The 57,060-nt window shown below is 67.8% G+C and carries 48 protein-coding genes, 1 tRNA gene and 1 pseudogene (1 of these 50 only partly in view); 17 read left to right on the top strand and 33 right to left on the bottom strand.

Translation table 11 applies throughout. The annotated features are described in order from the left end of the window. Positions 1–71: 71 nt before the first annotated feature. Positions 72–791: a response regulator gene (locus tag PUN51_RS04335; RefSeq protein WP_159632088.1), complete on the bottom strand. Its 720-nt coding sequence runs from the start codon at positions 789–791 to the stop codon at positions 72–74. Further along, positions 788–2,788, bottom strand: coding sequence for a DUF4118 domain-containing protein (locus PUN51_RS04330; RefSeq protein ID WP_275180055.1), 2,001 nt, complete (start codon positions 2,786–2,788; stop codon positions 788–790). Before PUN51_RS04330 ends, PUN51_RS04335 begins: the two co-directional genes overlap by 4 nt. A gap of 91 nt (positions 2,789–2,879) precedes the next feature. Between PUN51_RS04330 and PUN51_RS04325 the strand changes: the two genes are divergently transcribed. Then, complete coding sequence (locus PUN51_RS04325; RefSeq protein WP_141160539.1) at positions 2,880–3,500, top strand: L-threonylcarbamoyladenylate synthase; 621 nt, start codon at positions 2,880–2,882, stop codon at positions 3,498–3,500. Positions 3,501–3,524: 24 nt separating this feature from the next. On the opposite strand, the gene ligD is transcribed toward PUN51_RS04325, so the two are convergent. Beyond that, positions 3,525–4,547, bottom strand: coding sequence for a non-homologous end-joining DNA ligase (gene ligD, locus PUN51_RS04320; RefSeq protein ID WP_275180054.1), 1,023 nt, complete (start codon positions 4,545–4,547; stop codon positions 3,525–3,527). A gap of 67 nt (positions 4,548–4,614) precedes the next feature. On the opposite strand from ligD, the gene PUN51_RS04315 reads away from it, so the two are divergent. Further along, positions 4,615–5,292, top strand: a complete 678-nt coding sequence (locus PUN51_RS04315; RefSeq protein WP_275180053.1) for an alpha/beta hydrolase family protein — start codon at positions 4,615–4,617, stop codon at positions 5,290–5,292. A 55-nt stretch (positions 5,293–5,347) separates the two neighbouring features. On the opposite strand, the gene hrpB is transcribed toward PUN51_RS04315, so the two are convergent. The 6 genes from hrpB to PUN51_RS04285 all read right to left on the bottom strand — a co-directional run bounded on the left by hrpB (position 5,348) and on the right by PUN51_RS04285 (position 11,384). Further along, the gene (gene hrpB / locus PUN51_RS04310; RefSeq protein WP_275180052.1) at positions 5,348–7,957 is read right to left on the bottom strand and encodes an ATP-dependent helicase HrpB; all 2,610 of its coding nucleotides are present in this window, start codon (positions 7,955–7,957) and stop codon (positions 5,348–5,350) included. Positions 7,958–7,999: 42 nt separating this feature from the next. Continuing rightward, complete coding sequence (locus tag PUN51_RS04305) at positions 8,000–8,575, bottom strand: hypothetical protein (protein ID WP_275180051.1); 576 nt, start codon at positions 8,573–8,575, stop codon at positions 8,000–8,002. Further along, the gene (locus tag PUN51_RS04300) at positions 8,565–8,867 is read right to left on the bottom strand and encodes a hypothetical protein (protein ID WP_275180050.1); all 303 of its coding nucleotides are present in this window, start codon (positions 8,865–8,867) and stop codon (positions 8,565–8,567) included. Before PUN51_RS04300 ends, PUN51_RS04305 begins: the two co-directional genes overlap by 11 nt. A 112-nt stretch (positions 8,868–8,979) precedes the next feature. Beyond that, complete coding sequence (locus tag PUN51_RS04295) at positions 8,980–9,495, bottom strand: flavin reductase family protein (RefSeq protein WP_275180049.1); 516 nt, start codon at positions 9,493–9,495, stop codon at positions 8,980–8,982. A gap of 136 nt (positions 9,496–9,631) precedes the next feature. Further along, positions 9,632–10,579: a 5'-3' exonuclease gene (locus PUN51_RS04290; protein ID WP_275180048.1), complete on the bottom strand. Its 948-nt coding sequence runs from the start codon at positions 10,577–10,579 to the stop codon at positions 9,632–9,634. 169 nt (positions 10,580–10,748) lie between these two features. Further along, entirely contained in the window at positions 10,749–11,384 is a 636-nt protein-coding gene (locus tag PUN51_RS04285; protein ID WP_159632096.1) for a dihydrofolate reductase family protein, read from the bottom strand. A gap of 148 nt (positions 11,385–11,532) precedes the next feature. Between PUN51_RS04285 and PUN51_RS04280 the strand changes: the two are divergent. Then, positions 11,533–13,673 (top strand): annotated as a pseudogene (locus tag PUN51_RS04280) (amylo-alpha-1,6-glucosidase). On the opposite strand, the gene PUN51_RS04275 reads toward PUN51_RS04280, so the two are convergent. Continuing rightward, positions 13,670–15,673, bottom strand: coding sequence for a vWA domain-containing protein (locus tag PUN51_RS04275; RefSeq protein ID WP_275180047.1), 2,004 nt, complete (start codon positions 15,671–15,673; stop codon positions 13,670–13,672). The pseudogene PUN51_RS04280 and the gene PUN51_RS04275 overlap by 4 nt on opposite strands. A 14-nt stretch (positions 15,674–15,687) precedes the next feature. After that, on the bottom strand, positions 15,688–17,076 hold the full coding sequence (locus tag PUN51_RS04270; protein ID WP_275180046.1) for a sigma 54-interacting transcriptional regulator: 1,389 nt from the start codon (positions 17,074–17,076) through the stop codon (positions 15,688–15,690). A 114-nt stretch (positions 17,077–17,190) separates the two neighbouring features. On the opposite strand from PUN51_RS04270, the gene PUN51_RS04265 reads away from it, so the two are divergent. Beyond that, a complete protein-coding gene (locus tag PUN51_RS04265) occupies positions 17,191–17,820 on the top strand; it encodes an MSMEG_4193 family putative phosphomutase (protein ID WP_159632100.1) in 630 nt (209 codons plus the stop codon). Between the two features lie 58 nt (positions 17,821–17,878). After that, on the top strand, positions 17,879–18,580 hold the full coding sequence (locus tag PUN51_RS04260) for an SCO1664 family protein (RefSeq protein ID WP_159632101.1): 702 nt from the start codon (positions 17,879–17,881) through the stop codon (positions 18,578–18,580). A 56-nt stretch (positions 18,581–18,636) separates the two neighbouring features. Here the strand turns inward: PUN51_RS04260 and PUN51_RS04255 are convergent, their stop codons facing one another. Beyond that, on the bottom strand, positions 18,637–19,380 hold the full coding sequence (locus PUN51_RS04255; RefSeq protein ID WP_159632102.1) for an SGNH/GDSL hydrolase family protein: 744 nt from the start codon (positions 19,378–19,380) through the stop codon (positions 18,637–18,639). Positions 19,381–19,626: 246 nt separating this feature from the next. Here PUN51_RS04255 and PUN51_RS04250 point away from each other — a divergent pair, with 246 nt between their 5' ends. Then, on the top strand, positions 19,627–20,397 hold the full coding sequence (locus PUN51_RS04250; RefSeq protein ID WP_275180045.1) for an MBL fold metallo-hydrolase: 771 nt from the start codon (positions 19,627–19,629) through the stop codon (positions 20,395–20,397). On the opposite strand, the gene PUN51_RS04245 is transcribed toward PUN51_RS04250, so the two are convergent. After that, positions 20,394–21,218 (bottom strand): DUF1206 domain-containing protein, encoded by an 825-nt coding sequence (locus PUN51_RS04245; RefSeq protein WP_275180044.1) that lies wholly within the window; start codon positions 21,216–21,218, stop codon positions 20,394–20,396. The two genes, PUN51_RS04250 and PUN51_RS04245, sit on opposite strands and share 4 nt — an antisense overlap. Positions 21,219–21,398: 180 nt before the next feature. On the opposite strand from PUN51_RS04245, the gene PUN51_RS04240 reads away from it, so the two are divergent. Further along, the gene (locus PUN51_RS04240) at positions 21,399–23,969 is read left to right on the top strand and encodes an excinuclease ABC subunit UvrA (RefSeq protein ID WP_275180275.1); all 2,571 of its coding nucleotides are present in this window, start codon (positions 21,399–21,401) and stop codon (positions 23,967–23,969) included. Positions 23,970–24,026: 57 nt separating this feature from the next. Next, a complete protein-coding gene (locus PUN51_RS04235) occupies positions 24,027–24,914 on the top strand; it encodes an SDR family NAD(P)-dependent oxidoreductase (protein WP_275180043.1) in 888 nt (295 codons plus the stop codon). Here PUN51_RS04235 and PUN51_RS04230 read toward each other — a convergent pair. The 3 genes from PUN51_RS04230 to PUN51_RS04220 are packed head-to-tail and all read right to left on the bottom strand — an operon-like array spanning position 24,859 to position 27,638. After that, a complete protein-coding gene (locus PUN51_RS04230) occupies positions 24,859–25,632 on the bottom strand; it encodes an enoyl-CoA hydratase/isomerase family protein (RefSeq protein ID WP_275180042.1) in 774 nt (257 codons plus the stop codon). The two genes, PUN51_RS04235 and PUN51_RS04230, sit on opposite strands and share 56 nt — an antisense overlap. After that, the gene (locus PUN51_RS04225; RefSeq protein WP_275180041.1) at positions 25,632–26,309 is read right to left on the bottom strand and encodes a flavin reductase family protein; all 678 of its coding nucleotides are present in this window, start codon (positions 26,307–26,309) and stop codon (positions 25,632–25,634) included. The genes PUN51_RS04230 and PUN51_RS04225 overlap by 1 nt, the downstream gene beginning before the upstream one ends. Positions 26,310–26,315: 6 nt before the next feature. Then, entirely contained in the window at positions 26,316–27,638 is a 1,323-nt protein-coding gene (locus PUN51_RS04220) for an MFS transporter (protein WP_159632109.1), read from the bottom strand. A 369-nt stretch (positions 27,639–28,007) separates the two neighbouring features. Here PUN51_RS04220 and PUN51_RS04215 point away from each other — a divergent pair, with 369 nt between their 5' ends. Beyond that, positions 28,008–29,441 (top strand): flotillin family protein, encoded by a 1,434-nt coding sequence (locus PUN51_RS04215; protein ID WP_263422191.1) that lies wholly within the window; start codon positions 28,008–28,010, stop codon positions 29,439–29,441. Positions 29,442–29,457: 16 nt separating this feature from the next. Next, positions 29,458–29,703 (top strand): hypothetical protein, encoded by a 246-nt coding sequence (locus tag PUN51_RS04210; RefSeq protein WP_275180040.1) that lies wholly within the window; start codon positions 29,458–29,460, stop codon positions 29,701–29,703. Between the two features lie 28 nt (positions 29,704–29,731). On the opposite strand, the gene PUN51_RS04205 is transcribed toward PUN51_RS04210, so the two are convergent. From PUN51_RS04205 to PUN51_RS04185, 5 genes are read right to left on the bottom strand one after another with little or no spacing between them, the layout of a single operon-like run. Beyond that, positions 29,732–30,763: an aldo/keto reductase gene (locus tag PUN51_RS04205; RefSeq protein WP_275180039.1), complete on the bottom strand. Its 1,032-nt coding sequence runs from the start codon at positions 30,761–30,763 to the stop codon at positions 29,732–29,734. A 15-nt stretch (positions 30,764–30,778) separates the two neighbouring features. After that, a complete protein-coding gene (locus PUN51_RS04200) occupies positions 30,779–31,672 on the bottom strand; it encodes an SMP-30/gluconolactonase/LRE family protein (protein WP_224026003.1) in 894 nt (297 codons plus the stop codon). Positions 31,673–31,713: 41 nt separating this feature from the next. Next, on the bottom strand, positions 31,714–31,980 hold the full coding sequence (locus PUN51_RS04195) for a hypothetical protein (protein WP_224026002.1): 267 nt from the start codon (positions 31,978–31,980) through the stop codon (positions 31,714–31,716). Positions 31,981–32,007: 27 nt separating this feature from the next. Then, positions 32,008–34,185, bottom strand: a complete 2,178-nt coding sequence (locus tag PUN51_RS04190) for a bifunctional polysaccharide deacetylase/glycosyltransferase family 2 protein (RefSeq protein WP_275180038.1) — start codon at positions 34,183–34,185, stop codon at positions 32,008–32,010. A gap of 1 nt (position 34,186) precedes the next feature. After that, a complete protein-coding gene (locus PUN51_RS04185) occupies positions 34,187–34,765 on the bottom strand; it encodes a hypothetical protein (RefSeq protein WP_275180037.1) in 579 nt (192 codons plus the stop codon). 241 nt (positions 34,766–35,006) lie between these two features. On the opposite strand from PUN51_RS04185, the gene PUN51_RS04180 reads away from it, so the two are divergent. After that, positions 35,007–36,173 carry a cytochrome P450 gene (locus tag PUN51_RS04180; protein ID WP_275180036.1) on the top strand — a complete coding sequence of 389 codons (1,167 nt, stop codon included), beginning with the start codon at positions 35,007–35,009 and terminating at the stop codon, positions 36,171–36,173. Between the two features lie 42 nt (positions 36,174–36,215). On the opposite strand, the gene PUN51_RS04175 is transcribed toward PUN51_RS04180, so the two are convergent. Beyond that, the gene (locus PUN51_RS04175) at positions 36,216–36,968 is read right to left on the bottom strand and encodes a lytic transglycosylase domain-containing protein (RefSeq protein WP_275180035.1); all 753 of its coding nucleotides are present in this window, start codon (positions 36,966–36,968) and stop codon (positions 36,216–36,218) included. A 47-nt stretch (positions 36,969–37,015) separates the two neighbouring features. Here PUN51_RS04175 and PUN51_RS04170 point away from each other — a divergent pair, with 47 nt between their 5' ends. Beyond that, positions 37,016–37,531, top strand: coding sequence for a nucleoside kinase (locus tag PUN51_RS04170; RefSeq protein WP_159634504.1), 516 nt, complete (start codon positions 37,016–37,018; stop codon positions 37,529–37,531). Between the two features lie 42 nt (positions 37,532–37,573). Here PUN51_RS04170 and selB read toward each other — a convergent pair whose 3' ends face one another. The 3 genes from selB to PUN51_RS04155 all read right to left on the bottom strand — a co-directional run bounded on the left by selB (position 37,574) and on the right by PUN51_RS04155 (position 40,835). Next, the gene (gene selB, locus PUN51_RS04165) at positions 37,574–39,370 is read right to left on the bottom strand and encodes a selenocysteine-specific translation elongation factor (protein ID WP_224025997.1); all 1,797 of its coding nucleotides are present in this window, start codon (positions 39,368–39,370) and stop codon (positions 37,574–37,576) included. A 3-nt stretch (positions 39,371–39,373) separates the two neighbouring features. Beyond that, positions 39,374–40,705 (bottom strand): L-seryl-tRNA(Sec) selenium transferase, encoded by a 1,332-nt coding sequence (gene selA / locus PUN51_RS04160; protein WP_275180034.1) that lies wholly within the window; start codon positions 40,703–40,705, stop codon positions 39,374–39,376. 35 nt (positions 40,706–40,740) lie between these two features. After that, a tRNA-Sec gene (locus tag PUN51_RS04155) sits at positions 40,741–40,835 on the bottom strand. A gap of 59 nt (positions 40,836–40,894) precedes the next feature. Between PUN51_RS04155 and selD the strand changes: the two genes are divergently transcribed. Beyond that, complete coding sequence (gene selD / locus PUN51_RS04150; RefSeq protein WP_224025995.1) at positions 40,895–41,905, top strand: selenide, water dikinase SelD; 1,011 nt, start codon at positions 40,895–40,897, stop codon at positions 41,903–41,905. A 15-nt stretch (positions 41,906–41,920) separates the two neighbouring features. Here the strand turns inward: selD and nrfD are convergent, their stop codons facing one another. From nrfD to PUN51_RS04130, 4 genes are all read right to left on the bottom strand, one after another. Next, positions 41,921–43,012, bottom strand: coding sequence for an NrfD/PsrC family molybdoenzyme membrane anchor subunit (nrfD, locus tag PUN51_RS04145; RefSeq protein WP_275180033.1), 1,092 nt, complete (start codon positions 43,010–43,012; stop codon positions 41,921–41,923). Beyond that, on the bottom strand, positions 43,009–44,019 hold the full coding sequence (locus tag PUN51_RS04140; RefSeq protein WP_224025993.1) for a 4Fe-4S dicluster domain-containing protein: 1,011 nt from the start codon (positions 44,017–44,019) through the stop codon (positions 43,009–43,011). The genes nrfD and PUN51_RS04140 overlap by 4 nt, the downstream gene beginning before the upstream one ends. Positions 44,020–44,117: 98 nt before the next feature. Further along, a complete protein-coding gene (gene fdh / locus PUN51_RS04135; protein WP_275180032.1) occupies positions 44,118–47,447 on the bottom strand; it encodes a formate dehydrogenase in 3,330 nt (1,109 codons plus the stop codon). A 146-nt stretch (positions 47,448–47,593) separates the two neighbouring features. Continuing rightward, on the bottom strand, positions 47,594–47,866 hold the full coding sequence (locus PUN51_RS04130) for a hypothetical protein (protein ID WP_236560932.1): 273 nt from the start codon (positions 47,864–47,866) through the stop codon (positions 47,594–47,596). A 320-nt stretch (positions 47,867–48,186) separates the two neighbouring features. Between PUN51_RS04130 and PUN51_RS04125 the strand changes: the two genes are divergently transcribed. Then, positions 48,187–48,549: a rhodanese-like domain-containing protein gene (locus tag PUN51_RS04125; RefSeq protein WP_236560935.1), complete on the top strand. Its 363-nt coding sequence runs from the start codon at positions 48,187–48,189 to the stop codon at positions 48,547–48,549. A gap of 192 nt (positions 48,550–48,741) precedes the next feature. On the opposite strand, the gene PUN51_RS04120 is transcribed toward PUN51_RS04125, so the two are convergent. Then, on the bottom strand, positions 48,742–50,157 hold the full coding sequence (locus PUN51_RS04120) for a ferredoxin reductase (RefSeq protein WP_275180031.1): 1,416 nt from the start codon (positions 50,155–50,157) through the stop codon (positions 48,742–48,744). Continuing rightward, complete coding sequence (locus PUN51_RS04115; protein WP_159634528.1) at positions 50,154–51,458, bottom strand: aromatic ring-hydroxylating oxygenase subunit alpha; 1,305 nt, start codon at positions 51,456–51,458, stop codon at positions 50,154–50,156. The genes PUN51_RS04120 and PUN51_RS04115 overlap by 4 nt, the downstream gene beginning before the upstream one ends. A 157-nt stretch (positions 51,459–51,615) precedes the next feature. Between PUN51_RS04115 and PUN51_RS04110 the strand changes: the two genes are divergently transcribed. Together PUN51_RS04110 and fdhA are read left to right on the top strand one after the other, a co-directional pair. Then, a complete protein-coding gene (locus PUN51_RS04110) occupies positions 51,616–52,548 on the top strand; it encodes a LysR family transcriptional regulator (protein WP_275180030.1) in 933 nt (310 codons plus the stop codon). Positions 52,549–52,866: 318 nt separating this feature from the next. Next, the gene (gene fdhA, locus PUN51_RS04105) at positions 52,867–54,084 is read left to right on the top strand and encodes a formaldehyde dehydrogenase, glutathione-independent (RefSeq protein ID WP_159634534.1); all 1,218 of its coding nucleotides are present in this window, start codon (positions 52,867–52,869) and stop codon (positions 54,082–54,084) included. Positions 54,085–54,230: 146 nt separating this feature from the next. Here fdhA and PUN51_RS04100 read toward each other — a convergent pair whose 3' ends face one another. Then, a complete protein-coding gene (locus PUN51_RS04100; RefSeq protein ID WP_159634537.1) occupies positions 54,231–54,674 on the bottom strand; it encodes a YdeI/OmpD-associated family protein in 444 nt (147 codons plus the stop codon). A 343-nt stretch (positions 54,675–55,017) separates the two neighbouring features. Here PUN51_RS04100 and PUN51_RS04095 point away from each other — a divergent pair, with 343 nt between their 5' ends. Next, the gene (locus PUN51_RS04095) at positions 55,018–56,994 is read left to right on the top strand and encodes an amino acid transporter (RefSeq protein ID WP_275180029.1); all 1,977 of its coding nucleotides are present in this window, start codon (positions 55,018–55,020) and stop codon (positions 56,992–56,994) included. 24 nt (positions 56,995–57,018) lie between these two features. Here the strand turns inward: PUN51_RS04095 and PUN51_RS04090 are convergent, their stop codons facing one another. Further along, on the bottom strand, positions 57,019–57,060 hold the 3' portion of the coding sequence (locus tag PUN51_RS04090; RefSeq protein ID WP_275180028.1) for a helix-turn-helix transcriptional regulator. It continues 735 nt past the right edge of the window; 42 of the gene's 777 nt are visible here — the last part of the coding sequence; the start codon falls outside the window, past its right edge; it ends in the stop codon at positions 57,019–57,021.

The raw sequence follows: 57,060 nt of genomic DNA, 5'->3' as shown, positions 1-57,060 counted from the left end.
TCGGCCACTCAACATCCTGCCCCATCCGGAGGCGGGCGGGTAGGGGAAGACTCCCCTGTTCACCCCTCGTTTCAGGGTACGAAACGGTAGCCTGCCCCGGCTTCGGTCAGCAGGTGCCGCGGGTTGCCGGGGTCCTCTTCCAGCTTCCTTCTCAACTGGGCCATGTAGACGCGGAGGTAGTTGACCTCCTTCCGGTAGGACGGCCCCCAGACCTCGGACAGCAACTGCTGCTGCGAGATCAGACGCGACGGGTTCCGGACCAGGATTTCGAGGATGTTCCACTCCGTGGGGGTGAGCCTTACCGGCTGCCCGGCACGCAGGACCTGCCGGGCCACAAGGTCAACGGTGAAACCGGCAGAGCTGACCACGGGGCGGGATTCGGGCTCTGGCACCCTGCGCAGCAGGGCACGCAGCCGTGCCAGCAGTTCATCAAGCCCGAACGGTTTGGTGATGTAGTCGTCGGCGCCGGCGTCCAGCGCGCCCACCTTGTCCGGGGACCCGTGGCGGGCGGACAGGACCAGCACCGGCGCCGCGCTCCAGCGGCGGAGGTTCCGCAGGACTTCGGTCCCGTCCATGTCCGGCAACCCGAGGTCGAGGACCAGCAGATCCGGTGCCTGGCGCGAGGCCGCGGCGAGGGCGGAGGCGCCGTCCACGGCCGTGTCCACGGCGTAGCCGTGCGCTGCGAGCGTGATCCGAAGGGCCTTGAGGAGGTGCGGATCGTCGTCGATGACCAGTACCCGCGCTGCCGGGGGCAGGTTTCCGGTTTTGGTGCCGGCGTGGTTGGCGGTCATGGCTGGCCCGCCGCGGTGGTGGGCTCCCGGCCGCCGGGGTACCCGGCCGCCGGGATACCGGCCGGGATGCCGGTGGAGAGGGGCAGCCGGATCACCATTGTCAGGCCGCCACCTGGGGTTTCGGCAGCTGTAAGCGTGCCCCGCATGGACTGGATGAAGCCCTGTGCCACTGACAGGCCCAGCCCTATCCCGCTGGACTGCGACCGGTCGTCGAGCCGCTGGAAAGGCCGGAACATGTCCACCACCTTGCGGGCAGGGACCCCGGGGCCGTGGTCGATGATCTGCAGTTCGCCGCAGGGATGGCCGTCAAGGACGCTGCCGTCCGGCCCGCCCGCCACCACCACACGGCTTCCGGCCGCGTATTTCAGCGCATTCTCCAGGATGTTGGCGACCACCCGCTCCAGCAGGCCGGGATCGGCGTCCACGGGCGGCATGTTCGCAGGCAGCGCCACCGTCACCGCCCCTGCCGGCAGCCCGCGCAGGGCCGCATCCACCACCTCGGTCCAGCGGACCGGACCCAGCAAGGGTTCCACCGACTGGGCGGTGATGCGTGACATGTCCAGGAGGTTGCCCACCAGCAGGTCCAGCCGGTCGGTGCAGGCGTCAATGGTTTCCAGCAGGTCTTGCTGCTCTGCGCGGGTGTAGGAGACGCCGTTCTGCAGCAGTCCCCCGGCGGCCAGCTTGATGCCGGCCAGGGGTGTCCGAAGGTCGTGGGAGACGGCCCGGAGAATCGCGGTCCGCATGATATTGCCCTCGGCGAGTCGGAGGATCTCATTCCTGGTTGCGGCCAGCTGCCGGCGTTCGAGCTGCGCTTTGACGTGCACGGCGAAGGCCGCCAGGAGCCGCCGCCCGGACGGCGGAACCGTCCGGCCCGCCAGCACCAGGAACGTTTCCCCGTCCACCGGTTCAACCGTGGTTCCTGGCCCACCCGGCATCACCGGCCGGCCGGTCGCATCCCCCGCCGCGGCGATCACCTGCCATGCGCCGCTCCCAGGGCCCGCCCCACCACCGTCGCCCAAACCACCGTCGCCCAACCCGCCGTCAGCCAACCCGCCGTCGTCGACCATCACGCCGTCCACCATCACGCCGTCCGCTTCTGCCCCGGACGGTGCCCGGGTGACGACGGCGGCACCGTCGGCACCGAAGACGCTGACTGCTTCCGCGAGCAGCCCTTTGAGGTTGTCCTCCTCGCGGGATGCGGCCAGGGCCAGGTCGGCCAGCGTGGCTGCCTCGGCCCGCGCCGTTGACGCCTCCTTGGACCGCCGGGCGGAGCGGTCCACCACCCCTGCCACCGCTACGGCCACGCCGGCGAATACAGCCAGGGACAGGACATCCTGCGGGTCACGGATGGCAAGGTCATACAGCGGCGGGGTGGAGAAATAGTTCACCAGCAGGCTGCTCCACAGCGCACCGGCAACCGCCGGCCACAAGCCGCCAACCAGGGCTACGGCCACCGCGCCGGCCAGTTGGAGCAGTGCCGCCGTGGCAACGCTGTGGTCAAAGACTGCGAGCAGCAACTGCAGGCCTGCGGGCAGGACGGCGGCGAGCGCGAAACCGGCAATGACCCTGCGCCGTCCCAGCCCGGTGCGGCGCTTGCGGCTCCTGGCCGCCACGGGCCGGGGCACCACCTGGACGTCGATGTCCCCTGCCCCGCGCACAACCCTGGCTTCCACGCTTCCACCGGACAGGACGGTGAACCTGCGGCGGCTCTGCCCGACAAGGATGTGCGTGGCGCGCGAAGCCCGGGCGTAGTCCAGGAGGGCCGCGGACACGTCGCCGGCGGTCAGCGCGTGGTAGCTCCCGCCCAGCTCCGCCACCTGCCGCCGCTGGGACTCGAGTGCGTGGGGCGATTCGCTCCCGGCACCGGAGGGGGTCCGGACATGGATGGCCAGGATCTCGCCCCCGCCGGCCCGCTCAAGGAGCTTGGCGGCCCGGTGCACCAGGAGGTCTCCGTCGTCGCTGCCGTTGAGGCCGATGACGATGCGTTCCCTAGCCATGACGCATATTCTCCCACCAACGCCCGTCCCCGCACGCCAGGGGGCGCCGGAACATGGTGCGGTGCGGCCCCCGGGAACGTAGGCTCGGGGGATGGCCAGATTCTTTGACGTTCATCCCCACGACCCCCAGCCCCGCGCCATCGCGCAGGCAGTGAAGATTATCCGCGACGGCGGCCTGATCGCGTACCCCACGGACTCCTGCTACGCGCTGGGGGCACAGATGGGAAACCGGGAGGCCCTGGACCGGATCAGGAGCATCCGGCACCTGGATGACAAGCACCACTTCACACTGGTGTGCCGGGATTTCGCGCAGCTGGGACAGTTCGTGAACATCGGCAACGACGTCTTCCGGAGCATCAAGGCCGTCACCCCCGGCAGCTACACGTTCATCCTGCCCGCCACCAAGGAGGTTCCCAAGCGGTTGCTCCACCCCAAGAAGAAGACGGTGGGGGTGCGCATCCCGGACAACCGTGTGGTCCAGGCGCTGCTCGCCGAACTGGGCGAGCCGCTGCTGTCCAGCACCCTGCTGCTGCCGGACGAGGAGGAACCGCTGACCGTGGGCTGGGAGATCAAGGAACGCCTGGACCACCAGGTGGATGCCGTGATTGACGCCGGCGACTGCGGCGCCGAGCCCACCACCGTTGTCGACTTCTCCAGCGGTGTGGCCGAGGTTGTGCGCCGCGGCATGGGCGATCCGTCCCGCTTCGAGTGACCACCGGCCGGCCGCGGCGGTGGGTCAGTCCTGCTTGCGCGCCCTGCTGGGCTGCACCCGCGGCGGTTCGCCCGGCATCTTGGGGTAATCGGGCGGGAAGGGCAGTTCTCCCAGGCCGGCCTTGCAGTCGCGGTCCCACCACTGCAGCAGGGTGTCGATGGTGCCGGGCGCGGCACTGAAGTCCGCCCACGGGTCACCCACCGTCTTCAGCCGCTCCGGCACGGTAAGGATGGTGAAGTTCTTCGGATCCGCCTGCTCCAGTTCGTCCCAGGTAATGGGGCAGGACACCGGGGCGTGCGGAAGCGCACGCGGGCTGTAGGCTCCGGCGATGGTGCGGTCGCGGTTGGCCTGGTTGAAGTCCAGGAAGACGCGCCGGCCCCGTTCTTCCTTCCACCAGGCGGTGGTCACTTTGTCCGGGATGCGCCGCTCCACTTCCCGGGCGGCGGCGATGACCGCGTGCCGGACGTCCAGGAACTCGCGGGTGGGTTCGATCGGGGCGTAAACGTGCAGGCCCCGGTTCCCGGAGGTCTTGATGAAGCAGGTGAGCCCGGCCTCGGCAAGGACCTCCTTCAGCACCTGGGCGGCCGGGACGGCGTCGTCGAAGTCGGTGCCGGGCTGCGGGTCGAGGTCGATCCTCAGCTGGTCGGGGTTGTCAGTGTTTTCCGCCCGCGACGGCCAGGGATGGAACACCACCGTGTTCATCTGGACGGCCCAGACGGCGGCCGCAGGCTCGTCGAACACAAGCTGGGGATGGGACCGGGCACTGGGGTAGACAACTTTGACGGAGCGGATGAAGTCCGGCGTGCCCTTGGGCGGGTTCTTGGAGAAGAACATCTCGCCGTCGATGTTGCCCGAATACCGCTGAAGTGAGACGGGCCGGTCCCCGTTGGCGGCGATGAACGCCTCCCCCACATCGCAGATGTAGTTCACCAGGTCCAGCTTCGTGAGGCCCAGGTCCGGCCAGAGGACCCGGCTGGGGCTGGAAATCCGCATCTCGCGCTCGCCGTTGGGACCTGGGACAGTAATGGTGGTCTGCTCACTCGCCATGGGGACAACGTACACCCCGCCACCGGCAGGGATGGGTACATCCGCCACCCTCCGGCATGATGGACCCATGCCAGCATCCGATGAGCAGCTCACCGTCGCCGTGGGGGACGCCTCGTTTTCCGCCGTTTACGCCCGCCCTGCAGAGGCCACCGCCACCGTGGTGGTGGCACACGGCGCCGGCGCCGGCATGGAGCACCCTTTCCTTCACGGCTTCACCGATGCCCTGAACAGCCTGGGCCTGGCCACCCTGCGCTTCAATTTCCCCTACCGCGAGGCGGGGCGGAAGTTCCCTGACCGTCCTCCCATGGCCATCGCCGCCTGGCGGGCCGCCATGGCCGCCGCGCGGGCGCAGGCAGACGCCCACGGTGACCGCGGCCCCGTGTGGGCGGCGGGCAAGTCGTTCGGGGGGAGGATGGCGTCCATGGCTGCAGCCGAAGGCATGGACGTGGCGGGGCTGGTCTACCTGGGCTATCCCCTGCACGCTCCCGGGAAGCCGGAGAAGCTCCGGGATGGACACCTGTACGGGCTGGGCGCCCCGATGCTGTTCCTGCAGGGAACCCGGGACACGTTTGCCACACCGGGGATCCTTGAAGATGTGGTCTCCCGGATCGGGCCCAACGCCGTGCTCCAGTGGGCGGAGGGCGGGGACCACTCCTTCGCGGTGGCGGGAAAGAAGCGGCCGGCCGGGGAAGTGGGCGCATCCCTGGCAGCCCCTGTGGCCGCGTTCATCGCAGCGCACAGCTGAGGAGGCGGCCCTCCCCGCACATGTCGGTCCGGGTACAGGGGCGCCCGGGGCAAGGCTACCGGCGTTGCTTGGTGCGTGCGGTGGCGGGGGCCGACCAGGGGTCCTCGGGCCAGGGGTGTTTGGGGTAGCGGCCGCGCATTTCGCCCCGGACCTGGGCGTACGGGCCGGACCAGAAAGAGGTCAGGTCATCCGTCACGGCGAGGGGCCGCCGGGCCGGGGAGAGCAGGTGGAACAGGACCGGTACGCGCCCGTCCACCAGCCGCGGGGACTCGGCGAGTCCGAAACACTCCTGCAGTTTCACAGCGACGACGGGCGCCGCACCATCATCGCCCGGTTCCGGATAATCGATCCGGATGCGGGAGCCGCTGGGGACCTCAAGGCTTTCGGGGGCCAGCTCACCCAGACGGGCAGCTTCCGGCCAGGGCAGGAGGCGGCGCAGGGGGTCCGCCAGGTCCAGGGAGGTCAACGGTTTCCCGGCCGCAAGGTCCTCCAGTTCGGGCCCCAGCCACTCTTCCAGCCGCTCCAGCAGCGCGGTGTCCGACACATCCGGCCAGGGCCCTCCCAGCTGGCGGTGCAGGAACGCGAGCCTGCGCCGGAAGGAAGCCGCCGCCGTCGACCAGGGCAGGGCCGCCAGCCCCTGGGACTGCAACGCGACCGCCACGGCCCTCCGTCCCTGTTCGGCGCTGGGGCGTACCGGCGTGGCCGAGAGCATGATGGCACCCAGCCGTCGTGTCCTGCGCGCGCTCAGCCGGCCTCCGCTGAAGTCCGCTTCCACCGTGTCTGCCAGCAGGTGCGACGCCGCCGTTTCGGCCATGGCGGCGGCCAGGGGTGCGGCGGCCCGGATCACGGCGCCGGTGCCCCCCGCGTCCCGGCCCGAGGCCCGGGACACTTCGGCCACGGCCAGCCACTCGTGGCCTGACAACGTGCTGCCCGCGGGCAGGCCTGCCCGGGTGCCGGATGTCAGCAGGTACTGTCCTGCCGCCTCGCTGCCCGGCACGCGGCGGGCTATGCGGTCGGGAAACGCGAGGGCGACGACGGCGCCCACCGCTTCGGAGCCTCCCGCGGCGCCGGAGGAATCCGGCAGGGCGACCTCGCCTTTCCGCTGCGCCATGGCAGCCAGCCGCCTGGACTCCTCCGCCCAGCGCTTCCCCGCCGGGCCTTTGTCCGCGCGGAGCTGCGCCAGCAGCCTGGGCAGGTCGCCGCCAGGTGCGCGGTGGTCTCCGGAGACCGCGGCCACCACTTCGGCGGCGAGCCGGCGGCCGGTGGAGGCGCCGCCGTCGAGCAGTGCCCGGGCCAGCCGGGGATCGGCGGGGATGGCAGCGAGGGCCCGGCCCGCGGCCGTCACCTGCCCGTCGTCCGATACCGCGCCCAGTTCGCGGAGTACCTCAACGGCGTCGTCCATGGCCAGGCGGGGCGGCGCGTCCGGGAGCGCGAGGCCCTTCCCGCCGGGCGCTCCCCAGCATGCCAGGGTGAGGGCGGCGCCGGTCAGGTCTGCCACGTTGATTTCCGGGGTGACGTGGGCCGGAGCCGCACCGTAGGCCTGCTGGGTGTAGCAGCGGACCACCTGCCCCGGACCCTGCCGTGCGGCGCGGCCGGCGCGTTGGTCTGCCGACGCCCGGGAGCAGGAGACCGTGACCAGCCCGCTCATGCCGCGGCCTGAGTCGCGCCGCGGTTCCCGGGTCAGGCCGGAGTCGACCACCAGCCGGACGCCGGGCACCGTCAGGGAGGACTCGGCAAGATCGGTGGAGGCTATGATCCGCGGGGGATCTCCGGGGTTCCGCCCGGACACGGCCCGGTCCTGCTCCGATGCCGCCACCTGGCCGTGAAGTTCCAGCACCTCTACGCTGCGGCCCAGCCGGCCGCGGAGCGCCGCGGCCACGTGCGAGACTTCCCTGGCGCCCGGAAGGAACACGAGGGCATCCACGGCGTTGTCCGCGGTGAGTGCACGGGCATGGGCGTCCGCCGCTGCCGCTGCAACGTGGTCCAGGAAGGCAGGCGCCACTCCCCTGGCGTCCAGCCGCGCCGCCGGTGCCGGGAGCCACTGCACTTCCAGTGGATAATTCACTGAAGCGCAGCCGACCACAGGTGCCGGGCCGCCGCCGTCGGAATCGGCCAGCAGCGCCGCGAAGCGGGTTGCGTCCAGCGTTGCGGACATGGCGACGACGGCGAGGTCACCGCGCAGGGCACGGACCTCCGCGACCATGCCGACCAGGAGGTCCGTTTCCAGGCCGCGCTCGTGCACTTCGTCTAGGACGACGGCGGCCGTCCCGTCAAGCGCGGGATCTGCCAGCAGCCGGCGCAACAGGATGCCCGGGGTGACAAACTCAACCCGGGTGGCCGGGCCCGCCTGGCGTTCCCCGCGGACCGTGTAGCCCACGCGGCCGCCAAGGCCACTGCCGTCCAGGGCGGAGAGGCGGCGGGCGGCGGCCCGGGCGGCAACCCTTCGGGGCTGGGTGACGATGACGCGGCCGGACCGGCCATACAGATTGGCGAGCAGCGGCGGAACGAGCGTGGTTTTGCCGGTGCCCGGCGGAGCCTGGACAACGGCGGCGCCGCCTTTCAACGCATGCTGCAGTGCGGGCAGGGAGCCTTGGAAGGCCAGACCGGCACCGATGGCAGCAAGGTCGAAGGCACCGGCAGCGGGGTTGCCGTCAGGAGGGATCACCCGTCCATTCTGCCCTGACGGGGAAGTGCTCCTCCGCCCGGGTCAGGGTTTGCCTTGGCTCCGGCCCTTGCCTTTGGCTTCCTTTGCGGTGTCCGATCGTTGTGAACCGTGCGCGTCCGGGGCGGGGGCAGGGGCGACGGCCTCAACAACCGGGGCCACCGGGCTGGGCCCGGTCCCGGTGGTGTCTGCCAGGGCAGGTGCCGGGGCGCCGGCAGCCGGCTCCGCGGCCGGCGATGCCGTGGCGGCCGCAGCTGCCACCTGCGTGGCGATATCCGCCCGGACGGCCGACAGCGCGTCCTCGATGCCGCGGTAGCGGGCAGCCGAAACACGGCCTGCTGCCGCTGCTTCGCCAAGGTCCTTTTCGAGTGCCTGCAGGGCGGCCAGCGCCCCGTCCATCCTGTTCTCGGAGGCAGCCTGGCTGATGCTCAGCACGCGGATCTGGAAACCTCGCAGTACGTCGTCGTCCGTGCCGCCCGGGCGGACGGCTGCCGCGCCGGCGACGAGGCATGCGACCACGGCGCAGCACAGGATGATCAGGGCGCGGACCCGGCGGCGGGGTGCGGGAGTGGACGCCCCCGCCGGAGCGGGTCCCGCCGATTTCTCCGGCTCAGGCCGCATGCCTGCCCCGCATCGGAAGGGTGGACGCGGAACGCACGGGCAGGACCGTCACAGTGGCGGTATCAACTGTGGGCGCCGGCACCGCAGCCACGCGCACCGGAGAGGCCGGCCGCGCCATGAGGACGCGGGCTGCGGTTCGGAGGGCAGTGGCGATCAACAGGCCAATGCCAATTCCGAGGAGGACGTGGCCGGCCAGGTAGTGCTGGGCCGCTCCGGGGCCACCTGCCGCCGCCACCGCAGCACCGCCCAAGGTCAGCGCCAGTGACAGGGCCGTACCGAATATTGCGCCCATGGCTCCTGCTCCCATCCCATTTAATCAGCAAGCTTACTAGTAATGCTCAGTAAGCTTACTACCACATGGGCCGGAAGCAAGAGTGGGGAGGGCTGCGGAGGCGGGGCGGCAGTCAGCATGCCGCTTCGAGCAGGTGCCCGGCCGGCGCGAGTCCGGCGTACCGGCCCTTGAAGAACAGCAGGGGCTCGGCGTCGCCCCGCGCGTGGAGGTGCCGCACGGCAGCCACCACAATGGTGTGGTCACCGCCGTCGTACTCTGCATGGAGGTCGCAGTCGATCCAGGCGAGCGCGTTCTCCAGGACCGGATTCCCCAGCGGCGAGGGGCTGTGGGCGACTCCCGCGAACCTGTCCGTTCCCGGGCGGGCAAACTGTCCGGCGAGGTGCTGGTGTTCCGCGGGGAGGATGTTGACGGTGAAGGAACCGGCCCTCCGCAGCACCGGCCACGTGCTCGATGTGCGTGCCGGGCTGAAGGTCACGAGCGCCGGTTCCAGCGACAGGGAGGCAAAGGACTGGCAGGTGAAACCCACGGGCCCTCCGGGGGTGGAACCGGTAACCACGGTCAGGCCGCTGGCGAATGTTCCGAAGATATCCCGAAGCCGGCGGGGAGCGAGATCTGAAGTGACTGTCATGGAGTGGCCCTCTCGTCTGGATCGTTACCTCACCAAACCACCAGCCGGCCGGGCCGCTCAAGCCGCCCGAAACACGCGGACGCGTACCGCAACGAAAGGTCACGGCCGTACATCCGGCGTCATCGGTTCCGGGCCGTTATGCCGGCTGCGCCCGCTGGTCCAGCGCGGCGAGCAGCCGGCGGACGGAGCCGCCGAGGTTCCAGTCGATGGCCAGCCGCTCAAGTTCGGCGCGCCGGTCACCCGTCACCGGCTGCAGCAGGGCGCCCGCCTGCTCAAGGGTGGGCAGCTCGAGGTCGCGCACCAGGCGGACGACGGCGGGAGCTGCTTCGAGGTAGGCGGCAGCGGCGGAGAGTTTGGCCCGGACGGGACCGGACACGCCGCCGTCGTCGTCTTCCGCGGCAGCCAGCAGCCGTTCCAGGGTGCCGTACTTGAGCAGCAGGGATGCCGCCGTCTTCTCGCCGATCCCGGCGACGCCGGGCAAGCCGTCGGAGGCGTCGCCGCGCAGCGTGGCGTAATCGGCGTACTGCTGCGGGAGGACCTTGTACTTGGCCACGACGGTTTCTTCGGTGATGACTTCGAGGTTCTTCATGCCGCGGGCTGTGTAGATCACCCGGACCTTCCGGTCGTCGTCGCAGACCTGGAAAAGGTCCCGGTCGCCCGTGACGACGTCCACGGGAAGGCCTGCCTGGCTGGCGTAGGTGCCCACGACGTCGTCGGCCTCATGTTTCGCTCTTCCCACAATGGCGATGCCGGCCAGCTCCAGCACGCGGCGGATCATAGGCAGCTGCGCTTCCAGGCCCTCAGGCACCACTTCCACGTCGGTGCCGCCGGGGACCGCCTGCGCCACCCGGTGGGCTTTGTAGGTGGGGATCAGGTCCACCCGCCACTGCGGCCGCCAGTCATCGTCCCAGCAGGCCACCAGGTGGGTGGCCGCGTAGTCGGTACTGAGCCGGGCAATCATGTCCAGCAGACCGCGGACGGCATTGACCGGAGTGCCGTCCGGGCGGCGGATGGTGTCCGGCAGGCCGTAGAAGGCGCGGAAGTACAAGGAGGCAGTGTCGAGCAGCATGAGGCGCTGGGGCATACCTCGATCCTCACACGGAAATGGCCACCCGGGCAGTAGCCGCGATCTCCGCCGTGGCGCCTGGAAGGACTGGGCAGGGATTCCCAGTCCCGGGAGGCCCCGGCCTGCCTGCTCGAACCGGACATGCTGCGTACGGTTCAGCCGGACGTCGGGGTGCCAAGGGCGCCGGTCACGGTTGCCCGGTGCCGGGCGGGCCGGTGAGTACCGTGGGAACGTACTCCAGCAGCTGGAGCCTGCCGTCAAACGTCCTGCTCTGCACCATGTCCAGCCGGACGTCGGGATATCCGTCGAAGATCCGCTCCCGCCCGGTGGCGCCGGTAATGACGGGGAAGACCACCAGCCGGAACCGGTCCACGAGGCCCGCCACCAGCAACGACCGTGCCAGGCTGATGCTGCCCAAGGTACTCAGGGGTCCCGTTCCCCTGCGCTTCAGCTCGCGGACCGCATCAACCGCGTCCCCGGTTACCAGGGTCGAGTTCGGCCAGTCCAGGGGAGACTGCAGCGAGGAAGAGAACACGATTTTCGGTACTGCGGACAGCCCCGTGAGGCTGGCGCCCTCCTCCTCGGAAAAACCGGACCGGTTCGCCGCGGCCTGCGCAGACATGCCGTACATCAGCCGGTACGTATTCGCGCCCAGGAGGAAGGTGTAGTTGTTCGCCGATTCCTGGTCCAGCCAGGCAAGGTATTCGGGCCCCTCCAGTCCCCACCACCCGGGCCAGCCCTCTGCGGAGGCGTAACCGTCCAGCGAAATGATCAGGTCCACCATCAGGGGTGCCTGGGACGGTTCGGCAGGTGTGGCGCCCATGGCCGGCTCCTTGGACTGATCGGCGTAGATTTGGCGGCAATGCTATGCCCGCCAGGGCGGAGGTACAAGGGTCCGGCCCTTTCATCAGCCCTGCCGCAGGCGTAGCGTCTATTGCGCCGGAACCGTCGTAGCCGTCTAAGGAGCGGACATGGCTGGATGGAATGCAGACACAGCGGCGGGGCCTGTGGGCGCAGGGACCGTGACCCTGGTCGAAGGCTCATGTTTTTGTATCTCCGCAGCCAATGGTGATATCCACCCGGACCTGCCCCACGGCGTCTTCCATGAGGACACCCGCATCCTGTCGGGGTGGAGCATGACGGTGAACGGCCAGCCCCTTGAGCCGTTGGCGGCGGAGACGAAGGAACCCTACCGGGCACTGTTCATCGGCCGCGTTCCCCGGGCAGACGGGTATGCGGACAGCCCCTTGATCGTGGAGCGGCTGCGGGAAGTGGCGGCCGGAGTGGTTGAGGAGATTACGATCCGCAACTATTCCGGCAACCCCGTTGAATGCAGCATCTCCGTCGGTGTCGATTCGGACTTCGCCGATCTGTTCGAGGTGAAGGAGGCGAGGGTCCAGCGGCGGTGGGACGTCACCCGCGGAGCCGACGGCGATTCCCTGATTGTCAGCGCGGCCTGGCAGGACCTGCGGAAAGCTGTCCTGGTCAGGGGACGCGGCGCCGTCGCCTCCGCCGGCGCACTCACATACCGCGCCGTGGTTCCCGGATACGGCCAGTGGAGCACGCGGTTGAGCGTGGCACCGGCAGGGCAGCACAACGTTACGCGCCCCGCCGGGCACGGGGTGTCACCGAGTGACCGGAGGCACCAGGAATGGGTTGCCAAAATCCCCAGGCTGCAGATGGCGAACCGGTCCATTGAACGCACGCTGCGGCGCAGCTATGACGACCTCGGCGCGCTCCGGATCGAGGACCCTGAGCATCCGGAACGGATAGTGGTGGCGGCCGGTGCCCCATGGTTCATGACCCTGTTCGGGCGTGATTCGCTGTGGGCTTCGGAGATGGCCCTGCCCGTGGACCCGTCCCTGGCATTGGGCACCCTGCAGACGCTGGCGGACCGGCAGGGCAAGGTAGTGGACCCGATGAGCGAGGAGGAACCCGGGAAGATCCTGCACGAAGTCCGGTTGGGCGTGTCCTCCGGGCTGGCGCTTGGCGGCAAATCCATCTACTACGCAGCGTGGACGCCACCCCGCAGTTTGTGATGACCCTGGCATCGGTCAGCCGCTGGGGGTTCGGAAAGGACGCCATAGCCGCCCTCCTGCCCAACGCCGACCGGGCCCTGGACTGGGTCCGGACCTACGGCGACAAGGACGGCGACGGGTTCGTTGAGTACCAGCGCCTCAACGACCAGGGCCTTATCAACCAGGGGTGGAAGGACTCCTGGGACGGGATCAATTTCGCGGACGGAACCATTGCCGAGCCGCCCATCGCGCTTTGCGAGGTGCAGGCTCTGGTCTACTCAGCGCTGCTGTCCCGGGCATGGATGGCGTACGACGCCGGGGACGCGCCGTTGGCTGCCCGGCTCACCGCCGAGGCGGCGCAGTTGAAGAAAAGGTTCAATGAGGAATTCTGGCTGCCGGAACGTGGCTACTTCGCCGTTGCCCTGGACGGCCGCAAGCGGCCGGTTGATGCCTGCGCCTCGAATATGGGGCAGTGCATGTGGCACGGGATCGTTGACGATGACAAGGTGCCGCTGGTGGCTGAACGGCTGATGTCGCCGGAGATGTTCAGTGGCTGGGGTGTCCGGACCCTGGCCTCAAATATGGGGGCCTACAACCCGGCCAGCTACCACAACGGTTCAGTCTGGCCGCATGACAATGCCATTATTGCGGCCGGACTGATGCGGTACGGATTCGTCGAGGAGGCGCAGAGAATCGCCAGCGCCCTGCTCGAAGCCGCGGATTTTTCCGGCGGCCGGCTGCCGGAGTTGTTCTGTGGCTTCAGCCGCGAGCAGGTAGCCGAGCCGGTGCCCTACCCCACGGCCTGCTCCCCTCAAGCCTGGGCGGCCACCGCGCCGATCATGCTGATCACCTGCCTGATGCGGTACGACGCCCACGTCTCCCGTGGTGGTTTTTGGATGGATCCGGCGCTGCCCCAGTCCTACGGGAACCTGCACATCACCAACGCTCCCCTGGCCGGAGGCCGGATCACCATCGACATCAAAGACGGCGAACCTGCGGTGCAGGGCTTGCCGGAGGGCCTGACGTTCCACCGCGAACACCGGCCCTGGCTGACCGAGCTCATCTCCCAGGCCGGACTGGACGCCAAAAGCTAAACATCCCAGTCGCCGTCGGCGTAGGCGCTGCGGACGTGGGCGCGCAGGTACTCCCCCACCACGGCAGCTCCAAGGCCGCCCACTTCGGGAGCCACAACCCGGCCGTCCACGCGCTGGGCCAACCGCTGGATGAACCGCTCCAGGCCGGGGTCGTTGCCCAGGCGGAAAAAGGTGGCCTGGACGCCGGCGCGGCCAAGGCGGTCCAGTTCGGCAACCGTGGCGCGGATGGTCTCGGCGTCCGGCGGCCAGTTGAACCAGGAGTCCCCGTCGGGCAGGAGGTGCGCCGTGGGTTCGCCGTCCGTGACCACCAGCAGGACGGGCTGCATGGACGGGTGCCGGCGGAAGAAGCGGCCGGCCAGCAGCAGGCCGTGGTGCAGGTTGGTTCCCTGTTCGCGGAGGGCGGGCAGCGCCGTGAGTTCTCCGATGTCCATGGCCTGCGCGTAGCGGCCGAAGGTGATCAGCTCCAGCCGGTCACCGCGGAAGCGGGTGGACACCAGGTGGTGCAGTGCGAGCGCGGTCCGCTTCATGGGAACCCATCGTCCTTCTGCAGCCATGGAGAAGGACACGTCCACCAAAAGGGCCACGGCGGCCTGCGTGCGGGCCTCCGTTTCCGATACTTCGATGTCGCCGACGGCGAGGCGCAGTCCCCGGGCCGGGTCACCGCCGTCGGCCATGGTGCGCAGGATGGCGTTGGTCATGGTGCGGGTGACGTCCCACGGCTCGGCGTCCCCGAACTCCCACTGCCGGCTCGAGCCCGTCTGTTCTCCTGCGGCCCCGGCCATCCTGGTGTCCCTGCTTCCCTGCCGGCCGGACAACTGCCTGGCAGCATCACGGAGCAGGGACTTCCCAAGCCGCCGCATGGCCTGCGGGGACAGCCTGAGGTCGCCGTCGGCGCCACGCCGCAGGTAGCCGCCGTCCTGCATGGCCCGCTCGATCTCCGCGAGGGTACGCGCACTTACGGCCGCGTTTTCGCCAAGCTGGCGGGTGAGCGCGTCCAGGTCCAGGTCATCAAGGCGGGAGCCGTTGTAGGACTGGGAGAGCTGTTCGGACAGTTCGTCGAGTTCGGCGATGTCCTGCAACACCCCGGTGCCGTCCCCCAGTCCCAGGCCTTCCTGCCCTTCAAACCGTTCCGAGCCTGTCCAGTCCTCCCCCGGGCGGAGGGCCTGGAGGGTGGCGTCGAGTTCGCTGAGCTGGGCCATCAGTTCGGGCGAGCCGAAGGCCTGGGCGGAGAGCCGCATCAGCTCACCGCGCTGCTCCGGGGACATCGACTGCAGGAGCCGCTGGGCGGCGGCGGCGCGCTGGGCGAGGGCGTCCACCAGCTCCTCCACCGACTCCGGGTTCTCCGGAAAGAACTGGCCGTGTTTGGCCATGAAGTCCTGGAAGTCGGCGTCGGTGTCCTCCCCGCGCCGGTGCTTGCCCAGTAGTTCGTTCAGGTCCCGGAGCATGTCATTCACTGCCTGCCGGTCCTCATCGGTGGCGCTCTCCAGCGCCTGCTTCATGCCGGCGAAGCGCTGCTCAAGGACTTCCCGGCCCAGCAGGTCCTTGATGTGTTCGTAGGCCTCACGTGCTGCGCTCGATTGCCAATCGTAGGACGCCAGCTCATTGACCGCCGCAGCCGTGGAGGGTGGGAGGTTCTGCAGCTGCATCTCCCGGAAGGCACGGTCGGTGTTGTCCATCATGGCGTCCCGCGCCAGTTGCTTGCGCTCCTCCAGCACCGCGGTGTCCAGGAGCTTCTTTACTTCGTCCAGGGTGCCGTCCAGCCGGTGCCGGCTGAGCAGGCCGCGGCGCCGATGCTGGACGCGCCGGGCAAGGTCATCCAGGCCGTCCCGGTTCCGGCCGCCGCGCCGCAGGAATTCCTGCAGGGCGTGGCGGGGCGAGTAGCCGGCCATGACGTCTTCGGCGACGGCGTCAAGCGCCTCGGCCAGGTCGACCGGCGGGGCGAGCGGGTCCGGGCCGCCGGTATACCGGCCGTACTTGGCGGACCGCTTGTGGATGGCCATGGTGCCTCCTGAGCCTAGCCGTAGATGGTTTCCTCGTCGTCGGATTCCTTGGAGATCCGGCGGCCCAGGTACAGCCCTTCAAGGGCCAGTTCGACGGCGGCGGCGAGCTGTCCGTCATTCGCCGCGCCCAGGCGCCGCCCGATTTCGTCGTACAGCCCCGAGCCGTTCAGCGACGGGAGGTTGCCCAGGAACTCCTGCGCCGTGACCTGTTCACCCGTGGTGACGGTCCGGTGCCCATCCAGGGCGGCCACGAGCGGACCCATGTCCAGACCCTGGAAGTGCGCGCGGACAGCTTCCGCAGTGGCGGTGCGCAGGAGGTGGTCAAGGACACCCTGCTCCCGCCCTTCCTCGCCGGATTCGAACTCGATCTTGCCCGTCAGCACCTCCACTGCTGGCTCCAGGTCGATGATGCGGGCCACCGCCTGCTCCTCCCCCCGCAGGCTGGCCCGCCGCAGTGCCGCCGCGGCCACCGTCTCCGCCCCGGCGATGGCGAACCGGGCCGAAACGCCGGACGTCTGGTTGATGGCGGGCGACTCCCGCAGCGCCCGGGTATACCTTGCTAGGATCTCCAGGATGAACGGGGGGACGTCCGCAACGAGCCGGCCCTCCTGCCGGATGACCGCTACTTCGTCTTCCAGTTCGATGGGGTAGTGGGTCCGGATCTCCGCACCGAAGCGGTCCTTCAGCGGGGTGATGATGCGCCCGCGGTTGGTGTAGTCCTCCGGGTTTGCTGATGCCACCACCAGCACGTCGAGCGGGAGCCGCAGCACGTAGCCGCGGATCTGGATGTCCCGTTCCTCCATGACGTTGAGCATGGCCACCTGGATGCGTTCAGCCAGGTCCGGGAGCTCGTTGATGGCGATGATGCCGCGGTTGGAGCGTGGGATCAGCCCGTAGTGGATGGTTTCCGGGTCCCCCAGGTGGCGTCCCTCGGCCACCCGCATCGGATCCACGTCACCAATCAGGTCAGCGACCGACGTGTCCGGGGTGGCGAGCTTCTCCACGTAGCGCTCCGAACGGTGCCGCCAGGCCACCCGCAGCCGGTCCCCCTCCGTCAGTGCCCGGGCACGGGACTGTTCGGTGATCGGGTCAAAGGGATGCTCGTTCAGCTCCGAATCCTCGATCACCGGCGACCACTCGTCCAGCAGTCCGGCCAGGGTACGGAGCAGGCGGGTTTTGCCTTGCCCGCGCTCACCCAGCAGGACAACGTCATGGCCGGCGAGCAGGGCCCGCTCGAGCTGCGGAATCACCGTCCGGCTGAAGCCGTACAGGCCCGGCCAGGGGTCACGTCCGGCAGCAAGGGCGGCGAGGAGGTTGTCGCGGATTTCGTGCCTTAGGTCCTTGTGGACGTATCCTGCCGCACGCAGTTCACCAACGGTGTAGATATCGGGGCGATCAGTCACTCCTCTACGGTAAGCCCCGCCTTGCGGCTAATCGATAGATTCCTCCAGATTCCTGTGGGACCCCGGGCCTCGCAGGCTCGGCACGGGGCCCCCTCGCGGCTACGCTTAGACCCAATGACACAGAGCACATTAATCCTCCTGGTGCGGCACGGCGAGACCCCCACCACCGGCACCGTCCTGCCGGGGCGGGCCCCGGGCCTGCATCTTTCCGGGCGCGGCCGCACGCAGGCTGAAGCTGTTGCCGAACGCCTTGCGGGCCTGCCTGTCGACGCGCTCTATTCGTCACCCCTGGAGCGGGCACGGGAGACAGCGGAGCCCACGGCCGCCCGCACCGGCCGGACCGTCATGGAAGAAGCCGGGCTTTTGGAATGCGATTTCGGTGACTGGACCGGTGCCGCGCTCGCCGGGCTTGCGGGCCTGCCGGAGTGGCAGACTGTCCAGCACAACCCGTCGGCGTTCCGCTTCCCCAACGGCGAGGGCTTTTCCGGAATGCAGGCGCGGATGGTTGGGACGCTGGAGGATCTTCGGACCGCCCACCGTGGTGGCGTCGTGGTCTGTTTCTCCCATGCCGATCCCATTAAGGCGGCCGTGGCACACGCGCTGGGCACCCACCTGGACCTTTTCCAGCGGATCGTGATCAGCCCGGCGTCGGTCTCGGTGATCTCCTATGCGGACGGCCAGGCGCCGGCGGTGCTCACGGTGAATTCGATGTCGGAGCCCCTGAGCGGGCTGAGGGCGCCGTGATGCCATCCGGTCCGGCAGGGAACGACTGGCCGCGGGACGCGGCGGCACGGGGCATGCGGTGTCCGGGCGGGAGCTGACCCTCCTCACTGAGGGCCGCGTGGAACTGCTGGGCCGCATCATGAGCGGCAGCAATGCCACGTTCCTCGCGGAGCTTTCCTGCGGTGACGATTCCGCCTGGGCCGTCTACAAGCCGGAGGCTGGAGAGCGGCCGCTGGCGGATTTCGACGCCGGCCTGTACCGCCGGGAGCGCGCCGCGTACCTGCTGAGCGAAGCGCTGGGCTGGGGAATGGTGCCGCCCACGGTGGTCCGCACGGATGCCCCGCTTGGAGTGGGGTCGCTGCAGTGGTTCATCGAGGGCGACCACGAGGAACACTACTTCACCCTGTACGCGGACTCCCCGGAAACCCACGACGAACTGGCCCGGATGGCCCTGTTCGACTACGTGGCCAACAACACGGACCGCAAAAGCGGGCATGTCCTGCGCGGAGCGGACGGCCGCATCTGGGGCATTGACCACGGTCTGTGCTTTTCCGCTGCCTTCAAGCTGCGCACGGTGATCTGGGACTTTGCCGGCGAGCCGATCCCGGACAACCTGCTGGCGGACATCAGTCCCCTGGCGGACACTGTTCCGGCTGACGTGGCAGCGCTGCTCCATCCCGCCGAGGTGGTTGCCCTGCAACGCAGGGTCCAGCGGATGCTGCAGGAGATGGTGCTGCCCGTTGACCACACCGGCCGGCGCTATCCCTGGCCGCTGATCTAGGCGCCCCAGGTCCAGGTGTCTTGGATTCAGTCGCCCCAGGTCCGGGTGTTTTAGGTTCAGGCGGCGGGCCTGCGCGGGTCCTGGCGCCCTTCCAGCGCGGCCGCGGCCGCCGGCGCCGCCTGCTCAAGATACGCGCCGATGTGGTCCAGCAGGTAGTGCTGCCCAAGCACTGTGGGATGGTCGCCGTCCGGGCCAATCAGGTCATCAAAGTCATCGCTGATCCACCCCTCGGCGATCGGGTCCACGTACTCACCGCCCGCCCGCGCAGTGGCAGTCCTGAGTTGGTCGCTGATATCCAGGAGCCCGGGGTCAGGGTCCGTGGTGTACGACGGCGGCCCCACCACAATGATCCTGGCGTCCGGGGCAAGGGCTTCTGCCCTGTCCATGGCGGCGAGGGCCGCGTCGCCGACGTCGGCAGAGGCGTAGCCGAGGTCGTTTTCCGAGCCGAAGAAAACCACGATCCCGGTGTCAGGGGTGACGTAATCATCCACCTGCGTGCCGAAGGTTCCGTTGTAGTCGCCCAGGCTGAGGTAGCCGCTTCCATCCTCGGCTGCGTTGACCACCTCAAGGCCCGCCACCTCCGGGTCCGTCCGCATCAACGCCGGCCACGCCTGCTGCGGCGACGTGCCGTGACCGGTGCTCAGGGAGTCCCCCACCACCACAACGCGGACGGGGGGCGCCGCCGTGGCCGGGGGCTGGGTCCGGGCTGCACTTCCCGACGTCACGGCCAGGAGGAGGGCAGCCACACCGGCAGTCACCAGCCGGCCGGGATGCCCGTGCAGCAGCGCACTGTCCTGCATGGCACCTCCTCCTGCCTGGATTTCCGGGTGGCCGGGGAATTGCCCGCCGGCCGTTTTTTCTTCTTGTCCGTGTCCCATCGTAGGCAATTGTGGGAATACTTTAGGGCCAAGGTGACCAGGATCAACAGGATGCACAGCGACTGCACAGGAACCTTTAGGGCATTAGGTACCCTGGTGGCCGCCGTCCGGGGTCAGGCCGGGCGGCGCCGACCAGGCTGCACTGCAGCCGCGGGCTACGCTGTATCCGTGCAGCGGCAGGCAACCGGGTGGAATCCCGCAACCAAAATTTCCGAGCAGGCGCCCGGCGTCTACTTCGCCGAAGGGCCGGCCTCCAACTGGATCGTGGTGCGGGACCCTTCCGGGTTCATCCTTATCGACAGCGGCTACCCCGGTGACCGCAGCAACGTCCTTGCCTCGATCCGCCATCTGGGCCTGGAACCGGCCAACGCCCTTGCCCTGCTGGTCACGCATGGACATGTGGACCACACGGGCACTGCCGCCTTCTTTTCCGAAACATTCGGAACCCCGGTCCTGTGCGCCCCCGGGGAGCTGGCCCACGTCCAGGTTAAGGAGAAGCACCAGGTCACCTTCGGCCAGGTCATCCGCCGGGCCTGGAAGCCGCGCATCTTCCGCTGGATGGTGCACGTCATCAGGGCGGGTGCCCTGGGTGCCAGGCCAGTGCCGGCGGCCGAAGCGTGGGACGCTGACAGGCTCCGGGCCCTGCCTGGCCGGCCCGTTGCCGTACCAGTGCCCGGCCATACGCCAGGCAATGCAGCCATCCACCTGCCGGGGGCGGGTGCCATCGCCGTGGGCGACTGCTTCGTCAGCGGCCACCCGATCAGCCGGACTTCCGGACCGCAGATGCTGCACCCGATGTACCACGCAGATCCGGCCGCAGCCGAAGCCGCCCTGCAGAACCTGGCCGGGTTGGAATCCCCGGTTGTCCTTCCGGGCCACGGACCTGCCCTGCGCGCCCCGCTGGCGGAAGCGCTGGCGGTTCTCGGGTACCGCGGCTAGAACTTCCCGTACCGCGCCCTCGCCATCGAGTACACGCCGTAGCAGATGAGGCCCGCGGCGATGGCGGCGAGGAGGATCCCGCCGTAGGGCTGTGCGCCCAGGGTCTTCAAGCCGCCGTCGAGGCCGGAGGATTTGGACGGATCGGCGGTTACTGCCGCCACGATGACCAGGACACCCACGACGGCGAGCACCACACCCTTGGCTGCATAACCGATGATGCCAAGCCATTCCACGGCGGTCCGCGCGTTGCCCGGGTCCTGCAGGTCCTCCATGAACTTCCTGGAAACGCCCCGGTAGGCGTAAAGGACGCCGCCTGCAATGACCGCCAGGCCCAGCACCACCAGAAGAACCACCCCGGCGGGCGCTCCCATCAGCTTTGCGGTGAAATCGCTGGCCGACTGGCTGGAGTTCTTGCTGCCCCCGGCGGCAAAGACGCCGAAGGTAAAGGCAAGGAAAGCGAAAATCACAGCTTTCCCCGCAGCACCAGCAGCTTTCTTCAGTTTCTTCTTTGAGTCGGGCTCCGTGCGCGCCCCAAAAGCAGCCTCACTGAGCATCCAGAGGGCAAGCGCCGCACAGGCAACAGCGCCGGCCCAGAGCAGGATCCCGCCCCCCGGCTTGGATGCCAGGCTTCCCAGTGCCCCGGACTGGTCAGCTTCTCCACCCTGGCCCCTGGTCAACTGCAAGGCAATGGCACCGATCAGGATATGAAGCAGGCCGATGAAGACATATCCGGTACGGGCCAGAACGCGTACCGCCGGGCTGCGGCCCGCCGAGGCCGCCCCGGATACTGCCCTGTTAGCTCCCTGCGACGCGTTGCCCATGGCCGGCCCTTCCAGATATGTAGTTGATCTCCTGCTCCGCGGCCGGCTTTCCTTGCCTGCGCCGCGGAATGCTTCAGTGTAAATCCGTCCGCGCCGTCCCGACAGATCCCCGAAAGTTCCGGCCACGCACCGTTGGCTACTACAGTCGAAGCGGTGCATGCCAAACAGAACGCTGATGAACTGACCGAGCTGAACATCCCCGGCCCCACCGCGGATCACGCCGAAAACGGCTTCGTCCGCGTGCGCGGCGCCCGCGAAAACAACCTGCGGAACGTCAGCGTCGATGTGCCGCGGGATGCGATCGTGGCGTTCACCGGGGTTTCCGGTTCCGGCAAGTCGTCCCTGGCCTTCGGCACCATCTACGCGGAGGCGCAGCGCCGGTTCTTCGAATCGGTGGCGCCCTACGCCCGCCGCCTCATCCAGCAGGGCCACAACCCCAAGGTGGACCTGATCACCGGGTTGCCGCCCGCCGTCGCACTCCAACAGCGCCGGGGAACGGCGACGTCCCGGTCCACCGTGGGGACCGTCACCACGCTGTCCAATTCACTGCGCATGCTGTTCTCCCGTGCAGGCAGCTACCCGGAGGGCGCAGCGCCGCTGGACTCGGACGCCTTCTCCCCCAACACCGCAGCAGGCGCCTGCCCGCAGTGCCACGGCCTGGGCACCGCCCACACCGTCAGCGAGGCATCCCTGGTTCCGGACACGTCCCTGAGCATCCGCGACGGCGCCATTGCGGCCTGGCCCGGCGCGTGGCAGGGCAAGAACCTCCGCGACATCCTCACCCACCTGGGCTACGACGTGGACATCCCCTGGCGGCAACTGCCCAAAAAAGACCGCGACTGGATCCTCTTCACCGAGGAACAGCCCGTGGTGGAAGTGACGCCGCAGCGCGACCGGGTGGCCAAACCGTACAAGGGCCGCTTCTGGAGCGCCAGGAGCTACGTCATGCACACCCTGCTCGACTCCAAAAGCCCCGCCATGCGGGAAAAGGTGCTGCGCTTCATGGAAACCGGGCCCTGCCCGCAATGCAGTGGAACCGGGCTCAGGCCCGAGGCCCTCGCAGTGACGTTCGCAGGGCAGACCATCGCCGGGCTCAGCGCCGTGCCCATGACCGAACTCGCGGACATCATCCGCCCCACCACCAGGCTGGCCACCGCGGGAACCGCGTCCCGCAAGCAGTCCTCAGAGTCCAATGAGGTGGCTGTGGCCATCACCCGCGACCTGCTCCAGCGCATCAACGTGCTGCTGGAGCTGGGCCTGGGGTACCTGGCGCTGGGGCGGGCCACGCCCACGCTCTCGCCGGGGGAAATGCAGCGCCTCAGGATCGCCACCCAGCTCAGGTCGGGGCTGTTCGGCGTGATCTACGTGCTGGATGAGCCGTCGGCAGGTCTGCACCCGGCGGATGCCGAACCCCTCCTGGCGGTCCTGGACCAGCTCAAGTCATCGGGAAACTCGGTGTTCGTGGTGGAACACAACATGGACATGGTCCGCCGGGCTGACTGGCTTGTGGATGTTGGGCCCAGGGCCGGGGAGGACGGCGGAGAGGTGCTGTACAGCGGGCCCGTGCAGGGCCTCGATGAGGTGCCGGAGTCGGTGACGCGTCCGTTCCTTTTCCCGGGCGGAACAGGTACGAAAGAACCAGGGGCGGCCGCCGACGGCGCGGACAGGGATGCCCTGCGGGAACCCTCCGGCTGGCTGGAACTGCGGGGCGTCAGCCGCCACAACCTGCGGGACCTGGACGCCGCCTTTCCGCTCGGCGTCCTGACAGCGGTCACGGGCGTCTCGGGCTCCGGGAAATCCACGCTGGTCAGCCGGGTCCTCGCCGACGTTGCCGGCGCAGCACTTCGCGGCACCGGTGAAGCCGGTACCGCGGCACCCGCCGGGGAGCCGGAGGACGACGTCGAGGAACAGGGCGGACCGTTGACCGTGGGGCACGTCTCCGGGCTGGAACGGATCGACCGCCTGGTGAAGGTGGACCAGAAACCGATCGGGCGCACGCCGCGGTCCAACCTGGCCACCTACACGGGGCTGTTCGATGCCGTCCGCAAGGAATTCGCCGCCACCGATGCCGCCAGGAGCCGGGGGTTCGGCCCGGGACGCTTTTCCTTCAATGTGGCCGGTGGACGGTGCGAGACCTGCCAGGGCGAAGGCTTCGTGGCCGTGGAGCTGCTGTTCCTTCCCGGCAGTTACGGCCCGTGCCCGGAATGCGGCGGCACCCGATACAACCCCGAGACCCTCGAGGTCACCTACCAGGGCAGGAACATCGCGGAAGTACTGGGCATGACGGTCAACGCCGCGGCCGGTTTCCTGGCCGGGGTTCCCGCGGCCGCACGGTCCCTGCAGACCCTGCAGGAAGTGGGCCTGGGCTACCTCCGGCTGGGCCAGCCCGCCACCGAACTTTCCGGCGGCGAGGCGCAGCGGATCAAGCTGGCCACCGAACTGCAGCGGGCCCGGCGCGGGCACACCCTGTACCTCCTGGACGAGCCCACCACGGGGCTGCACCCTGCCGACGTCCAGCTCCTGATGGCGCAGTTGAACCGCCTGGTGGATGCCGGGAACACGGTCATCGTGGTGGAACACGCCATGGACGTGGTGGCCGACGCCGACTGGGTCATGGACCTGGGACCCGCTGGTGGCGACGCCGGCGGCACGATCGTCGCCGCCGGTGACCCGGCCGCCGTCGCCCGTTCCAGCAGCAGCCGCACGGCCCCTTACCTCGCGGCGGCACTGCAGGCGGCGTCCGCCGGCTAGGGCCACCAGGGCGGGTGCACCTTGCCCCACGGCCGCCCGAGGGCGTAGGACAGAGGAATGCGTACCCGACGGGCGGTGGCCGCCCACGACGTCCTTCGCGGCCGCGTGGCGGTGGTGACCGGCTCTTCGCGCGGGCTGGGGTTTGAAATGGCCCGGGTCTTGGGCCTGCACGGCGCGGCGGTGGTGCTGGCAGCCAGGTCGGACGACGGCGTTGCTGCCGCCGTCCGCCTCCTGCGCGCTGAGGGGATCGCGGCGTCCGGCAGGCGCTGCGACACCGCCGAGCCGGGAGACGTTGCGGCGCTCCGGGACGAGGCCCTGGCCCGGGGGACATTGGATATCTGGGTCAACAACGCCGGCACCTCGGGGGTTTTCGGACCCACGGCGTCGACGCCCATCGATAACTTCACGCGGGTGGTGCGCACCAACGTCCTTGGCACGTTCCATGGCGCCAGGGTGGCGTTGCCTGTGTTCCTGGGCCAGGGCCATGGCGACCTGGTCAACCTGTACGGCCAGGGCGACCGGGGTCCGGTGGCGCTGCAGAACGCCTACGCGTCAAGCAAGCGGTGGGTCCGCCAGTTCACGGAGACCCTGCGGCTGGAAACCAAAGGCACCGGCGTCCGGGTGCACGGCATGAACCCCGGACTGGTGGAGACCGACCTCCTGGGGCGTGTGACGGCGCAGGCAGGGTACGGGCAGCGCCTCACGGCCCTGCAGGTGGTGGTCGGTCTGTGGGGGCAGGCCCCGCGTGAGGCGGCGCGGCCCATCCTGGACCTCGTGACCTCAGACGCCGCGGAATTCCGGTTCCTGACCCGGCGGCGGATGGTCACGCACGGCCTGCGCAACGTGCTGGGCGGCCGCCTGCGCCGGGCAAACAGGATGCCGTTGGACATCACGGTGGTGGAGCCGGCGGACCCGCCCCGGTCCGGCGGTGGAGAAGGCCCGTGACCCGGTCCGGGAACTCGACGGGATCCACCGCAGGGCCCTTTGGCGCGCGGCGGCCGGCCTCCGTCAGGAGGCGCAGGCCCTCATCCACCGCCGCTTTCGATGCCCTCAAGGAAGCCGACGAGACGCCCTTCCAGGGGTCGAGGACCGCAGCGAGCGCAGCGTCTGCGTTGTCGTCCGGGGCTAAGGTGGTGACCAGCCCCATGTCCCACGCCTGGCGCGCCGTCAGCATGCGGCCCGTGTAGAGAAGGTCCTTGGCCCGGGACGGACCTACCCGTAGTGCCAAGCGGGCGGCGAAGGTGGGCGGAACCAGCAAGCCCAGGCGTGCCACAGGCATCCCCATCCGTGCTGTGGGGGTCAGGAGCTGCAGGTCGCAGGCAAGGGCAAGCTGGCAGCCCCCGCCGGCCGCAACCCCTTCGACCACCGCCAGGGTTGGGACGGGCAAGTCCTCGAGCGCCTGCAGGGCGGCTTCCAGCACGTCAAAGGTCCGGCCAACGTCCGCGCCCGACGTCCCGTCCCATTCGCGGATGTCGGAGCCGGCGCAAAACACTCCACCGCGGCCGCGCACCACGACGGCGCGCAGGGTCGGGTCGGAGGCCAGGCCGTGCACTGCGCACCGCAGATCCTCCCAGTCCCGCTCCCCCAGGGCATTGAGCCTCGCGCCGCTGCCGAAGGAGATCGTGGCAATGGACTCCGCGCCGTCAACACTGACCGTGGCCATCAGGAGCCTGCCTGCCCCGGGGTTTGTATGCCTCCTGTGCCAGGCTCAGTCATGTGCCCCTCCCGCGGGGTGAAAGAACCAGGCCACTGCGACGCGCGGATCCGCGGCAAGTGACGGATGGGGCCAAGCATGCCCCATTCGTCGCCGCCCAGCCGTGACAGCGGATCAAGCCCGGCCACGTCCGGGTGGTCACCGCTGAGCACCTGGGATGAGACGGACGCGTGCACCACCAGGCCGAACACCAGGACGCAGTCACCCATGCGCAGGGTCTGGTGAAGCGAGCATTCCAGAACGGCCGGAGACTCCTTGACCCTGGGCGGCCGGACCGCCGCGCTGGGCTCACGGGCCAGGCCGGCGGCGTCGAATTCGCTCACATCTGCGCTGAAGTTGGTCCCAGTGGCGTTGACCTCCTGGATCAACGCTGCCGGGGCGAGGTTCACCACGAACTCCCCGGTTGCCTCGATGTTCCGCAGGGAATCCTTCTCGCCCACCGAGGTGAATTGAATGATCGGAGGGTCCACTGAGGCAACCGTGAAGAACGAATGGGGCGCCAGGTTGTCCACCCCTGCCGGGGAGGTGCTCGAAACCCAGGCGATGGGCCGCGGAACCACTACTGACGTGAGGAATTTGTAGAAGTCCCGCGGACCCAGTTGTTTCGGATCGAAGTCTGTTCGCATCCGGTCCTACGGGCTTCCTGGCGTGGCGGCAGCCGCGGCATCCTTGGCCAGGGCTCCCTTGGCCCTGGGAAGGAAGATGAGGGCGGCCATGGCGATCACGCAGCAGAGGATGATGTACAGCGAGATCGACGTCGAGTTCCCATAGGTCGCCAGCAGGGCGGCGGCAATGAGGGGCGCGGGACCACCGGCGACGACGCTGGCGAGCTGGTACCCCAGGCCGGCGCCCGTGTAGCGGATGTCGGTGTCAAAACTTTCGGCAATCAAGGCAGCCTGCGGCCCGTACTGGATGTCGTGCAGGATCAGGCTGACCACGACGGCAACACCAACCCACAGGGCGTCCCTGGTGTTGAGCAACCCAAAATAGGGGAAAGCGAACAGCGCTGTCAGCACGATGCCGGTTCCGTACACGCGGCGCCGGCCGAAACGGTCTGACAGGCGCCCGAAGAGGGGAACACTGATCAGCCCGAGTGCGGCCGCGATCAGTGTGTCATCAAGGATGGAATTGCTGTCCAGCTTCAGCTGCTTGGTGGCGTAGGTGATCACGAACGTAATGAACAGGTAGAACGGGGCCTGCTCCGACGTGCGCACCAGGGCGGAGAGGAGGATTTCCCTGGGCTGCCGCCGGATCACCTCGATGATCGGGGCACGCACCACCTTGTTCGACTTCCGGACTGCGTCGAACTCCGGGCTCTCGATGACGCGGAGCCGGACGAACAGGCCCACGCCGATCAGGATGATGCTCAGGATGAACGGGATCCGCCAGCCGTAGGCAGCGAATCCGTCAGTGCCGGTGGCGGCGGTGGTGATCCTGACGACGCCGGTGGACAGGACCAGGCCCAGCGGCACCCCGATCTGCGGCCAGGAAGCGGACAGGCCGCGGCGGTTCTGGTCGCCCCATTCCATGCTCAGCAGGACAGAACCGCCCCATTCACCGCCCACGCCGATGCCCTGGATGATGCGGAGGACTACCAGCAGGACCGGCGCGGCAACGCCGATGCTTTGGTAGGTCGGAAGGCAGCCGATCAGCACCGTTCCGAACGCCATCAGGAACAGCGTGGCCATGAGTGTTGTCTTTCGGCCGATCCGGTCACCGAAATGGCCGAATATGGCGGCGCCGATTGGCCTGGCCACAAAGCCGACGAACTGGGTGCCGAAGGCGGCCAGCACACCGGCAAAGGCCACCTGGCCCGGGAAGAACAGCTGGGGAAACACCAGTGCGGCGGCAGTCCCGTAGAGGAAGAAGTCGTACCACTCGATGGTGGTACCCACCACGCTTGCCACGGTGGCGCGCCTGACGGCCTGCTCCCGGGTCACTCCTTGAATACTCATCATCACTCCATTGGTCAGATGTAGTAGAACGCCCGGCTTGAATGCACAACAAGGAAAGGAATAGTGAAACCAGGCGCTGGACCCGCATTGCGGTTCATCTTCCCATCGTGCGAGCAGTAGTTGCCCATGTCAACGGCTTCCCGGCCACCGGCGGCGGATGCCAGGTGCCGCCGTCGTACGCCTTATTCCGTTGCCGCAGGCAAATATCGTCACGGCTCTGGACTCTTGGGCGGGGCCCAATCAGACTGTCTACAACAGCCAGCCAGGTGCACCGGAATTGACGGCACTTTCATTGGTCGGTCATTGGACGGCTGCATTTATTGGGGTTTTTACCGTGATGCCGTTTTGCGGCGTCGAAAGGACCTGGCCATGCCGGACTTTGCACCGTTCTTTCCACTTATCGCCATTATTCTCGGAGTGCTGTTTGCCGTTGGTTTCATTTGGGTGGCCACGAAGCTGATGTGGAAAGTGGCTGAGCCAAACGAGGCCCTGATCATTTCCGGGCTGACCCGGGGAACCCTGGAAACCCGGGAAGGAATGGATTTCAAAATCGTCACGGGCAAGGGCGCCCTGGTCCTTCCCGGCCTCCAGACCGTGCGGCCCCTGTCGCTGACCCTGAATGAAACTGAACTCAAGGTTTCCTGCGTTACCTCACAGGGCATCCAGGTCATCGTGGAGGGCGTCGTCATTTACAAGATTGGGGACGCGCCGCCCTTTATCGCCAATGCCGCCCGCCGCTTCCTGGGCCAGCAACCAAAGATGGAAAGCCAGGTGTACAACGTCTTCGAAGGCCACCTGCGTTCCATCATCGGCAGCATGACCGTCGAGGAGATCATCCGCGAGCGGGACAAACTCGCCTCGCAGGTCCGCAGCGCCAGCGGCGTGGAAATGGAGAAACTGGGCCTTGTGGTGGACTCGCTGCAGATCAAGGACCTGCAGGACCCCACCGGCTATATCCAGAACATCGCCAAGCCGCATATCGCGCAGGTGAAGATGGAAGCCCGGATCGCCGAGGCCACCCGTAACCGGGAGGCGGCGGAAAAGGAGGCTGAGGCGGCGGCCCTGATCGCGGATGCGCAAAGCGTCTCAGCCATCCGGCAGTCGGTGGCCCAGGCCAACGCCGAGCGTGCCCGGGCGAATGCTGCCCAGGCCGGCCCGCTGGCCGAAGCCACGGCCCGGCAGCAGGTGGTGGTGCAGGAAACGGAAGTTGCCAAGCTTGAGGCGGACCGGGAAGAGCAGAAGCTGCAGACCAGCATCCGGAAACCTGCGGACGCGAAAGCCTACGCCAAACGCACCGACGCAGAGGGCCAGAAGGCGGCGGACATCAGCGCAGCCGAGGCCCTGGCACGCCGCACCGAGCTTGAGGCCCAGGCCAATGCCCGCCGCACCGAACTCCAGGCGCAGGCCAACGCCACCGCGGCGGCCGCCGCGGCTGGAGCAACCAAGGTCACCGGCGAGGCCGAAGCCGCAGCGACCAGGGCGAAAGGCGACGCCGCAGCGTCAGCGATCAAGGCCAAGGCGCTCGCGGAGGCAGACGGCATCAAGGCCCGCGCGGAAGCGCTGGGTACCAACCAGGACGCGGTCATCTCCCAGCAGCTTGCCGAGAACATGCCGGCCATCATTGCCGCAGCGGCCGAGCCGTTCTCGCATGTTGGCCAAATGACCGTCCTGAACGGCGGCGAGGGCGTCAACAAGATGCTGGGCGGAATCCTGGCGCAGGCTGGCGACTACCTCCCGGCCCTCGCATCGGCGCTTCGGAAGGGTGAAGACACCAAGCGCCAGGCCAAGGCGCCGGGCGCGTAGGGATTCCGGGCACGCCATGGTACGCAGGGACATCGACCGGAGCCTGACCGGGAAAATCGGCCGGGTAACCGGGCGCATCGGCCCAGGCACCATCGGCGAAGTCATGCTGCCCTACCTTGGCGGCACCATGGCCTTCCACGCCCACCCGTTCGACAAGAAAAGCGATTATCCGGTGGGCGCTGAAGTGTTGGTGATCTATTTCGACCCGCCGCAAACGGTGTACGTGGAGGAGCTGCCGGACGTGTTGAAGCACGCCCGGTGAAGCCCGGCGGCTTCCTCTCCCGGATGGGCTACCTGCCGCCCTCCATTTTGCGGCTGCGCTGCTCCTGGGCCATGGGGCCGTAGGGATACACCCCTGTCTCGGGCCGGCTGGCCTCGGTGAGCCGGCTGACCTCTTCCGCGCTGAGGCTCAGGTTGCCGGCCGCCAGGTTGTCAGCGAGCTGTTCCGTGGACCGGGCACCCAGGATCACCGACGTTACGGCCGGCCGGTCCGCCAGCCAGGCCAGGGCAACCTGGGAGGGGCTGACGCCATGGGAGGCCGCGATGCCTTCCACGGCTTCGATCACCGTCCATGTGCGCGGATTGTCGTTGCGCGCCTTCCAGGCTTCCATGCCGCGTTCGGGATTCTCCCCCAGGCGGGTTGCCCCGGAGGGACTCTGGTCACGCCTGTACTTGCCCGACAACCATCCGCCGCCCAGGGGCGACCACGGCAGCAGGCCGATCCCGGCGTCAAGCGCGGCCGGCACGATCTCGAACTCGATGTCCCTGACCAGGAGGCTGTATTGCGGCTGCAGGCTGACGGGCGGGTGCCATCCCTCGCTGCGGGCAATATGGACAGCCTTGGTGAGTTGCCAGCCCAGGAAGTTCGAGAAGCCGTAATAGCCGATCTTGCCGCGGGTCACGGCATCTTCCAGGAACCGGAGGGTTTCCTCCACGGGCGTGATGGGATCCCATGCGTGCATCTGGTAGAGGTCGATCTGCTCCACGCCCAGGCGGCGGAGGGAATCGTCCAGTGCGCGCGTCAGGTGCCGCCGGGATGTTCCGACGTCGTTCGGTGCCGTCCCCATGGGAAAACGCCCCTTAGTGGCAACCACCGCTGTGTCCCGCAGGCCGGGACGCCGGGCCAGCCAGCGGCCGATGATTTCTTCGGACACGCCCGAGCTGTAGACGTCGGCGGTATCGATGAAGTTGCCGCCCGCTTCGAAGTAGCTGTCCAGGATGTCATGGGATGTTTCCTCGGTCGCTTCCGCGCCGAAGGTCATGGTGCCCAGCGCGAAGCTGGTGACGACGGCGCCGCTGTGGCCCAGGGTCCGGTGCTGCATGGTGTGTCCTCGCGTTCAGTTGCGGTCGGTGGGATGGTTGCGTGCGGCCGCGTCCGTGGTGGTGGTGCGGATCCGGTACAGGCTGGTGGTTGCGGTCAGGTAGAGGTCCTGCCCGTCGGGTCCGCCAAAGCACAGGTTGGAGACGGTCTCCGGCACGGTGATGGTGCCCAGGAGTTCGAAGGACGGTGAGTAGATCCGCACGGAGGGGCCGGCCGAGGTCCAGATCCGTCCCTCGACGTCCACCCGCAGCCCGTCGGCCGGGTGGCCGTCCTCCAACTCGAGAGTGCCGGTCCTGGGGCTGCAGTGGCCGTCACGCACGGCGTAGGTGGCGATCCGCAGCGGGACCCCGTAGGCGCTGCCGGCGGTGTCCGCGACGTAGAGGACAGATTCGTCCGGCGACAAGGCCAGTCCGTTGGGATGCACGAGGTCGGTCACCACGGGGGTCAGCGTTCCGGAGGCCGGGTCGAAGCGGAACACATGGCAGCCCCCATATTCCTGCTCTCCCTCATGGCCTTCCTTTGTTCCCGGAAGGATCCCGTAGGGCGGGTCCGTGAACCAGATGCCGGCGTCGCGGGCAATCACCACGTCGTTGGGCGAATTCAGCCGGCGGCCCTGGAAGGAGTCAACCAGGCCGGTGACGGTCCCATCCCGGTCGCGTTCCACCCGGCGCCGGCCGTGGCTGCACTGCACCACGCTGCCGTCGGCGTCGAGAGTACGGCCATTGGTGAACTCCACGCCAGTCGCGTATTCCTGTGTCACCCCGGTGTCCGGGTGGAACTCGAGAATGCGGTCGTTGGGGATATCGCTCCACCGCACAGTCTGCGACGACGGCACCCACAATGGCCCCTCCGCCCACACCGTACCGGTGTACAGGCGCTCCAGCACGCCGGCCGTCAGTCCGTCACCCATGAGAAAGCCCCTTCGCCGTCCAGTTTTGCTGCCGTGCCCGCCTACGCCAGGTGCACGGCGTTCCATTCGAGCAGCTTAGGGTCCGCGAGACCTTCCGTCACGAAGGGGTCACCGGCAATGAAACGTTCGGCCTCCCCGGACGACGTGAAGATGCCCATCGAGCTCAGGCCGGGCTCCGGAGACTGGAAGGGGCCAAGGGCGAGCAGTCCTCCCCCGGCGGCCCGGAAAGCCTCGTAGTACGCCTTGTGGCGGGGATAGACGTCCATGACGGTGGATCTGTCCACGCCCTCGCGCAAGCTGTAGATCACGACACATTCCATGGGCCTGAACTTACCCTAGCCCTGGCCTTGGGTCTGCGGGACGCGCAGGCTGCCGTACCTCTCCATCCGGTGCCAGCGCAGGTGGACGCCGGCAACTGCCGTGACAACGGCCTGGATGACCACCAGGTACATGAGCTGCCGGTAGACGAACTGCTGCAGCGGGAGTGTCCAGAGCGGTCCCAGCCGTTCCCTGTCGAGCCGGAATGCGTAGGCGGCCATGAGCAATTGGACCGCCAGGAAGATCAGCCACAGCGCCCCGATCCGCAGCGGGTCCAGGAAGATCAGGCCGTAAAGGGCGAAGACATCGACGATGGGCGCGAACAGGGGAAGCAGCACCTGCAGTACCAGCAGGTAGCCCAGTCCACGCCGGCCAAGCTTGCCCGCAGCACCTCCCTGCACCACGGCACCCCGGTGCTTCCACATGGCCTGGAGGGTGCCGTAGCACCAGCGGTACCGCTGTCGCCACAGGGCGCCGAGGGTTGCGGGCGCCTCCGTCCAGGCCCGTGCGTCCTCCTGGTACACCACCCGCCAGCCGTCCCGGCACAGTGCCATGGTCAGGTCGGTGTCCTCGGCGAGCGTGTCGTCGCTGACGCCCCCGACGTTTCGGAGGGCCTCGATCCGGAAGGCGCCAATGGCCCCGGGGACGGTGGGCATGCATTCGGCGACGTCGAACAGCCTCCGGTCGAGGTTGAACCCCACGACGTACTCGATGTGCTGCCATGCGCCGAGGATGCCTCCCCGGTTGGCCACCTTGGTGTTGCCGGAAATTGCCCCCACCCGGGGATCCGCAAACGGCTGGATGAGGGCACGCACCGTATCGGGCTCGAAGACCGTGTCACCGTCCACCATGACCACCAGGTCGTGGCTGGCCGCCTGGATCCCTGCGTTCAGTGCGGACGGTTTGCCGCCGTTCTCTTTGCGGATGACGGTGACGCCGGGCAGGTCGAGGGCCTCCACGATGTCCGCCGTCCCGTCGGTGGACCCGTCGTCCACCACGATGACCTCGACCGGGTGCGTGGAGGCAAGGATCGACAGGACTGCGGCTTCGATTCCGGCGGATTCGTTATAGGCCGGGACAATCACGGTCGCCGGTTCAGTCACCACGGGCCCCACCATCACGTCGACGCGGCGCCGGCCACGTCCCGATCCGGGGAGGCGCCGTGCCGCACGGCTATGGCGTGCTGCGAAGAACATGACCAGGACGGCACGGAGGAAGGTCACGACGCCGGCGGCGACGAGCCCGAGGGAGATCGCCCAGACGACGAAATCGCTGAGGCGGATGCCCCAGACCAGGGCAGAGCCGCGCAGCTGTTCAACGCTGGATGCGGGGCGCATGCTGTCAACGCCCACGGCGTCCCCGACCGTGGTGACCTTGTACCCCTGCGCGGAGAAGCGCGACAGGGCGGAGTCCAGCGCGGCGACGGTCTGTTCCCTGTCCCCGCCGCCGTCGTGCATCAGGACCACTTGCCCCTGCGGCCCCGACGGGGTCAGGTTGGCTTCGATCGCTTTGGTGCCCGGGGTCTGCCAGTCCTCGCTGTCCAGGCTGCTGAGCACGGTGAGGTAGCCCTCGTCGGCCATTCCGTGGAGCGCGGACCACATGCCGTTCGTAATGGCGCTGTTGCCGGCGGTGTAAGGCGGGCGCAGCAGGGAAGCCGCGTGGCCCGTCACTCCCACAATCGCATCCTGGCCGCCCTGCACCTCCAGTTCGCGGCGCCAGTCGGGGGCTGTGCCAAGGTCGGTGTGGGTCAGCGTGTGGACGCCCACTTCGTGGCCTTCCGCCACGATGCGGCGCACCAGGTCGGGGTGGTCCACCGCCGCGGAACCAACGACGAAGAAGGTGGCGTGGACGTGGTGTTCCCGAAGTACGTCCAGGATGCGGGGCGTCCACACGGGGTCCGGACCGTCGTCGAAGGTCAGGGCGATGGTCCGGTCCGGCGGACTGACGGTTGTTACGGAGCCGCCGCGCGAATCCACCACGGGGCCGCCGTGCGAGAGCGTTGTGGGGACGGCGCCTGCGGCTTTGTCCGCCGGCAGGGAGTCCCCGGGCGCTCCACCCAGATGGTGGATGTATCCCTGCACGGCCAGGGCGAGCCCCAGGGCCATCAGGGTGGCGAGAAGGACAAACCAATGCGCCCTGACAGTGGCGGGGACGTTGCTTGTGGCGGGTCGGGAACCCTTATTCCGGCGGGTCATGTTACTGGTGCGCGGGGGCGGTGGGCCGTGTGGTCTGGCCCGGCGCCGAGCCGCTCGCGCCGGGGGCGGTCGCGCTGGAGCCCGGCGCTGTTCCGCTGGATCCAGGGGCGGTTGCGCCGGTGCCGGTGGCGGTTCCGGACGTTCCGGGGGCTGCGGGGGCGGCGGTCGGAGCCGGGGCAGGAGCAGCGGCGGGGGCGGCGGGCGCAGCGGGCACGACGGCGGCACCCTCCGCCGGAGGCACGGCAGTAACAGCAGAGACGGGCACCGGGACGGCCGCCGGCGACTGCTCAACAACGGGAACGGCGGGCCCGGTCAGGCCGGCCCGCGGATCGGCAGAGGGCGGGGCTGTTGGCGTTTCGCGGGGTCCGGCGGCGGCCGGCAGGGGAAGGAATGGTGCCGAGGATCCGGACCCACCGATAAAGGCGGCCACTACGAGGATGACGTATGCCGCCACAAGCCCGACGACCCCGAGGCCCATCATCTTGACCCGCCGGAGCCGGCGGCCTGACGCGTCGACAAACACGGGTCCACGCGGGGAGATGGCGGGCGACTGATCGGATGTCTCTTCAGGGGCTTTCATCGAGCAATAACCTTAGGGGACCCCTTGTGGCTAGCACAAAAACCCGGCGGTGGTGTCCGGCAGCTGCAGTCCGGGACGCGGATCCGCCCCGGTGCCGTGCATAAGGCAGGCACTGCGGTTTCCGTTCCGGCGTGGTGACGCAGGGACATGCTTTGGCTAGGATCAAGGTTCTACGGTCAGTCATTTGACGGCCTGGCGCCCTCCGTGGACGGCATGGCGCCAGGTGAGCAGGGAGGCCACCATGGATGTCACCCAGTCCGCGCAATACCCGCTTGATCCCTTTCCGCAGTATGAACGCATGCGGGCAACGGCCCCCGTCTTCCAGGATGACCAGTCAGGGAGCTGGCATGTGTTCCGGTACGACGACGTCCAGCGGGTGTTGTCCGAACACGCCACCTTCTCGTCCCGCATGGGTGGTGATAATCCCTCCGGCACCGGCCAATTGTTCGCGTCCAGCCTGATCACCACCGATCCCCCGAGGCACCGGCAGTTACGCTCGCTGGTTACACAGGCGTTCACGCCCAAGGCTGTTGACGCGCTGGCTCCCCGCATCGCCGGACTCACTGACGAGCTCCTGGCGGAGATCGCCGGAAAGGGAAGCGCAGACCTGATCAGGGACCTGGCCTACCCGTTGCCGGTCATCGTCATCTCCGAGCTGATGGGCATCCCCAGCGAGGACCGTGAGCGCTTCAAGCACTGGTCCGACGTGATCGTCAGCCAGACGCGGACCCTCCCCGCCAGCGAAACGCAGGACTCCACCACGTCGGAGATGGTGGAGTACTTCCTTGCCCTGATCGACCAGCGCAGGAGCCGTCCCGGCACGGACCTCATCAGCAGCCTGCTGGCCGCGGAGATCGACGGCCAAAAACTGACGGTGCCCGAGCTGCTCGGTTTTTGTGCCCTGCTGCTGGTTGCCGGCAATGAGACCACCACTAATCTGATCGGCAACGCCGTTTTGTGCCTGGCGGAGTCGCCCGGCACCCTCGAGCGGCTCTTCAGCGAGCCGGCCTTGGTTCCCCAGGCGCTCGAGGAAGTGCTCCGCTTCCGCTCGCCGGTCCAGTCGATGTACCGGGTGGCGGTGGCGGACACCGTCGTGGGCGACCAACTGATTCCCGCCGGCGCTCCAATCGTCGCCTGGATCGGCTCGGCCAACCGTGACGGGCAGCAGTTCCAGCGGGCCGCCGAGTTCGATGTGGACCGCAACCCCAACCGGCACCTGGCGTTTGGCCATGGCATCCATTTTTGCCTTGGGGCACCGCTCGCCCGGCTCGAAGCAAGGATTGCACTGGAAGCGCTGCTGTCCCGCCTCCCTGGACTTTCCGTGGCTTCCGGAGCGCAACTGGAACGAATGGACAGCAGCATCGTTTACGGGCTGAAGGAACTTCCCGTCACCTGGCAACCTGCCTGACCGGCCCGGACGAATGATCCGGGGGAAAGCCGCGGGATGCATTCACCCGGCGGTGCCCGCTTTCGCAGCGTACGCGGTGGCCTGGGAGCTCACCTGGCGAATGTAGGCGTCGGACTGGTTGTAGGCGTAAATGGCAGCTGTCCACCCCTGCGCTGTGGTGAGATCACGGCCGCGGCCGCAAAGATACGTCGCCGCGCTGAGGGCGGCGTCATCGATGTTGAACGGGTCCGCCGCCCCGTCCCCATTCCCGTCCATGCCTGCGATCCGCCATGTGGAGGGAATGAACTGCATGGGTCCCACCGCATGGTCCCAGCCGGCGTCGCCATCCAAGGCGCCGCCGTCGGTGTCGGCTATGGCGGCGAATCCCGCGCCGTTGAGGCTGGGGCCCACGATCGGGCCGCTGGCCTGGCCGGCGGAGCTCAGGCTGCCGCCGCCGTACGTGCCGTGGGCTGATTCGACGAAGCCGACGGCGGCGAGCGTGTTCCAGCCGATGCCGCACTTCGGAGCTGATTCGTTGGCGGCAACGGCCGCATTGACGTAGGCGCGCAGGGCCCGTGCGGGGATTCCGGTGTGGGCGGCAGCCGTGCCAAGCCACTCGGCGTCGGGGCTTCGTGTGACGTTTACGGCGGTGGCGAGCCCATCGGGCCCTGGCTGAAGCTTGACTCCCGCTCGCGGGGGCAGGAGGGCGGCCGTACGGGCCCCGGCCCCGGGCTGGCCCAGCAGCCAGAACGAGAAAACTGCGCTGGCGCAGACTACGAACAGGCTAAGGGCCACAAAGCGTTTTACACGGAGCACTGACCAATCAAACCACCCCGTCCTCTCCCCCATCGGTACCATCAGGCATGGGCAGGAAGAATTACCTTATCGAGGGCGGCTCGGGCACGGGCAAGACCGCGGTCTGCAACGAATTGCGGCGGCGCGGCTACCACGCCATCAACGGCGACCGTGAACTTGCCTACCAGGGTGACCCGGAAACCGGTGAACCAGCAGGGGACGCCACCGGCGTCGCTGTGCACAGGCACCACATCTGGAGGGTCGCCGACGTCCGGGCCCAGGCAGCAGACCAGCGGGACGCGGTGACGTTCTTCTGCGGCGGGTCGAGGAACCTCGCCAAATTCATCGATCTGTTCGACGGCGTCTTCGTCCTCGAGGTGGACCTGGGCACGCTGAAGCGGCGCCTCGACCAGCGCCCGGCAGACGAATGGGGAGGGCAACCGGCGGAGCGGCAGCTGATCGAGCACCTGCACGAAACACGGGAAGAGATCCCGCCGGGCGGCATCGCGATTGACGCCACCGCGCCGCTGTCCCGGGTCGTGGACAACATCCTGCACCACGTGCAGGCAGCCCACCCTGCCTAGCCGTCCGAAGGCAGGGCACTGCTCTTCCTGGCCGACGGCGGGTCAGCGCACCACCGTGCGGTGTCCGGCATCCAGCCTCTTGGTCCAGCCCCGCGAATCCAGGTGTTCCAGCAGCGGAACCGCGATCCGGCGTGTTGTGCCCAGCGCCTGGCGGGCCTGGCTCGTGGTGAAGGGCTGGTCCAAACCGGCGAGGGTGCGCATGGCAAGCGCCGGGGCGGTGGGCAGCAGCACCACCCCGTCGCGCAGGCGCAGCAGGCGCCCGGTGCGTTCAGCGGCTGCGAGCTCGCGGGCACCCAGGCCGAGGGCCGCCAGCTCATCGGCTTCGGGGGCCCGGAACGCATCCGCACTCAGCCTGCCCTCCAGCGTGGCGATTGCCGGCTCGATGGGACCAAGGTTGCCCTGGCTGCCAGGGAGCCGGACGTGTCCGCCGTCCTGTTCCAGGCCGGCCCCGCGGATGACGTGGGAAAGCAGCTTCTCGTCGGGCATCGTGAGCAGGTCCCGCGCCGCACCCATGGAAAGGCCCGGGGCCAGGGCATCCCGCTCCTGCAGCGCCTGGACCGCGCTGCGCAGCTGATGCTGCCAGGCCTCCAGGACGGGAGCGTGCACCCACCAGTCGTCGATGACCCGTACACCGGCGGGTGCCTCCGCGTCATGCCCGGACACCAGCCCGAGCCGGCGGAGATGTTCCGCCTGCACAGCCCGGCGGGCTGCCACCTCTCCCAGTACGTCTCCGGCGGGGTCCATTCCTGCAAGGCGCTCCGCCCAGTGGGCGCCGTCGCCGCGCCGCCGCAAGGCCGGCGGGTCGGCATCGAGGATACGTGCGCCGCCCAGCACCGAGCGGCTTCCGGGATCGCGCAGCACCAGCCGGTCCCCCAGGACGAGGGGCAGGTGCCTGTCGAGGACCAGCCGGGCATGGTCGGCGCCGAAGGGGCGCAGCCGGGCGGGCACGGACGCCGTGCCAACGTGCACCATGAGTTGTTCCGGGACCTCGGTGTAGGCCACCCCGGTGGTGCGCTGGATTCCCACCACTGCAGTGGTGGGCCATGCGTCCGGGGTAACCAGCGCGTCACCGCGGCGGATATCGGTGGCGGCAACGTCGCGCAGGTTCAACGCCACCCGGCTGACCGGTTCCACCGACGTGTACGAGGTGTCCCGGCTTTGCAGGCCACGGACCACCACCGGCCGGGTATCGACGTGGCCGATCAGTTCCAGCCGGTCACCCTGGGCGAGCGTTCCTGCTGCCAGTGTCCCGGTCACCACCGTCCCGGAACCGGTGATGGTGAACGAACGGTCCACCCACAACCGGACCCGCCCATCCGTGGTGGGATGAGGCACGTTGGCCAGCACGCCGTCGAGCGCTGCACGCAGGTCAGCCAGGCCCGTGCCGTCGATGGCGGACACAGCGACTGCGGGCGCGTCCTGCAGGCCGGTCCCGGCCAGTTCCGTTCGGGTCCGCGCGAGCACCTCCGCAACCCGCTGCCCGGATGCCCGGTCCGCGCGGCTCAGCACCACGACGCCGTGTTCAATGCCCAGTGCAGCGACGGCGTCCCGGTGGTCGCTCGACTGTGCCTGCCAGCCTTCGTCGGCGGCCACCACAAAGCACACCACCGGCGCGGGTCCGATGCCGGCGAGCATGTTGCCCAGGAAGCGTTCGTGGCCCGGTACGTCGACGAACGCCACGTCCTGTCCGGACGGCAGCGTGGTCCAGGCATAGCCCAGGTCAATGGTCAGCCCGCGGCGCCGTTCTTCCTCCCAGCGGTCCGGCTCCATCCCGGTGAGGGCGCGGACCAGGGTGCTTTTACCGGAATCGACGTGCCCGGCTGTGGCAATGACGTGCACGGTTCAGCCCGCCCTGCCTGCATCCGCAACCTCAAGGGTTGCCAGGGCACGCCGCACCGCCTCGACAATCCGGCCGTCGTCCTTTTCGGGCACGCAGCGCAGATCGATCAGGCAGGAGCCGTCGTGGACGCGCGGCAGCACGGCCGGGTCGCCTGTCCGCAAGGGCCGCGCAAGTCCTTCGGGGAGCCGGAGTGCCCACCCAGGCAGGGGCACGCCGGGGGCGCCGCCGCCCCCTACCCTGCCGTCATGCGGGACCACGGGGACGCCGAGCTCCCGGGCGAGCCGGTCCGTACGGCCGCGTAATTGCCCGACGTCGGTGTGCAGCGCCTGCACGACGGGCGGCGTGCCGCCCGCAACCGTTGCTTCCAGGGCGGCGAGGGCAAGTTTGTCTGCCCTGACGGCGCGGGCGAGCGGATGGCGGGCCAGCCGGGTGATGACCTCCGTGCGGCCCAGCAGCAGCCCCGCCTGGGGGCCGCCCAGCAGTTTGTCGCCGCTGGCGATGACGACGTCGGCCCCGCTCGCCAAGGCGGAGGCAGCGTCGGGTTCATCCGGCAGGCACGGATCCGGGGCCAGCAGTCCGCTGCCCAGGTCGGCAACGAGGGGGACGCCGTTGGCCGCGGTCAGGCGGCCCAGCTCGTCCAGGGAAACAGCTGAGGTAAAACCGTCAACCCGGAAGTTGCTTGGATGGACCTTGAGGACGCACCCTGTGTCAGGACCGATGGCTCCTGCATAGTCATGCAGGTGCGTGCGGTTGGTGGTGCCCACCTCGCGAAGCCTGGCACCGGTCGATTCCATCAGGTCGGTCAGCCTGAATCCGGCACCAATTTCTACGAGTTCGCCACGGCTCACCACGACCTCCCGGCCAGCGGCGAAGGCTGTTGTAGCCAGCACCAAGGCCGCGGCCCCGTTGTTGACCACCAGCGCGTCTTCAGCGGCGGGGCAGGCAGCGAGAAGTGCCGCCCGGGCACCGGCGCCACGGCGGGAGCGGCTGCCGTCTGACAGGTCCAGCTCCACGTCGACGTAGCCGCTGGCCGCGACAAGAGCCTCCACCGCACCTTCAGAAAGGGGGGCGCGCCCAAGGTTGGTGTGGACGATGACGCCGGTGGCGTTCAGCACCGGGCGCAGGGAGGTTGCCGTACGCGCAGCGACGGCGGCCAGCAGGGCCGGTTCCACCTGGCCGGGGGGCAGCCCGCCGCGCCGTGCCTGCTCCTGGACGTCCCGGACAAGTTCGCGGATGACGCGATCGTTTAGCCGGGTGCGGGCTTCGCGGACGGCAGGCAAAGCCAGCAAATCATTTGTGCGGGGAATCAGGCGCCGGGGATCGACGTGGTCCACAGACCTCCTCATATCGCGGCATGCACTGCCGAAGTTGGCGGTGGCGGACGGGAATCGAACCCGCCAGGCCGAGATGCTCAGCCTCACCGGTTTTGAAGACCGGGGGGCCCACCAGGACCCGGACGCCACCGCGCCTCAATATAGCAGGGTTGCCTTGGAGGGTACGCTGGGCGGGTGAATGAGGCTCAGATGTCAGTCCAGCAGCTCGATGATGGTGCTACCGGCGCATTCCGGCTCACCGACTATGCCCACGGCGGCGGCTGTGCGTGCAAAATTCCTCCCGGCGAACTCGAAGATGCCGTCCGTGGCCTCATCGGCCAACCCGGTGCGGAGGTCCTGGTGGGCCTTGACAGCGGCGACGACGCTGCGGCGGTCCTGGTGCGCGAAGATCTTGCGGTCCTGACCACCGCTGACTTCTTCACCCCCGTAGTCAACGATGCATATGACTGGGGCCGCATTGCCGCCGCCAATGCCCTGTCGGACATCTATGCCATGGGCGGCCGGCCGGTCACTGCGATCAACCTGGTCGGCTGGCCCCGCGGCGTCCTGCCTATGGAATTGATGACTGAGGTCCTGCGTGGTGGCTTGAGCGTGGCATCCCAGGCGGGGTGCCCCGTGCTCGGCGGGCACTCCATTGATGACCCGGAGCCCAAGTACGGCATGGCCGTCACCGGCGTCGCCCATCCTGACCGCTTGCTGCGCAACGACGCCGCCCGGCCGGGGCTGCCCATTACGCTGACCAAGCCACTCGGCGTCGGTCTCCTGAACAACCGGCACAAGCAGACCGGTGAAGTGTTTGCCGAAGCCGTGGAGACGATGGCGGCGCTCAACCGCGACGCCTCCGAGGCGGCGGTGGCCGCCGGCGTCCGTGCGGCGACGGACGTGACCGGCTTCGGCCTGCTTGGACACCTCCACAAGATGGTCCGTGCCTCGGAAGTGGGCGCGGTGATCGACATGAATGCCGTTCCCCTTCTTGGCGGAGCCCGCGAGGCGCTCCGGGACGGCTTCGTTTCCGGCGGGACCCGGCGCAACCTCGACTGGGTGCGTCCGCACCTGGAGGCCGCACCGGGCATCACCGAGGACGATCTGCTGCTGCTGGCCGATGCGCAGACGTCCGGCGGCCTGCTGGTGGTCGGCGAGTTGCCGGGCCACCCCGTCATCGGTCACACCACTGTGGGACAGGGTATCCAGATCCGCTGAAACCGGGCAGCTGCCTCAGCTGCCGGTGGTGATTGCGTCGCCGGTAACGCCGGCGGCGCGGCGCGCTGCGAGCCGGTTCTTCTGCGGTTCGATGGTGTACCGCGGATCCCTGGCAGAGGCGAGGCCTGCCTCGAACACACCAAACCGGGTCAGGGCCGAGGCGGCCAGCAGTGCCAGACCCGACGCGGCGGCGACCATCCGGTTTCGTCCGCCCAGCAGTGTGCCCAGGCCTCCGGCGACCGCCAGCCGCTCGCTCCACTTCAGCATGGCGCCGGCTTTGCCCTGGTGCAGTGGTTCCGCGGCTACCGGGTCCATCCGGTGCTCCATCACCTTCATGGCCACCACATCCCCCAGGACGCCGAGCACGGCGAGGTTGCGCGCAGGACCCGTCTCGTGCACGGGCGTGGTGACCATCGCGAGCCCGGCAGACGCGAGGCAGGCCGAACTCACGAAAACGAAAGGCAGTTCCTCGTGGGCTGCGTTCCACGTCGGTGTGGCAGTGTCACCCAGCAGGACGGCCGTGTACGCCGCCAGCGGCCCGGCGAACACCGCAGCTTCGATGCCTGCCGGTCCTTCGACAGCGCGCAGGACCTTGCGCAACGGACCCAGGGGCAGCCGGTCTCCGCTCATCCGGTCGATTTCCGCCACGGCGGAGACGCCGGCGCCGGCGCTGAAGGCGCTGAGGATCCACGAGCCCACACTCATCGGGGAGGTGACCTTGAAAGTCCGCAGCATGTGCAGGAAACGCTCCGGCCGGCCAAGGTCCTTCACCAGGGCAACCGCACCCGCGCTCACCGCTGCCAGGGCACCCAGCCGGGCGTTCCGGCGCAGCACCGGGCGTCCGGTCAGTTGGCCGCCGGCGCCCAGGAAGGCCGAACCGGCTGCCACGCCACCCAGGAAGAGGTAGATCGCCACGTCATCGCCCCAGGGGGCGGGTTTCACGACGGAACGGCCGTAGTACGAGGTGAATTCCGGCTCCGGCACCATCGGCATTTCCCGGGAGCCGTCACCGTTGTCCCGGCGGCGGCCCGTCCCCCGCTTGCCGCCCTCCCGGCGACGGCGTGCGGGCTCTGTTGGCCGGAAACTGTCGAACTCGGAAAGTGTCACGCGCGTCCTCCCAGGAAAGCCAGCGCAGCGGCGGCGGCCATGCCTGCTACCGCCATGCCGGCCCGCCGGTACATCTTTGGCAGATCAGCTGTGGGTACGCGCGGGTCCGGCGGAAGTCCGTAGACCTCCGGTTCGTCCAGCAGCAGGAAGACGGATCCGGTTCCGCCGACGCCGTCGTTTTCGTTTGCCCCGTAAAGCCTCGCCTCAGTGAGGCCTTTGGCGTGCAGGTCGGCAACCCGTTCCCGGGCCGCCTCCACCATGTCGTCGTGGTCGCCGAACTTGATGGACGTCGTCGGGCAGGCCTTGGCGCAGGCGGGCGTCTCGTCCGCCACCAGACGGTCGTAGCAGAGGGTGCACTTCTGGGCGATGCCCACGTTGGGGACGGCGGGATGCCCGGCGTGCTGGTCTTCCCTGCTGGTGGCCACCTTGACCGTGCCGTTGCTGCGGCGCTCGATCACGCCGAAGGGGCACCCGGCCACGCACGTTCCGCAGCCGTTGCAGACGTCGTCCTGGACCACCACGGTGCCGAACTCGGTGCGGAACAGCGCTCCGGTGGGGCAGACGTCAAGGCAGCCGGCGTGGGTGCAATGCTTGCAGACGTCGGAGGACATCAGCCAGCGGAAGTCTGCTGTGTCAGGCGGCGTTGTGTCCGCCGCAGCCAGATCCGCCGGGGCGGACGCTGCGGGGGTGGGGGGACCGATGCGGGGCATGCCCAGGCTGACCAGGGCCCGGCCTGATTCCCGTGCCTCGACAATCCGGTCCTGGCCCTGCTCGATGAAGGCGACATGCCGCCAGGTGCTGGCGCCAAGGGATCCGGTGTTGTCGTAGGAGGATCCGAGCAGTTCGAGGTTGCCGTCCTGCGGGTTGTGGTTCCATTCCTTGCAGGCGACTTCGCAGGCCTTGCAGCCGATACATATCGAAGTGTCAGTGAAGAAGCCCTTGCGCGGATGGTTGTGTTCCCAGTGGGCATCGGCGGTGGGGTCGGTTGGTCCGGACAGCTGGCCCATCTAGTTCTCCAAGGTGGGATCGGTGCCCGGAACGCTGCCGCTGGGCAGCGTTCCGGGCCGGGCAAAGTAGGTGCGGGCCCCGCCGGGAATGACGACGGTCATTCCCCGCCGCCCTTGGCGTGGCTGCCAGGCCCCATGGGATCAATGCCTTCCGCCGCGGGGTTGGTGACGGCGCGGTTGCTGGTCTCGATGGTCAGCCCGGCCCTCGCCTGGTATTCGGCAACAAGGGCAAGGAGGTCCTCCCCGCGCGGCCGGCGGCCTGGACGGATGTCGCAGGAGGCCACCTTGGATTCCTGGATCTGGACGTTGGGATCCAGGGTCACGCCCAGCAGGTCGTTGGCCGCGTCACCGCTGACCACAGCGTTGCTGCCGACGCCCCAGTGGTAGGGCAGCCCGATCTGGTGCACGGTGTGGCCGCCGACGGCCAGCGGCCTCATCCGGTCGGTCACCAGCACCTTTGCCTCAATGGCAGAGCGGGGCGAGATGATGGTGGCCCACCCATAGGGTTCCAGTCCGCGCTCAGCGGCCAGTTCGGGCGACACTTCGCAGAACATCTCCGGCTGCAGTTCAGAGAGGTACGGCAGCCAGCGGCTCATCCCGCCCGCAGTGTGGTGCTCCGTGAGCCGGTACGTGGTGAACACGAACGGATAGACATCCGCCCCCGGGGTACCGGCACTCGGTGCGCTCAGGTTGTCCAACCGGGCATACCTCAGTCGTGCCGGACTCTGCTGCTGCGGATACAGCCCGTTGGCCACCGGTGATTCCTGGGCCTCGTAGTGAGTCGGCAGCGGGCCGTCCACGAGCCCCTTGGGCGCGAACAGCCAGCCCTTGCCGTCGGACTGCATGATGAACGGATCGTCCCCGCTGAGCGCGGCCGGGCCGCCCACCGAGGGGTCGGGTTTGCTGCCGGGTGCGAGGGTCGGCGGGAAGTCGGGGACGTCGTCGCCCACCCACTTCCCCTGCTCCGCGTCCCACCAAACGTATTTCTTGCGTTCGCTCCACGGCTTACCGGCCGGATCGGCGGAGGCCCGGTTGTACAGGATCCGTCGGTTGGCCGGCCACGCCCAGCCCCATTCCGGCGCTGCCGGGCCTTGCTCCTGGCCCGGTTTCCGGTTGGCAGCGTGGTTGATCCCCTCAGCGTAGACGCCGGTGTAGATCCAGCAGCCCGCCGTCGTAGAGCCGTCGGCGCGGAGTTCGGTGTAGGCGGAGAGCGGCTTGCCGGCATCCGGACCGGTCAGGTGGCGGCCGTTGATCTCGGCAAGCACCGACTCGGGGTCCGGATCGCCGTGGTCGTCCGTGGGGTAATCCCACGTCAGGTCCAGCAGCGGCCGGTCCCTTTCGTCCTGGGAATCGGCGAGCTTCTCCCGGATCCGGTGCCCCAGTTCATAGAAGAACTGGAGTTCGCTCTGGCACTCCCCCGGCGGGGCCACCGCCTGGTGGCGCCACTGCAGCAGCCGCTGGGTCTGGGTGAAGGATCCGGCCTTCTCCACGTGGGTCGCCGCCGGCAGGAAGAAGACTTCGGTCTCGATATCCTCGGTGCGGAGTTCCCCGGACTCGATTTCCGGGCCGTCCTTCCACCACGTCGCGGACTCGATCATGTTCAGGTCCCGGACCACGAGCCACTTCAGGTGGGACATTCCGAGCCGCTGCATCCGCCCGTGGGCCGAGCCGACCGCCGGGTTCTGGCCGAGCAGGAAGTAGCCTTCCACCTCGTCGCGGAGCATACTCATCACGGTCTCATAGGTCCCGTGCGCACCGGTCAGCCGCGGCAGGTAGTCGTAGGCCCAGTCGTTGTCCGCCGTCGCAGCTTCACCCCACCACGCCTTCAGCAAGCTGATGGTGTACGCGTCGGCGTCGGCCCAGAATCCCTTTTGGTTCTTCGAGGCGTTGGCCGCCAGGTACTCCTCCAGGGTGTCGTGGCGGCCGGCACTGGGCATGGGCAGGTAGCCGGGGAGCAGGTTGAACAGCGTGGGAATGTCGGTGGAGCCCTGGATGCTCGCATGGCCCCGGAGGGCCATGATCCCGCCGCCAGGGCGCCCCACGTTCCCCAGCAGCAGCTGCAGGATGGCGGCGGCCCGGATGAACTGGGCACCCAGAGAGTGCTGGGTCCAGCCCACGGCGTACGCGAAGCAGGTGGTCCGGTCGCGGCCGGAGTTCTCCGTGATGGTCTTCGCCAGGTAGGCGAAGTCGGCTTCGCTGATGCCGCACATGTCGCGCACCATTTCCGGGGTGTAGCGGGCGTAGTGCCGCTTCACGATCTGGAAGACGGTCCTGGGGTTCTGGAGCGTGTCATCCCGCAGCACCTCCGCGTGTTCGAGGGGCGGACCACCGCTGCCGTAGGCATCGCCGGAGGCCCGGGCGCCGGCTTCGGCGCCGTGCTCGGGACCGGCCGGTTCGTCGATGGAGCCGTCCTCGCCTTCGTCGTAGGCCCACGACGAGTTGTCGTAGGCACCCTTTCCCGGGTCGAATCCGGAGAAGAGGCCGCCCAGGTCCTCGGCGTCCCGGTAGTCCTCGTGGACCAGGGTGGCCGCGTTGGTGTACGCGGTCACGTACTCCTTGAACCACAGGTCATTGGCGATGACGTAGTTGATGAGCGCGCCCAGCAGCACGACGTCAGAACCCGCCCTGATGGGGATGTGCTTATCCGACACTGCCGAGGTCCGCGTGAACCGGGGGTCGATATGGATGACCTTCGCTCCGCGGGCCTTAGCCTCCGCCACCCACTGGTACCCCACGGGATGGCATTCGGCCATGTTGGAACCCTGGATGACGATGCAGTCGGCGTTGGCCATGTCCTGCAGTGATTGCGTAGCACCACCGCGTCCAAACGAGGCTCCCAAACTGGGAACCGTTGCGGAGTGTCAAATACGCGCCTGGTTCTCGGTCTGCACCGCCCCGGCAGCTGTAAAGAGCTTTTTGATCAGGTAGTTTTCTTCGTTGTCCAGGGTTGCGCCGCCCAGGGAGGCGATGCCCATGGTGCGGCGCAGCAGCCGGCCTTGGTCGTCTTCCTGCTGCCAGGTCCTGCGGCGGGTTTCGATGAAGCGGTCCGCCACCATCTCAACGGCCGTGGCCAGGTCCATGTGCTGCCACTCCGTGGAACGCGGCGCACGGTAAAGCACTTTGGTCTGGCGGCCCGGTGAGTTGACAAGCTGCTCGCTCGCAGAGCCCTTTGGGCACAGGCGGCCGCGTGAAATGGGTGAGTCCGGATCGCCCTCGATCTGGACCACTTTCTCGTCCTTGACGTAGACACGCTGCCCACAACCGACGGCACAGTAAGGACACACGCTCTGCACGACGCGGTCGGCGGTGGCAGTCCGGGGGGCTATTGCTTTTGTCTTGGCCGACGTCACTGCCGGCCCACGGCCCAAGAGGTCGCCCGTGCTTAGCTGACGGACGACCGGCCATTGAAGAAAACTTCGCGGTGCCATTTCTGGAGCATATCCCAGACGGCGGCGGGAGCAACAGGAAAAGGTTGGGCGTGTCCCACGGCAACGTCCGGCCCGGGCCGGGTGGCTGCAGGAGCCCTTGCGCGGGCCCGGGGTGGGACACCGGCGGCCGGGCGTCGCAGACCTGCTTACCGCTCGATGCTGACGCTGAGATCCAGGTGGATGTCCTCACGGGCGAGACGGTCCTGGAGGTACCGGGCGAGGCTCGCATCGGTTGCGGTGTGCGCGCCCTTCGGGACGGCGCCGCGGAAGACAGCCTGGGTATTCGTCGACCTGAGTACGTCCAGGGGCGTTGACCGGAGATGACCGTCGGTCAAGCGTTCGATGTCGGTGCGGAAGGTGCGTCGGTGGTCATGCTGCGCGGAGGCGTGCATGGTGAACGGAATGAAAGCTACGGGCAAGGGGGTCCTTTCGAGCGAGGCAGCCGGCGGTGGGGGCCTCACCGGTAACAAGGCAAAAGCTGGCCGTGGTATTCCCATCCGGGCCTGAAGGAGGCGGACGTCACGGATGGCCTTGCCCGCCGCGGTCGCGTGGCGGAAGCGTGTTGACCCTGGCTCTGCCCATACCGTAGGAATTGAGCGTCGCTCCGCTGCACCGCGGAACGCCCGAACGATCAGCAGTCAAAGCGAGGAACACGGTGGAACAGCCTCACATAGTCAAGGACGGCACCGCGGCATTCCCATGCAGTTCAGACCCGGGCAGTTCGCAGGCACCACTTACAGTGGACCAACTGCTGCTCGAGAGCCGCGCCGGGCTTGAGCGGGTGCACCCGTCGGATCTTGAGCGGGAGATGGCAGCGGGCGCACTGGTCATTGACACCCGGCCCGTCGACCAGCGGAACCGCGACGGCGATCTTCCGGGCGCAGTGGTTATCGACCGAAATGTTCTGGAGTGGCGGCTTGACCCTTCCAGCCCCCACCGGATCCCCACCGCCGGCGACCCGGCCCGGCGGATAGTGGTGGTCTGCAATGAGGGCTACAGCTCCAGCCTCGCTGCACATACACTGCAGCGCCTGGGGTTGAGCCGTGCGACTGACCTCATCGGTGGCTTCCAGGCCTGGGCTGCCCTGCGCGCTGATTCCTGAAATTTCTTCGGTGCACGGCCACCGCGAGGACGATGAAGGGTCAGCGGGCAGACCAGCTCCGGCTCCACGTCCCCAGCCGCCCTGGTGGGGCATCCCGCAGTCACCTGGGGATGACCCACCCGGGCCGCCTTGCAGATATGGCGCAGTCTGGACCCCTATGGCTGCTAATGAAGCCCGGACCGGCCAGTTCAGCTAGGCATCGATCACCAGGTCCGTCTGGGCGGTGGAACAGCAGGGCAAGAACTTGCCTGCATCGATTTCGCGCTTCCGTATTCCGCCCTGGTGGTTCATTTCGACCTCACCCGAAAGTTTGACTACCTTGCAGGAGCCGCACATTCCTTCCTTGCAGTTGGCACCGATCCGCACGCCCGCGCGCTGGGCGGCACCGAGGATGTGTTCTTCGGGGTCGATCCGCACATTGATGCCGGTGCGCATGAAGGAGAGGGTGAGGCTTCCCGTTCCCACGGTGTCAAAGCTCGACGCATCAGGGGACGGTGCTGCGGAATCCGCCTCCGAACCACCCTTGGCGGCTTCGGTCGAGGGTGCCTCCGGTTCGACAATTTCCAGCGGCAGCCCTGATGCCTTCAAGGTACCGTCAGCGTCATAGCCGGGTTCGTATAGCCCGAACGCGGCGGGCTGGCTTTCGTAGTAGTCCTCTGCCGAGTCTGCGATTTCCTCGGCAATTTCCTCCGCGATGTCCGATGCCAGCGCGATCTCTGCCTGGTATTCAAGGAGGGTTTTGCGATCTCCGGAGAAGAACTCCATGTAGATCGAGGTGTCGTCGACGCCGACCTTCTTGAGCAGTTCAGTAGCGGTGTTCAGGTAACCCTCGGGGCCGCAGGCGTAGACCTGCCGGCCGTTGGCGTCGGGGGCCACCTCCTCGATCATTGCCGAGCTCAGCCGTCCGCTGAAGCCCTCCCACTCCTCAGGCCTGCCGCGGTCGCCCAGGGCGTAAAAGACCTTGACGCGCGAGTCAACGGAAGCGATGTAGGCCAGCTCCCGGTCGAATGCGAAGCCGCCGGCTTCCGCACCGTGGTAGAGCACCACCACGTTGGCGGTCCCGGGCAGCGAGTGGATGGTCCGCAGCATCGACATGATGGGGGTGATGCCCGCGCCCGCGGCCAGGAAAAGGTAGCGTGCGCGCCGGTCGGCATCGGGCAGGTGGAAGGCCCCCACGGGTCCCAGCATGTCCAGGACGGTGCCGGGCCTGACATTGTCGTGCACCCACGGCGACACCAGTCCGCCCGGGTCGCGCTTGACGGTGACGCTGAAGGTCCACGGTTCCGTGGGCGAACTGGACAGCGAGTAGCTGCGGTCCACGGGCTCGCGCTCCTCACCGTTCACCGGGAAGGCAATGTTGACGTACTGGCCCGCGCGGAACGCCAGGGGCGCACCGTCGCAGCGGCGGAACACGAACGTCATCATGCCGCCGGCCTCGGGGATGGTCTCGACGCACTCCGCCATGAACTCCTGCGGATGCCAGGGACCCAGGGCCCGGGCAGCGCGGGCCGGGGCCTCTGCGCTGCCCATGACCCTGTTCCACGGCATTTCCAGGCCGCGGATGCGCTGTGGCTCCTGGATTACCGTCTCGGTGAGGAGTTCCGTCATGCCAGGTGCTCCTGCACACGCTGTACGTACCAGTTGATGAATGCCTCTACCTGGTATTCGCTCTTCATGTAGGGGCCGGGCTGGTAGGCGGGGCTGCCGGCACCCTGCTGGCAGAGCTCAACGAACGCCTTGTCCTGCAGGTTTGTTTGCTTCCAGGTGTAGGTGAGCTTGTCCAGGTCGTAATCGACGCCTTCTTCGGCGTCGTCCGCTACCAGCCAGGTGGTGCGTACCAGTGATTGGTGCTCGTTGATGGGGAAGACGCCGAACGTGATGACGTGGTCGCCCAGGAAGTGGAACCAGCTGTTGGGCTGCAGGTGCATGGAGCAGCGGCCCAGGCGGAAGTCCGGCAGGTCGCCGAGCAGCTTCTTGGAGAGCCTGCGGCCGTCGGCCGAGAACGATTCGCCTTCCCCATCCAGGGATTCGCGGGATATGCGGATACCGGCAATGCGGGTATCGAGTTCCTCAACCACCTCGTAGGGCAGGCCGTAGCGGCGGCACCGCTCCTCGAGGGAGGACTGGGCTTCCTTGTTGCGGTCCCAGACCTCTTCGAGGTGGGCCGGGATCAGGCCCTCGGTCAGGCCCCACGTGGGAAAGAGCGAGCAGGCCAGTTCCGGGTGTCCGTCGCAGTGGTAGCACTCACGGTTGTTCTCCATGACGAGCTTCCAGTTGCCCTCTTCGATGATGTTCTGCTGGTAGGCAATTTTCGTCTTCGACAGGTCGTGGGGTGCGAGGTAAGGCTCAAAGATTTTTGAGGTTTCATCGAAGTCTGTGGGCGGCTCGTCAGCGATGCAGACGAAAATGAGTCCGGCCACCTCGCGGCTGTGGGCCCGCTTGAGGGCGAAGCAGTTCTTGTCGAACTTGGCCTCGCCGGGAGCGGAGGCGTGGATCAGGTTGCCCTCAGGGGAGTAGGTCCAGGAGTGGTAGCCGCAGACCAGGTTGCCGGTGGACCCGGTGGCTTCGGTAAGGACGCGGGCCCCGCGATGCCGGCACACGTTGTGCAGGACGTTGACGCCGCCGTCGTCGTTTCGCAGCACGATCAGGGAGTAGGGGCCGTAGTCGACCGTGATGTAATCGCCTGGCTCGGGCAGCTCGGCAACGCTGCCGGCAAAGATCCAGTGCTGGCCAAAGATGGCTTCCATGTCGATTTTGAAAATCGTGGGGTCTGTGTAGAAAGGGGCGTCGAGTGAATATCCCGTGCGGCGGAACGCAAACAACTCGGTGATCTCCGCCAGCTGCTCTGCAGGCAAGGATGAAGCGAGTTTTCCGCGTGCGTTGAGGGGCTGGTGCACTGGAGCAGTCATGGTTTTTCTCCCGAGAAGCGTGGGTCAGTGTGCTGGTTTGCGAAGACGAGGGTTGCGTTTCCGCAGCCCGTTGCCAAAAGTCGTTGTAGTCACATTAGGGCTGCCGGGTCTGCAACAAAAGCGCAAGAATCAGCGGATAACCGTGCACAATATATGCATGATCGATCCAAGACTCATAACGCTTCGAGTATTCGCCAGATGCGGCACCGTCAGCGGAACCGCGGAGCTTACGGGGTACTCTCCTTCCGCAGTCTCAGCGCAACTGCGTGAGCTCCAGCGGGTACTCGGTCTGCAGCTTCTGACGAAGGACGGTCGGGGTGTCCGGCTGACCGCCACAGGCCGCTTCATCGTGGCGGGTTCGGACACCCTCATCGCGGATTGGGAGAGCCTGCGCGCGGCGGCAATGGAGGCCGGCGACCAAGTGCAGTCGCGTTTCGGCCTCGGTGGATTTTCTACGGCTGCCGCCCAGTTGCTGGCCCCTTTGGCCGCCACCCTCCGCTCCACACGCCCCCAGCTGGAGGTGCAGGTACTCGAGGCCAATCCGGCCCGCTGCTTCGATTTGCTGGTGGCCGAGCGGATCGATCTTGCGGTCATCGTCGCGATGCAGTCCAACACCTATAGTGACGATGATTTGCGCTTCGAGCAGACTGTTTTGCTCGACGACCCCCTTGACGTGATCATTCCGTCCGACCATCCGTTGGCATCGCGGGAAACTGTGACGCTTGAAGAGCTGGCCTCGGAACCCTGGATCACCGAAGCCGCCGGCTCCACGTACCACGCCCTTTTCACCGCTGCGTTCACCGCAGTGGGGATGACCCCGCGGATTGCCCACGAGGCTGTGGAGTGGGAGACCCAGATCGCCTTCGTCGGTGCGGGGCTGGGCGTGGGCCTGCTGCCACGACTGGCGCCTCTCCATAGCGCAGAAAACGTCGTGCGGCTGCGCATAACCGGCAAAGGGCGGCCCGTCCGGCGGATTGTAGCTGTCGCTCGCCGGGGGAGCATCGGATCCCCCCTGATCCAGGAGTCACTCAGCATCCTGCAGACCAACGCCAAGCGGATCCTCGCCGCCCGCCCGGAAGACGACCTGTGACGCCGCACTGCTCGGAAAGACTCGACGCCGGCTGGTGGAGGATGGCGCCGCAAAGGTACTAAAACCCTGTTGACCTGCTGTAATACCCCATATACGCTGAACCCAGCCTTGGTATATCAGTCGACGCATTCCGAATATATCTCCAAAGGGGTTGGTGATTGCGAGCACCCTGCTCCGCCTTCCCCCGCGACACGCGGCCATCCCCGGGAAAGCACTGTTCTCCATCGCAGACCCGCCCAACATGGAGTTCACCGTCCATGACCGGATATCCCGGGCTTCTCCACACGCTCCGCAACACCTACCGATAAGGAAGTGGCCATGTCAGGAAACAGAGCAGTTGCCTACAAGGAACCCGGCGTCGTCGAAATCATCGACACGGACTATCCGACGTTCGAACTCAAGGACGGCCCGGGCGTCAACCCGGCCAACGTTGGCCGCAAGGTACCCCATGGCGCGATCCTCCGCACGGTGACCACCAACATTTGCGGCTCGGACCAGCACATGGTCCGGGGGCGCACCACCGCTCCGCAGAACCTGGTCCTTGGCCACGAAATCACCGGCGAGGTGGTGGAGGTGGGGCCCGACGTCGAATTCATCAAAGTGGGCGACATTGTCTCCGTGCCGTTCAATATCTCCTGCGGCCGCTGCCGAAACTGCAAGGAGCGAAAGACCGGCATCTGCCTGAACGTCAACCCGGACCGCCCGGGCAGCGCCTACGGCTACGTCGACATGGGAGGCTGGGTGGGCGGACAGGCCGAGTATGTGCTGGTCCCCTACGCCGACTGGAACCTGCTGCGCTTCCCGGACCGGGACCAGGCCCTGGAAAAGATCCTGGACCTGACCATGCTCTCGGACATCTTCCCCACGGGCTTTCACGGGGCCGTGACCGCCGGCGTCGGTGTTGGCTCCACCGTTTACGTGGCAGGCGCCGGACCGGTGGGCCTTGCTGCGGCCGTAGGCGCGCAGTTGCTTGGCGCCGCCGTCGTGATTGTGGGCGACATGAATGAAGACCGCCTGGCGCAGGCTAGGTCGTTCGGCTGCGAAACCGTCAACGTGACGAAGGGCGACCCGAAGGACCAGATTGAACAGATCCTCGGCGTCCCCGAGGTGGACTGTGGCGTGGACGCCGTCGGCTTCGAAGCCCGCGGCCACGGAAAGGATGCCTCCCACGAGGCGCCTGCCACGGTCCTGAATTCCCTTATGGACATCACGGCCGCCGGCGGTGCCCTTGGCATACCCGGCCTCTACGTCACCGGAGATCCCGGTGGAATTGATGAAGCAGCCAAGCACGGCTCCCTCTCGCTCTCCCTGGGCACCGGTTGGGCGAAGTCCTTGTCCTTCACGACAGGCCAATGCCCGGTGATGAAGTACAACCGTCAACTGATGATGGCCATCCTGCATGACAAGGTCCAGATCGCAAAGGCCGTCAACGCCAAGGCCATCCCGCTCGAAGATGCTCCGCGCGGCTACGCCGAATTTGACGCTGGAGCCGCAACAAAGTTCGTGCTGAACCCCAACGGCTATGTGAAGGCGTAGGAGGAGACGAGGGATGCCGGGGGGTCCGGGGCACTCCGCCACTGCGCGGCTGTCCTGCGGCCTCCGGCACCCGCAACATTCCCAGTAAGACCCGCCGGCGCTGGAAGTTCGTCTCGCTGCATTTAGCGGCGTCGAACCTTATGGTCCTACTTTCTGCCGGCCTTTAGGTCGCTTAAAACCTTCACGATCCGGCGTGACCGCGTGTCTGCGGTCTTGGACGCGGCAATCGGTTCCACGTAGCGGCGCTGGCTGCTGTAGCTCAGGGTCTGGTAGAAAGCTTTCGCCTCGGGGTCGGCATCCAAGGCGGCAGCAAGGTCTGGCGGAATGTCGACGCTCCGCGGCTGGGTGTCCAGCTCCAGGTCCACCTCCACGACGTCCCCGGCAGAGGTACCGGTAAGCTCCCGGTTGGCGGCGCTGAGCCCGATCATGTTGAGCCCGCCCATCACGGCGACGGTACTGCGGTAACTCTTTCCGTTTACAGTCACGACCACGGGCGGCCGCTTTCCTGCATCAAGCGCCCGAACAATGTCCTCGGGAACCTCGATGCCCACCTTGTTGCCGCTCCCCCGGAGGGTAGTGCTGAATTTCATCTCCAAAGTATGCACCCTCCCGGAAGCCCTTGCCTCACCTGCCTGAGCAGCGGAAACTTGAGGTACCGGGCTATGCAGTCAGCTGATCGGCAGTCATTAAGAGCCAGACCCCCATGAGTACCAGCATTGACCTTCAGCTCCCGCACTTGCTGGCGCCGGTGGAGCCGCGCCCGGCTTCCGGCTCTGCCCTCCGCCGGCCGCAAGACAACATGCCTCTCTTTGTTGTCTGGAACTCCTGACCCCCGGGTAAGAGCAGCTTAGGTCCGGAGATCCGGACCAGTACTGCCCGGTTTCATGGGCTCCGCTTCGGGCCCGTGGTTCCAGACCCCAACGGAAGAACCCGATGACAACCCCTTCTGACCACGTCGTCCCCGCGCATGTTGACCTCAAGCAGGAACCTGGCCCGGACCGCAGTCCCCTGGTGCGCTGGCTGCTCGCCAACCAGGTGGCTCCCACCGGCCCGGAGGCCGAGGAGGACCACAAGCCCAACGCCTGGTGGAAGGTCATGTGCCTGACCGGCGTCGACTATTTCTCCACACTGTCCTATCTGCCCGGCATCGCGGCCCTGGCCGCCGGGGCGCTGTCGCCGCTGGCCACCCTGCTGATCGTGGCCCTGACACTGCTGGGTATGCTGCCCATGTACCGCAGGGTCGCCCAGGAAAGCCCGCACGGTCAAGGATCGGTGGCCATGCTGGAGAAGCTGTTGCCATTCTGGCGCGGCAAGTTTTTCGTCCTGCTGCTCCTGGGCTTTGTGGCAACCTCGTGGATCATCACCATCACGCTCTCGGGCGCCGACGCCTCAGTCCACCTGCTGGAAAACCCGTTGATGCCCGAAGCCCTCAAGGGCGGAGCAGTGATCATCACGGTGGTCCTGCTGCTGATTTTGGGTGGAGTCTTCCTGCTGGGATTCAATGAAGCCGTCGGGGTCGCCATCCCGCTGGTTGCCATCTACCTGCTGCTCAACGCCGCCGTCGTGGTGGCCGGATTCATCCACCTCGCGGCCGACCCGTCCCTGGTGGCGGGCTGGACCGACCGGCTGCTCTCCAGTGGCGGCGGCCCGATGGGGCTGGTCAGCCCGGCCATCATCGCCTTCCCGCTGCTGGTCCTGGGCCTGTCAGGGTTCGAAACCGGGGTGTCCATGATGCCGCTGATCAAGGCCTCCGGAAGCACGCCGGACGACGTCATGGCTTCCCGGGTCAGGAATACCCGCAAGCTGCTCACCACCGCTGCACTGATCATGAGCGTCTACCTCATGTCCACCAGCTTCCTGACCACCGTTATGATCCCGCCCAGCGAGTTCCAGGACGGCGGCCAAGCCAATGGACGGGCCCTGGCATTTCTGGCCCACGAACTCTTCGGCGCCGGATTCGGCACCGTCTATGACATCTCCAGCGCCTTGATCCTCTGGTTCGCCGGCGCGTCTGCAATGGCCGGGCTCATCAACATCGTGCCCCGCTACCTGCCCGCCTATGGCATGGCGCCCGAGTGGGGCCGCGCTGTCAGGCCTGTTGTGCTGGTCTACACCGTGGTGAGCATCGGCATCACGATAGCCTTCAAGGCGGACGTGAACGCCCAGGCCGGCGCCTACGCCACAGGGATCCTGGCCATGATGGTCTCGGGGGCGGTCGCCGTCACCGTCTCGGCCATCCGGCGTCGCAGCCGGGCCAGCGCCGTGGGCTTCACTGCACTGACCCTGATCCTGCTGTACGCCTTGGCCGACAACGTCATCGAAAAGCCGGACGGCCTCCTTATCTCCGCGTTCTTCATCGGCGGCATCATCGCCGTCTCCCTCGTGTCCCGCGTTACCCGGACCACCGAACTGCGGGTCGACACCATCGAATTCGACCAAGCCGCCCGCCAGTTCATTACCGATTCCATCGCGTACGACCGGGAACTCCACATCATCGCGAACAAACGCCAGACCGGGGACGGGACGGAGTACGCGGAGAAGGAGTTCGAGCAGCGCGGGCTGAACCCCGTCCCCGGCCCCGCCGACGTCATCTTCCTGGAAGTTGAAATATCCGACCCCTCGGAATTCAGCCACACGCTGCGGGTCGAGGGCATCGAGGTTGACGGCTACCGGGTCCTCCGCGTGAAGTCCCCCGCCGTGCCGAACGCCATCGCAGCAGTCCTGCTGGCCCTCCGGGACTCGACCGGGGTCATGCCGCAGTGCTACTTCGAATGGTCTGAGGGCAGCCCGGTCAACCACCTCATGCGCTACCTGTTCCTTGGCCAGGGCGATACGCCTCCGCTGGTCCGGGAAATCCTCCGCGAGACGGAACCTGACAAGGCGGCCAGGCCCGGCATCCATGTGGGTTGACCGGTGCAACGGAGGATGCGCGGCTCACGCCGGGACGCTGAAGTTACCGGTACCCGGGGCACGGCT

The organism is Arthrobacter sp. NQ4 (assembly GCF_029077345.1).
Classification (GTDB): domain Bacteria; phylum Actinomycetota; class Actinomycetes; order Actinomycetales; family Micrococcaceae; genus Arthrobacter.
Note: the sequence above shows the minus strand (reverse complement) of the source record. Positions and strands in the feature narration are given on the sequence as shown.

Bases quoted from the DNA above. Each gene is read 5' to 3' on its own strand.
- PUN51_RS04305 (WP_275180051.1), bottom strand. From the start codon at position 8,575: ATGCGGCCTGAGCCGGAGAAATCGGCGGGACCCGCTCCGGCGGGGGCG.
- PUN51_RS04205 (WP_275180039.1), bottom strand. From the start codon at position 30,763: ATGCAGCACCGGACCCTGGGCCACAGCGGCGCCGTCGTCACCAGCTTC.
- PUN51_RS04200 (WP_224026003.1), bottom strand. From the start codon at position 31,672: ATGGGTGACGGACTGACGGCCGGCGTGCTGGAGCGCCTGTACACCGGT.
- PUN51_RS04230 (WP_275180042.1), bottom strand. From the start codon at position 25,632: ATGGCCACGGTCAGTGTTGACGGCGCGGAGTCCATTGCCACGATCTCC.
- PUN51_RS04100 (WP_159634537.1), bottom strand. From the start codon at position 54,674: ATGAAATTCAGCACTACCCTCCGGGGGAGCGGCAACAAGGTGGGCATC.
- PUN51_RS04170 (WP_159634504.1), top strand. From the start codon at position 37,016: ATGGGCAGGAAGAATTACCTTATCGAGGGCGGCTCGGGCACGGGCAAG.
- PUN51_RS04220 (WP_159632109.1), bottom strand. From the start codon at position 27,638: ATGAGTATTCAAGGAGTGACCCGGGAGCAGGCCGTCAGGCGCGCCACC.
- PUN51_RS04335 (WP_159632088.1), bottom strand. From the start codon at position 791: ATGACCGCCAACCACGCCGGCACCAAAACCGGAAACCTGCCCCCGGCA.
- selD (WP_224025995.1), top strand. From the start codon at position 40,895: ATGTCAGTCCAGCAGCTCGATGATGGTGCTACCGGCGCATTCCGGCTC.
- PUN51_RS04115 (WP_159634528.1), bottom strand. From the start codon at position 51,458: ATGACTGCTCCAGTGCACCAGCCCCTCAACGCACGCGGAAAACTCGCT.
- PUN51_RS04275 (WP_275180047.1), bottom strand. From the start codon at position 15,673: ATGGCCATCCACAAGCGGTCCGCCAAGTACGGCCGGTATACCGGCGGC.
- PUN51_RS04325 (WP_141160539.1), top strand. From the start codon at position 2,880: ATGGCCAGATTCTTTGACGTTCATCCCCACGACCCCCAGCCCCGCGCC.
- PUN51_RS04180 (WP_275180036.1), top strand. From the start codon at position 35,007: ATGGATGTCACCCAGTCCGCGCAATACCCGCTTGATCCCTTTCCGCAG.
- PUN51_RS04140 (WP_224025993.1), bottom strand. From the start codon at position 44,019: ATGGGCCAGCTGTCCGGACCAACCGACCCCACCGCCGATGCCCACTGG.
- PUN51_RS04110 (WP_275180030.1), top strand. From the start codon at position 51,616: ATGATCGATCCAAGACTCATAACGCTTCGAGTATTCGCCAGATGCGGC.
- PUN51_RS04295 (WP_275180049.1), bottom strand. From the start codon at position 9,495: ATGACAGTCACTTCAGATCTCGCTCCCCGCCGGCTTCGGGATATCTTC.
- fdhA (WP_159634534.1), top strand. From the start codon at position 52,867: ATGTCAGGAAACAGAGCAGTTGCCTACAAGGAACCCGGCGTCGTCGAA.
- PUN51_RS04265 (WP_159632100.1), top strand. From the start codon at position 17,191: ATGACACAGAGCACATTAATCCTCCTGGTGCGGCACGGCGAGACCCCC.
- PUN51_RS04120 (WP_275180031.1), bottom strand. From the start codon at position 50,157: ATGACGGAACTCCTCACCGAGACGGTAATCCAGGAGCCACAGCGCATC.
- PUN51_RS04285 (WP_159632096.1), bottom strand. From the start codon at position 11,384: ATGGGCGCCACACCTGCCGAACCGTCCCAGGCACCCCTGATGGTGGAC.
- PUN51_RS04330 (WP_275180055.1), bottom strand. From the start codon at position 2,788: ATGGCTAGGGAACGCATCGTCATCGGCCTCAACGGCAGCGACGACGGA.
- PUN51_RS04225 (WP_275180041.1), bottom strand. From the start codon at position 26,309: ATGCGAACAGACTTCGATCCGAAACAACTGGGTCCGCGGGACTTCTAC.
- PUN51_RS04290 (WP_275180048.1), bottom strand. From the start codon at position 10,579: ATGCCCCAGCGCCTCATGCTGCTCGACACTGCCTCCTTGTACTTCCGC.
- PUN51_RS04185 (WP_275180037.1), bottom strand. From the start codon at position 34,765: ATGAAAGCCCCTGAAGAGACATCCGATCAGTCGCCCGCCATCTCCCCG.
- PUN51_RS04095 (WP_275180029.1), top strand. From the start codon at position 55,018: ATGACAACCCCTTCTGACCACGTCGTCCCCGCGCATGTTGACCTCAAG.
- PUN51_RS04245 (WP_275180044.1), bottom strand. From the start codon at position 21,218: ATGGGCAACGCGTCGCAGGGAGCTAACAGGGCAGTATCCGGGGCGGCC.
- PUN51_RS04300 (WP_275180050.1), bottom strand. From the start codon at position 8,867: ATGGGCGCAATATTCGGTACGGCCCTGTCACTGGCGCTGACCTTGGGC.
- PUN51_RS04210 (WP_275180040.1), top strand. From the start codon at position 29,458: ATGGTACGCAGGGACATCGACCGGAGCCTGACCGGGAAAATCGGCCGG.
- ligD (WP_275180054.1), bottom strand. From the start codon at position 4,547: ATGGCGAGTGAGCAGACCACCATTACTGTCCCAGGTCCCAACGGCGAG.
- PUN51_RS04315 (WP_275180053.1), top strand. From the start codon at position 4,615: ATGCCAGCATCCGATGAGCAGCTCACCGTCGCCGTGGGGGACGCCTCG.
- PUN51_RS04235 (WP_275180043.1), top strand. From the start codon at position 24,027: ATGCGTACCCGACGGGCGGTGGCCGCCCACGACGTCCTTCGCGGCCGC.
- PUN51_RS04215 (WP_263422191.1), top strand. From the start codon at position 28,008: ATGCCGGACTTTGCACCGTTCTTTCCACTTATCGCCATTATTCTCGGA.
- PUN51_RS04190 (WP_275180038.1), bottom strand. From the start codon at position 34,185: ATGACCCGCCGGAATAAGGGTTCCCGACCCGCCACAAGCAACGTCCCC.
- PUN51_RS04255 (WP_159632102.1), bottom strand. From the start codon at position 19,380: ATGCAGGACAGTGCGCTGCTGCACGGGCATCCCGGCCGGCTGGTGACT.